The organism is Flavobacterium frigidum, assembly GCF_048286735.1.
Classification (GTDB): Bacteria; Bacteroidota; Bacteroidia; order Flavobacteriales; family Flavobacteriaceae; genus Flavobacterium.
The window spans coordinates 1-57,671 of record NZ_JBLVPU010000012.1; the positions used below are offsets into that span (position 1 = coordinate 1).

The window sequence follows — 57,671 nt, forward strand, 5'->3', positions numbered from 1 at the left end:
ACAATTTGTAATTTAAAAGACATTGAATAATCTTTTTGAGTCCGCTTCACATAGTGTGTTTCTTCATGTTTTTCCATTAGGATACTTATTGTGTATCGCTATTTCAGGACGGGACAATTTAAACAAAAAAAACGCCCCGAAATTCAGGGCGTTTGGTTGTATTATTTTAAGATGGTTTGTTTTCTGTCGGGACCAACTGAGACTATTTTGATTGGAATTTCAACTTCTCTTTCGATAAATTCAATATATTCTTTCAATTCAATTGGCAATTCATCATAACTTGTCATACCTGTTAAATCTTGTTTCCATCCTTTGAAGTCTTGGTAAACAGGAGTTACATTTTCTGGCTCTATGTTGTAAGGGAAATGAGCAATTTTTTCGCCTTTATAATTGTATTCCGTACACACTTTTAAGGTTTCAAATCCTGACAATACATCGCCTTTCATCATCATTAACTGAGTCACACCATTTACTTGTACCGCATATTTAAGCGCTACTAAGTCTAACCAACCACAACGTCTTTGTCTTCCTGTAACAGATCCAAATTCATTTCCTACACGTGCCATCGTAGCACCATCTTCGTCAAAAAGTTCTGTTGGAAACGGACCACTACCTACACGTGTTACGTAGGCTTTGAAAATTCCGTAGACTTCTTTGATTTTATTTGGAGCAATCCCTAAACCAGTACAAGCGCCAGCAGCTGTTGTGTTTGATGAAGTTACAAAAGGATACGTACCAAAATCGACATCTAATAAAGAACCTTGAGCACCTTCGCATAAAATGGCTTTTCCTGCTTTTTGCGCTTGGTGTAAATATTCTTCACTATCGATGAAATCTAATTTTTTTAGTTCTTCAATTGCTTCAAAGAATTCTTTTTCAAGTTCTTCAAGATTGTATTGGATGGCAACATCATAAAACTTGATCATGGCTTCATGCTTGTCAGCTAAAGCTCTGTAACGGTGTGCAAAATCTTCTAATTCAATATCTCCTACACGAAGACCATTTCTTCCAGTTTTGTCCATATAAGTTGGACCAATTCCTTTTAAGGTAGAACCAATTTTTGCTTTTCCTTTAGACGCTTCAGAGGCGGCATCTAGTAAGCGGTGCGTAGGCAAAATTAGATGTGCTTTTCTAGAAATGATTAATTTATTTTTGATGTCTAAATTAAATCGTTCCAGTCCTTCAATTTCTTTTTGAAATACAACAGGATCAATTACTACTCCGTTTCCAATAATGTTTACAGCAGTTTTGTGAAAAATACCGGATGGTATCGTTCTAAGAACATGTTTTATCCCGTCAAATTCTAAGGTGTGTCCTGCATTTGGTCCCCCTTGAAAACGGGCTATAATATCATATTTAGAAGTAAGAACATCAACAATTTTTCCTTTTCCCTCATCTCCCCATTGTAATCCTAGTAATAAATCTACCGTCATTCTGTATGTTATTTGTAGTTAGTTTTTATGTTTAAGGACGATCGTTTTCGTCGTAGCTTTTATTTTGTCTTTTAGTTCCGTAGAGATACAACGAGTGGTTGGTAATTTCTATATCAAAAATTTCTTCAATTGTTTTTTTGATAGTTTGAATTCTAGGATCGCAAAATTCAATTACTTCTCCAGTATCGGTCATAATAATATGATCGTGTTGTTTGTCAAAGTATGATTTTTCGTAATGTGCTTGATTTTGGCCAAATTGGTGTTTGCGTACTAAAGCACAGTCTAATAGCAACTCAATGGTGTTGTAAAGTGTTGCTCTGCTCACACGATAGTTTTTGTTTTTCATCTTGATATACAGATTCTCTACATCAAAATGTTCTTCGCTATCGTAAATTTCCTGAAGGATTGCATAACGTTCTGGAGTTTTGCGATGTCCTTTTTTTTCGAGATACATTGTAAAAACATTTTTTACAATCTCTTGGTTTTTGGTGTTATCTGTGGAAATGAGTGTCATATGCAGGCAAAGGTAATTTTTTTAGTTTAAAGTATAAAGATTCCAGTTTGTTTAGTTTTAAGTTTTTTAAGTTTCATATGCAGTACACTTTGATTTAAAACAAAAATCGAATTTATTACTACGTTTTATAAACACGTGTTACTTTATCTATACCGTCAATTTTTTTGATATTATTGATCATTTTTTTCAAAATGGTATTGTTTTGCACAATTACAGCCACTTGACCATGAAAAATTCCTGCATCAGTGCTCAAGGAAATACTTTGAATATTGACATGCATGTTATTTGAAATCACTTTTGTCAATTGGTTGGTAAGCCCTAAAACATCCATTCCCGTAACGTTAATAATGGCTTTGAATTCTTCTTGCGAGGAGTCAATCCATTTGGCTGTCATAATTCGGTACGCATAGTTGGACTGCATGCCCAGCGCGTTCGGACAATCTTTTTTGTGCACTTTTATTCCTTCGTTGATGGTTACAAATCCAAATACGTCATCTCCAGGTATGGGGTTGCAGCAAGGCGATAACTTATAATCCAATTTATCATGTTCTTTGCCAAAAACGAGCATGTCATAATTACTACTGATTGTTGGTTTATGAATGTCCTCATCGGCTGTGCTTGGTGAACGTTTCATTTTATTTTTGAAAAAATTAATGAAACTATTACTTTTTTGTGCTGCGTAATCCTTGAGTTGTTGATTTTCAATGGCACCAATTCCTACACGATAAAATAAATCTAAACTTGTTTTGAGTTTGAAAAAATTAACTAATTCATTAACCACTTGTTCGCTCATGGTTATTTTTAAATGTTTTAATTTTCGAGTCAGAAGTTCTTTTCCTTCTTCACCAATTTTCTTAGTGTTTTCGTTTAAAACATTTTTTATTTTCGTTTTTGCTCGCGAAGTAGTTACATAGTCCAACTAGTTGATGGTGGGTTTTTGATGTTGCGAAGTAATAATGTCAATTTGGTCGCCACTTTTTAATTCGAAATTCAAAGGAACCAATTTTCCATTAACGCGTGTTCCTCTAGTGCGAATCCCAATTTCAGAGTGAATACTAAAAGCAAAATCAAGTGATGTAGCGCCTTTGGGCAATGATTTTATTTCACCTTTTGGAGTAAATACAAAGATTTCTTTGGAATATAAATTCATTTTAAAATCTTCAACAAAATCTACAGCATTCGTTTCAGAATTTTCTAAAGCTTCTTTGAGTAAGTTTAACCAAACATCTAAACCGCTTTCTTCTGTAGCGCCGTTTTTATATTTATAGTGCGCAGCATACCCTTTTTCCGCAATTTCGTCCATACGCTCACTTCGAACTTGTACTTCTACCCAACGGCCTTTTGGTCCCATAACCGTAATGTGCAAGGCTTCATATCCAGTTGATTTTGGTGATGAAATCCAGTCTCGCAAACGACTAGGGCTTGGTCTGTAATGATCTGTAACTATTGAATATATTTTCCATGCTAGAAATTTTTCATCGTGAGTATTCGATTTGTAAACAATTCGCAATGCAAATTTATCATAGACTTCATCAAAGCTTACATTTTGCGCCAGCATTTTTCTGCGAATAGAATAAATAGATTTTGGACGGCCTTTGATTATATATTCTACACCTTCCAGGTCTAATGAAGTCTTCAGAACAGTAGAAATGGCTTCGATATAAGCGTCTTGTTCTTCTTTTGTTTCTTTTATTTTACTTACAATATCATTGTAAACAGCTTTTTCTGTGTATTTTAAACCTAAATCTTCTAGTTTAGTTTTTATGTTGTACAAACCCAATCGGTGTGCTAATGGAGCATAGATGTATAAGGTTTCTGAGGCAATTTTAGTTTGCTTGTCTTCCTGCATCGACTCCATGGTTTGCATATTATGCAAACGATCGGCAAGTTTAATCAGAATTACACGAACATCATCATTCAAAGTCAGAATCATTTTTCTGAAATTTTCGGCTTGTAATGAAGCGTTTAAATCCTTTTGAACCATCGATATTTTGGTTAATCCTTCAACGAGTTGGGCAACCTTTGGATTAAACAAACGTTCAATATCTTGAATAGTTGTTGGGGTATCTTCAACCACATCATGAAGTAATGCAGCTGCAATAGAGGTAGCGCCCAAACCAATTTCTGAAGCAACGATTTTTGCCACAGCAATGGGATGAAAGATATATGCTTCACCTGATTTTCTTCGTTGGTCTTTGTGTGCCTCTACAGATACATCAAATGCTTTCCGAATCAGTTTCTTGTCCTCAGTGGTCAAGGTTTGGTAACTAATACGTAGCAGTTCTTTGTATTCTTGTGCAATTGCTTTGTTTTCTTTTTCTAAATCTATTTCTGTCATAACGGCATGGTTCATTTCCTAAAAATAACAATAAGTAATCAAATAAACAAGAAGATTTTAGGATTCGAAAATAATACTGGTTCTACGCAGTTTCATTATTGTCTAGAATGCGAATTGGTTTTTTATTTTCATCCAATGCAACAAAAGTAAAGTTCCCAGATATGGCCTTTTCTCTATGATTGCTGTACATTTGCTCGATATAAATTTCTACTTTCACATCTAAACTAGTGTTTCCAATTTTAGATACTTTTCCTATTAGTTCTACAATTGTTCCAGCTGGAATTGGTTTTTTAAAATCAATTCTGTCAGACGAAACCGTTACACATCTTTTTCTAGTAAATCTTGTGGCTGCTATAAACGCTACTTCATCCATCATTAACATGGCTGTTCCTCCAAATAAAGTATCGTAGTGGTTTGTTGTGCTTGGAAAAACGGTTTTAAAAATTCTGGTTTCAGCCTGTAAAATTCTTTCTTCTAAATTCATTTGTGGGATATAAAGTAGTTTGTTTTTTTATTTTAGGTATTCTCTTTTTTACAATCTCCAATCGTTAATATGCTATCTAAAATCTAAAACCCTCTTTGTCTTTTAGCTTCAAAGATTAAGATGGCAGCTGCGACCGAAACATTCATCGAATCAATTTCGCCTTGCATCGGAATAATGATATTTTGGGTGGCTGCGTTACGCCATTCCTCTGTCAATCCAGTGGCTTCTGTTCCTACAACTAATGCCGTTGGAGTAGTGTAATCTTGCGTGTGGTACGAAGTAGAGTTCTGTAAAGTCGCACAATAAAAATTGATTTTTCTTTCTTTCAAAAAAGCAATGATTTCAGAGGTAGTTCCAGTTGCAATTTGGTTGGTAAACAAACATCCAACGCTGGATCTCACTATGTTTGGATTGTAAAGATCACTTTTTGGATTTGCTATAAGAACTGCATCCAGATTAGCAGCATCTGCGGTACGTAATAAAGCGCCGATATTCCCTGGTTTTTCGGGGGCTTCAGCAATAAGAATCAACGGATTTTTGGATAATTTCAAATCGGATAATTGCATCGATTTGGTTTTGGCCACAGCCAAAACACCTTCGGTAGTGTCCCTGTAAGCTAGTTTTTGATAGACTTCTTTATTAATTTCAATCAAATCAGCGTAGCTAGATAATTGTCGGGCTTCGGCTTCCGAGCAAATTTCCGGCAAAAACAAGAGCTTTTCCATTTCATAACCACCTTTAATAGCAATTGCAATTTCGCGCTTTCCTTCCATTAAAAAGGTTCCAGTTTGTTTGCGTACTTTTGCTTTTTCCTGCAATTGCACTAATGATTTGATGTAGGGATTTTGTATCGAAGTGATTTGTTTCAAGAGGTACAACTATTTAATTTTTAGAAAACAAAGATACATAGAGATATTTCAGTTTGTTCTATTTGAATTCGAATATTTACAAGGTGAATCGTAAGTTGATTAATTGTAGAAAATAGAAGCGTTTACACCAGTATTTTCTTTAATTTTGTTTTCTATAATAGTAGCAAACAACAGGCGTTTTATCCATTTTAATCCAAAATAAATGTTCCAATTTTTAGACATTATCGGCACGATGGCTTTTGCTATGTCTGGCGCTTTGACGGCAATGAATAAAAAAATGGATCCCTTTGGAGTGTTTATCATCGCTTTCGTAACAGCGGTAGGAGGCGGGACACTTCGCGATATTTTGATTGGCAGAACGCCAGTGGGATGGATGCTAGATTTAATTTACGTTTATGTAATCATCATCGGATTTGTATTGGCCATTATTTTTAGAAAAAAATTCGATACGTTGCGAACGTCCTTGTTTTTATTTGATACCATTGGGTTGGGTGTTTTTACTTTAATTGGACTCGAAAAAGGAATAAATATTGGTCTTCATCCAGTTATATGTGTGGCATTAGGAACCATGACAGCTTGTTTTGGTGGCGTTATTCGAGATATTTTATGTACAGAAATACCTGTTATTTTTAGGAGAGAAATTTATGCGACAATTTGTATTTTAGGTGGAATAGTTTTCTTTATTCTTCGTGAATTTAATTTAGAAAATGATGTTTTATACCTGACAACCTCGCTGGTTATTATTTCCTTTCGTCTGATGGCAGTAAAATTCAAATGGTATTTGCCTACATTAGAACATAAATAAAAAATGATTACTTTCACGAAGTCTAAAATTAAATAGTGAAAAACTACTCCGTAAAACAGTACCAAGAGAAGGATTATGCAAATTGGAACACCTTTATTGGTCAAGCCAAAAACGCTACCTTTTTGTTTCACCGCGATTTTATGGAATACCACAAAGATCGATTCGAAGATTTTTCTTTGATGATTTTTGAGGACGATAAACTAGTCGCTCTTTTGCCTGCAAACAGAGGTGGAAATGCCGTTTTTTCGCATCAAGGGCTTACTTATGGGGGACTAGTTTATGGAACTAAAATAAAAGGTGAAACAATAGAAACTATTTTGGATGTTGTGTTGTCTTTTTTTAAAGAAAATGAGATGCAAACCTTTTATTACAAGCCAATTCCTTCATTTTATGTGTCAAAAGGCAATGCCGAAATTGATTTTTTTCTAATAAAAAAAGGAGCGATTTTAGATCACAAAGAAATGAACTTGGCCATCAATTTAGCCATGCCATTAACCATTTCAAAAAGTAAATTAAAACATTTCAGGAGAATTGAGGAACTCGATCTCGAACTAGTCGAAGAACAGCAATTAGAGTTGTTTTGGAAAATGGTTTTAGAGCCAAGACTATTAGAAAAACACAATGCAAAGCCCGTACATACGTGGCAAGAAATTTCGGCGCTCAAAGAGAAGTTTCCGAATAATATTAGACAGTTTTCAGCTTATTATGACGGCGTAATCATTGCAGGCATTACGATTTTCGAGTCAGAAAAAGTGGTGAAATCGCAATATGGAGCCACCACAAAAAAAGGTGAGGAGATGCGCGCCTTGGATTTTCTATTCATCAATTTGATAAAAAAATACAAGAGTGAAGGCAAACTTTTTTTTGATATGGGAATTGTGAATGAGGATGATGAAAAAGGATACAATGCTGGACTTTTGAAACAAAAAGAAGAATTAGGCTGCTCTGTGTTTAGTCAAGATTTTTATAAAATGAATCTGATATGATACAATTTCTTGATTTAAAAAAAATAAACGAACCGTATGAAATTGCTTTTCAAGAAAAATTGAAAGGGGTTTTAGCTACTGGTTGGTATATTTTAGGCAATGAAGTAAAGGAATTCGAAACGAGTTTCGCTAAGTATTGCGGGACACAATATTGCATTGGTACAGGAAATGGTCTGGATGCTCTGGTTTTGATTTTTAAAGCATACATTCAGTTGGGGAAACTACAAAAAGGGGATGAAATTATTGTTCCTGCAAATACCTATATTGCTAGTATCCTCGCTATTTTAGAAGCAGATTTAATTCCTGTTTTGGTCGAGCCAAAATTAGAAACTTACAACATCAATCCCGATCTAATTACAGAAAAAATCAACTCAAAAACCAAAGCCGTTCTTGTGGTTCATCTCTACGGACAATTGGCAGAAATGGATGCGATACATGAAATTGCTCAGGTAAATAATTTGCTAGTCATTGAAGATGCTGCTCAGGCTCACGGCGCAATTTTAGAAATCGAAAGTCAAAAGTCTAAATTTGAAAGTTTAGACACGCAAAATATAATTTCAAAAACGCAAGCATATAGTTTTTATCCTGGGAAAAATCTTGGTGCTTTAGGAGATGCTGGCGCAGTTACCACAAATGATTCGGATTTAGCCAAAACCATTCGATCACTTCGGAATTACGGTTCCGAAACCAAATATTACAACGATCACATTGGGGTTAATTCACGATTAAATGAGCTTCAAGCGGCTTTTCTCAATGTGAAACTCCCTTTTTTAGATGCAGATAATGAACTCCGAAAAGCAATTGCCAAACGGTATTTGATTGAAATTAAAAATGAAAAAATCATCTTACCAACGGTATCAATTGGTGAAAAGAAACAATCCAATCACGTTTTTCACTTGTTTGTTATTCGAACTCAAAACAGAGTAGATTTACAAAATTATTTGCTTCAAAACGGCATACAGACGGTTATCCATTATCCAGTTCCGCCTCACAATCAAAAGGCTTTGTCATTTTTGAACCATTTGTCTTTTCCGATTACCCAAAAAATTCATGATGAAGTATTGAGTTTACCCATAAGTCCTGTATTGACGATGGATGAGGTGACTAAAATCATTGAAAAACTGAATGAATGGACATCCTAATCAAATCATTTAATAGGCCGTATTATTTGGATAGGTGTATTCAAAGTATTTATAGAAACTGTAGTGGTTTAGAGTTTAATATTAAGATTTTAGACGATGGAACACCACAAAAGTACTTGGATAAATTACAACGCAGTTTCCCTGAAACAATGATCTATAAATCGGGTTATTATGACGAAAAAGTGAAATGCACTTCAGTTGGTAAAACTCCTGAAATAACTGCAATTCCAATTGATTTATGGGTAGAAATTGCGCAAAAATCTTCGGATTATTTTATTTTGCTGGAAGATGATATGTGGTTTACTGAAAAAGTAGATTTGCAAGAATTATTATTTTCGACACAAAAAAATGGTATTCAGTTTGTAAAACTTTTTTGGCTAGGAAATCCAAAATTAATACAGAAAAAAACGATAAAAATTGCCAATAAGATTACTGTTTACAAACCAGATTTATTCATTAGAAACCCCTTTTTATACTACTGTATTTTTTATAAGTTAGATAGATTCGGTATTCGCAAAATGCTTAGGTTTTTCAAAATTAATACACTTGACAGGTTGCTAGCCTATTATTCCATATATGCAGTTGCAGGTATTCTATTTCATAAAAATTATTTTTTGCAATTGTGGTCCAATCATAATAATGATGTAAACGAAGGACTCCAGCTCTATAATGCGGTGAAGTTTTACAACAGAAATAAAGAAATGTTCTTTGCGCACACAAACAACGAAGTTATGAAAACTGGCTTTTCATCCTCGGCAACTTCACAAAATAAAAACGGAGTGTTGATCGATATGTTTGCTTTTAATTTGATGTTGAATGAGGCTTGGTTTACAAATAAGTTTGATGCCATTAATAATTACCCAAACGATTTTGATGAAACCGTGATTTACGCTATTATTGGTCATCAAAACAAATTAGTTTCGAACGAGAAATGGTCCATCTGGAAAAGAGAATTCAGAAATCAATACGAATCCTTTGGTTGTAAATTGGAATAAGATGGAGCGAAATAGTAATTCTAATTCATATCAATCAATTTTAGAAGCTACTGGTGTTTTTGGTGCGATGCAATTTATCAAAATGGCTGTGAGCGTCGTTAGCTATAAATTTATTGCTGTTTTTTTAGGCCCAATTGGTATAGGAATAGTTGGACTGGTGACAAATACAATTAATATTATTTCTGCAGTTACTAGTTTTGGCATTAGCACTACCAGTGTGAGAGAAATCGCAAATGCGTCGGGAAAGCCAGACAGCGCTCAAAAAACATCTGAAACTATTTATCTAGTGCAAAAAATGGCATTGGGGATTGGTATATTTGGTACAGTATTAACAATCATATTCAGTCCTCTTCTGAGCCAACTTACTTTTGGTTCTTCAAACAAATATTATTGGTTTGTTTTTTTGTCAATCAACTTTATTTTTACCAGTTATACCGCTAGCCGCGTTGCAATATTACAAGGAATGCGGATGCTAAAAACAATCGCTATTTCTAATATAGTTTCCTCAATTTTAGTTTCAATTTGTAGTGTTGCCCTATATTATTTTTTAAGATTCGATGGGATTATATATGTCATTTTGCTGGCCAGCGCAATCAATTTGATGGTCAATATCTATTACACCAGAAATGTGCAACAGCAAGTGAATAGACTTCCTATTTCTGAAATTTGGAATAAAGCAATACCGATTTTAAAACTTGGTTTTTTATTGTCAATAAATGTTATTTTTGGGTATGTATGTACGTTTCTTATCAAGCTCTATTTAAATAATAAAGGTGCAGCATTAGAGATTGTCGGGTTTTATGAAGTTAGTACAGTTATTTTGATTTCGTACGTAGGACTGATATTTAATGCCATGGCGATCGATTTTTATCCCAGATTGACTAGCATAAACGAAAATCATTCTGAGATGAAAAATCTAGTAAATCATCAAATTGAAATTGCTTTACTTTTGCTTACACCTGCCATATTGTTTCTTTATATTACAGCTCCTTACTGGATTGAATTGTTGTATTCAAAAGATTTTTTACCCGTTAATATGATTCTTAAAACGGGGCTTTTTGCAATGATTATAAAGGCGGTAATTTGGCCACTAGGGTTTGTAATTTTGGCCAAAGGCGATAAAAAACAGTATTTTATTCAAGAATTACTAGGTGATTTTTTAAATGTAAGCTTAACCATTTTATCGTATAATTATTTTGGACTTTTAGGTATAGGACTTGCCAGTATTCTGAATTTTAGCTTGTATGGTTTTTATGTCTATCGAGTTGTGAATAAAAAATATGGATTTAGTTTCAAAGTAGCGTGTGCTAAAATTATAGTGTTTTCACTATTTGTGGGAGCTGCAAGTTGTTTATGTCTATTTTATTTTTCAAACTTTACTGCGCAGATCATCATTTCTATATTGCTTGTTTTTTCGCTTGTGTATTCGTTTCGAGGAATTGATAAGCGGGTGGGCTTGAGAAATTACTATTTGAAAATTAAAAATAAATTTTGACCTCGAGTAGTAATTTAAAATCTTCACACAATTAACGATAGCTACCTGATTGAAGTTTTTTACATCTACAAAACTCAAAAAAAGTCTAAAATTGAAAGTATAATAATTGTATGCAAATCGAACTTTGCTCAGCAGTCCTATTTAATTGAATGAACGCGTTTTGATAGAATCAAAATACTAGGAAACAAAATCGGTTAAATCAGTATCTAAAAAAATTGTAATTATAGTCTTAGCTTTATCGCAAGTAAACTATATTTCAAGAGCAGCATGTAATCGGCTGTTTTACAGGCTAAAATCAGTTCAAAATGAATTCGTTTTAAAACAGCTTTATTCTCTTTTTTTGTTTTGTTAAGTGCAATTGCCTTTTTTAGAATTAAATAAGTAGAGTGGTTTATTTTTCGGCCTCGAGCATCATTTTTCTTAAAAAAATGGGTTCCTAATGAATTTTCAACCGTCCTTTTTTGAATTAAAATGGCATCAATAAAATCGAAATCATACATTCGAGATGTGCGAATCCAAAAATCTAAATCTTCATAAGCCAGCGACTCGTCATAACCATTTAAAGAATCAAACACTGATTTTTTTACCATCGATGAAACCGAGCACATACAATCACCACCACTAAGAATGGATTCGTAAATATCACCCGTGAGTCTGGAAGTTACTACTTTTTTAAGATGGTTTACAGGGAAATAATAAGAATCAAAAACTCCTTTTTCAGTGATTAATGCAGCATTGCCATAGACAACACCAAGGTTTTTATAAGCTGTATTTTTATAAGCATTTATTTGTGAGCTCACACAATGTGGCAATAAAACATCATCAGCCGCCAAGTCAATGATGAATTCACCTTGGGCTTTTTTCAAGGCTTTATTGAACGATTTCGTGCTTCCTAAATTAAAGTCGTTTGCAATAAATTGAATTTTCGGGAAATCAAGTCGCCATTTTTCGATTACTGCTCTCGAGTTATCTGTACTACAATCATCAACAATGATCAGTTCTATACAAGGATAATCTTGATTAATTACTGAAAACAAACTCTCCAAGATATAATCCTGCTGATTGTAACATAAGCAAATAATGGTGACCAATGGATTGACTTGCATATTTTTTTAAAAGAGTTATATTTGATACGAAAATAAGAAATCGATAATGATATTGCCCAACAAAAAAATTAAAATTGCTTTAATTGGTTATCGATTAAGTATTGGCGGAGCCGAAAAGGTGATGGCCACACTGTCTCATTTTTTTGAAAAACAAGGATTAGAGGTTCATAATATTATCGTTCTCGATTCCGTATCGTATGCCTATTCCGGGAAATTAGTTAATTTAGGTAAGCAGAAAAATGCATCCAACAACTTTTTTAATAAATGGAAACGGTTCACTTTTCTTAGAAAATGCCTAGTCGAAAACCAATTTGATTTCATTATCGATTTCCGATTTAGAGTAAAACCCATTCAAGAAGTGCTCATTGCAAAGTGGCTTTATAAAACGAAAACTATTTTTACTGTTCATAGTTTTCTAATAGATCATTACCTGCCAAATTGGACTTTTCTTAGCCGCTTTATGTACGGAGATTGTTATAAAATAGTCAGTATTTCGGATGAATCCAAAGCATTAATACAGAATAAACACCAGTTAAAAAATGTTATCCGAATTTATAATCCAATTGATATTGATGAAATTACCCTAAAAAGCAAAGAGAAAAGTGAGCTTGAATTTGATTGTATTATTAGCATGGGCCAAATGGAAACCAACATCAAACAATTTGATAAATTGATTGAAGCATATTCCAAATCTATTTTACCAAAAACCGGTATTCATTTGGTTTTGCTGGGCGATGGAGAACAAATGCAAATGCTCTTAAATGTGGCCAAAACAAGAAATGTAGTTGATAAAGTACATTTTTTGGGCTACCAGGACAATCCATTTAAATATTTAAAAAAGGCGCGATTTTTTGTTTTAAGTAGTTTGTATGAAGGTTTGCCCAATGTTATTCTAGAATCTTTGGCTTGCGAAACACCAGTCGTAGCTTTTGATTGTTCATCTGGACCACGCGAAATGATTCAGCATAAGGAAAATGGATTGTTGGTTGCAAACCAAGATGTTGAAAAACTTGCTGAAGCAATGAATTTATTGGTAGAAGATGAAAATTTATATCGATATTGCAAGCAAAATGCATTGCAAAGTGTGCAATCTTTTTCGGTTTCAAGTATCGGAAAACAATGGTTGGATCTTATGAAAATTAGCTTAAAATAGAACTATGACTACACTCAGAGACATACAGCTGTTGCAAATTCCTGTTGTAGAGGATAGGCGTGGGAATTTAGCATTTATTCAAGAGGATATTGTGCCATTTGAATTTAAGCGCGTGTACTACCTTTTTGATGTGCCTAGCAATTCGTTTAGAGGCGGTCATTCGCACATCAATCAATCCGCAGTATTAATCGCTTTGAGCGGCAGTTTTGAAGTAATTTTAAATGATGGAACAGAGAAAAAATCATTTCTACTGAACAAACCTAATATTGGGTTGTATATCCCAACGGGAATTTGGAGAGAATTAGATAATTTTTCTTCGGGAGCAGTGTGTTTGGTTTTGGCTTCTGATGTATATGACGAAGAAGATTATATTCGGGATTTTGATCAGTTTATGATTTCAAAAAAATGAAACTTTTATACGTTGTTCCCAACATAAATAACGAAGGAGGTGTAGCCAGAGTCCTTTCAGTAAAAGCGAATTATCTGGTTGAAAAATTGGGATATGAAGTTCATATTCTGACTCAAAACGAGGGTTTTTATCCGTTGTTCTATACTTTTAATTCCAATATTATTTTTCACGATATAGTTTTAAAAGGAAATTTATTTCAGTTTTTCAATTCATTCTCCAAAGGGTTAAAAACTAAAATTAATACCATTCAGCCCGATGTCATTGTCGTTTGTGATAATGGTTTGAAAGCATATTTGATTCCTTTTATTTTAAAAAATAAAATTCCTATTGTGTTAGAAATGCACAGTTCTAAGTTTATCGAGGAAAGAGAATCAAAGGATAATTTCCTGACGAAAGTCATATCTAATGGTATTAGCATTTTTAAAAAAACAGGAATACATAAATACGATCGATTTGTTGTTATAACTAGCGAAAACATTGCTGAATGGAATATTAAAAATACAATTGTTATACCGAATCCTTTATGGTTTACTCCCGCTAAAACAAGTACTTTAGAAAATAAAAAAGCTATTGCCATAGGAAGGCACTCGTATGAAAAAGGATTTGATAGATTGTTACAAATCTGGGAAAAAGTAGTTGTAAAATACCCCGATTGGATATTAGAAATTTACGGTAAAGCATCAGAAAGTGTCGATTTAAAATCATTGGCTGAAAATCTAAATATTTCAGATAATGTTGTTTTTCATAAACCAGTTCAAGATATTGAACATAAATATGTAGAAGCTTCATTTTATCTGATGACATCTCGATTTGAAGGTTTTGGAATGGTGTTAATCGAGGCCATGGCATCTGGATTGCCTTGTGTAGCTTATGATTGTCCGTGTGGGCCGAGAGGTGTTTTAACTCATGGCAAAGATGGATTTTTAATTGAAAACGGTAACGAGATGGATTATGTAAATGCAGTCGAGACTTTAATCGAGAATATAAAATTAAGAGAAGAAATGGGCGAAAAGGCAAAAATGTCCAGTGAAAAATACCAGGTCGATTCTATTATGGAAACTTGGGATCAGTTATTTATCGGACTCAAAAAGAATTAATTTTTTTGTTGTAATGAGCATAAATAGCCCACTCGAAACCAATTAAAAACAAATAAATTAGGATATTTCCCAGTCAGATTTTTAATAAAAAATGATTCGAAAACGGAATGTAATTTTGAAATAATATAAGTAAGTCTTGTTCTGTTTAAAAAATGATACAATTGAATCAGTCTCACAAATTCAATATCAATTTTTTCTTCTTCGTACAGTGAAATCAAATTCTCCAAAGACGCTTTGGTCTTATTCAAATAAACGAGATTAGTATCAATATCTCCATGTTCAACTGGGTTTTCTGTGTGATTTACTTTGCATTTTAGCAAGCTTATCTCGAACGCCAATTGCGTATCATCGTGACCGTATTTCTTGCTGTTCGTGTCAAATTTTATTTTGTTGAAAAGCACTTTTTTGATTACAGTATTGTTGAAAAGTAGCGATTGATACGTTTTTTTCTTCCGGTTTGGTGCAGATTTGTCCTCAATAAATTTTCCGTATTTCCAACGTAGTTTTTGATGGTTAGAAGGACATTTTTCAGGATGCAACCTTCCGCCATAAACAACATCAAAATCCTGAAGAGTTTCAACGTATTTTTTTATGAAATTGTCATGAATAATTATAGAGTCCCCATCGATAAAAAGCAAGTAATCAAATTTTGCTTGTGCGGCAAGGGAATTTCGGTTTGCGCGATGTGCTAGATTTTCTTTTAAAGAGACAAAACTACAATTAGACAGTTCGTTTACGTGTTCATTGAAAGCGTTTAAACTTGAATTAGAAGCGTCGTCTTGGCAAAGAATTTCAAAATCTATTCCGCAATCCGTACATTGTTTGTGCAACGCTACAACAAGAGGAAACACATTGTAATTGTATATTGGAACAAGAATAGAAAGCATTATGCCGTTCGTTGAACTACTTCAAAGATTTTAGCATCTTCACATTTTAATGTTTTTGAAGGGAATTTCATCAACAAAGCATAATCATGCGTCGCCATAATAATGGTTTTTCCGTTGGCATTGATTTTCTTTAAAACCTCCAACACTTCGGCACTGGTTTGTGGATCAAGGTTTCCAGTTGGTTCATCAGCAAGGATTAATTCGGGGTCATTTAACAAAGCACGTGCAATAGCCACCCTTTGTTGTTCTCCTCCAGAAAGTTGATGCGGCATTTTTTTGCCAAAATCTTTCATCCCCACTTTATTTAATACTTCTTCAATTTTATTTTGCATTTCTGTGATGTCTGTCCAGCCAGTTGCTTTCAATACAAAAAGCATATTAGCATCTACGGTGCGATCTGGAAGTAATTTGAAATCTTGAAAAACGATTCCAATTTTACGTCTTAAAAACGGAATGTCATCTTCTTTTAGCGTTGCTAAATCATAGTCTACAATGTTTCCTTCTCCTTCAGTCAAAGGTAAATCAGCATATAATGTTTTCATTAAACTACTTTTTCCAGAGCCTGTTTTTCCTATGATGTATAGAAATTCTCCGTGTTTAACCTCTAAATTTACTTCTGATAAAATAGATTTTCCTTCTTGATATATCGTTACATTTTTTAGAGACAGTACAGCTTGTGACATAATTTACATTTGTTTATTGGGTAAAAGTAATAAGATAACGGTTCTATTCAAAATAAATTCTGTTCTATGAGACACAATTTAGAAAATTACGGATAATATGCCAAAGCAGTTGCATTTACAGGGCGAAATCGCAGTGTGTGGAAAGTTAAATTCATCTGTGTTAAAAAAAATGTTTATAATAAAAACTAATAACGATTCGTTATAGACTGCAGAATATGATACATTTGAATTATTAAAATAAATTACAATGCGTAAAATTTCTTGGTTCCATTTTATATTGATTTTCATGGTCACTGTGGCTGTTTCGGCACAAAAATCTATGATATATACTCACGATTCTAAAGATTTTAACAAAGCAGTAGCGTTATTTAAGGATGATCAATATGCCTCTGCGCAAATCATTTTCAATAAAGTAAAGGAAACTGCGACTACCGAAGAGCTAAAATCGGATTGTGCATATTATGCCGCCAATTGTGCCATTCGAACCAATCAATCCAATGCAGATGAGTTGATGGAACAATTTGTTTCGGAATATCCTACAAGTGTTAAACAAAATCAGGCTTACATTGAGGTGGCTCATTTTCATTTTAGCCAGGGGAATTATCCGCAAGCACTACAATGGTTTGATAAAGTAGATGAAAGTAGTTTGAGCAGATCAGACCTAGACAAATTCAATTTCCAGAAAGGCTATAGTTTTTTTAATGCCAAAAAGAAAAAAGAAGCAATCGTTTATTTGAACAAAGTCGTAAACTCATCAGAATATGGTTCTCAGGCTAAGTATTACTTAGGGTTTATGGCTTATGAAGGCGATGATTACAAGCAAGCTACCAAGTATTTTGATGAAGTTTCAGGGGAAGAAAAATACAAAGAAAAGCTATCGTACTATCAAGCCGATATGAATTTTAAGTTGGGGAATTTTCAAAAAGCGATCGATTTAGGACAGAAAGCAATGGCCAAATCTACACCTTTAGAAAAATCTGAACTGAGTAAAATCATTGGTGAAAGCTATTTTAATTTAAAGCAATATGATACATCCATTCCATATTTAGTAGCTTACAAAGGAAAAAAAGGAAAGTGGAACAATACAGATTTTTACCAATTAGGCTATGCGCATTACAAACAAAAAGATTATGAAAGTGCCATCGCGCAATTCAATAAAATAATTGGTGGTAAAGATTTTGTAGCGCAGAATGCTTATTATCATTTGGGAGAAAGTTATCTCAATACCGATAAAAAACAACAAGCTTTGAATGCTTTTAAAAATGCTTCGGAAATGGAGTTTGATTTGGCCATTCAAGAAGATGCCAGTTTGAATTATGTTAAATTAAGTTATGAATTAGGAAATTCGTATCAAAGTGTACCAGCTGTTTTACAATCTTTTTTGAAAAAATATCCAGAAAATTCAAGCCGTGCTGAGGTTGAAAAGCTATTAATTGATTCCTATATTTCTTCTAAAAATTACAAAGAAGCATTAGTTTTATTAGAAAAAAATAAATCACCAGCAAATAAATTAGCGTATCAAAAAGTGCTTTTTTATCGTGGTTTAGAATTGTACACTGACGAAAATTATCAGGATGCCTTGAAAATGTTTTCGAAATCGATAGTCGAACAAAAAGATCCAATTTTCACTGCTCGTGCTACGTTCTGGAAAGGAGAAACAGAGTATGTTTTGAATGAATTCAAGGAAGCTTTGCTAAGTTTTAAGCAGTTTATTGGTGCAAGTCAAGCCAGCACCACGCCAGAATTTAAAAATAGTAATTACAATATTGCGTATACGTATTTCAAATTGAAAGAATATGAACAAGCGGGGAATTATTTCCAAAACCAAATAGAAAAAGCACCTTCGGATAAAGTACGTTTGAATGATTCGTATTTGCGTTTAGCAGATTGCCGTTTTGTGACTTCAAAATACGGTTCTGCAATGGATGCGTATACTAAAGTGATTGAGTCTAAAAGTGTAGATGCGGATTATGCGTATTTCCAAAAAGCAATTTCCTACGGTTTTATGTCTAAAAATGACAAGAAAATTGACGAGATAAATGCTTTTTTGCAATTGTATCCAAAATCAGAATACAGAGACGATGCACTTTTTGAATTGGCCAATACCTACGTTGCCGAAAATCAAAATGACCTTGCGGTAAAAACGTATGACAGATTAAATACGGAATTCAAAAAAGGTTCTTTCACTTCCAGAGCTATTTTGCGTCAAGGGTTAGTGTATTACAACACCGACAAAGATGATCAAGCATTAGCCAAATTTAAAAAAGTGGCAGCTGATTTTCCGCGAACTCCAGAAGCGCTTGAAGCAGTAGCAACTGCGCGATTGATTTATGTAGACAATGGCAGAGTAGATGAATATGCGACTTGGGTTCGAACCTTAGATTTTGTAGCTGTAACCGATGCTGAATTAGATAATGATACCTATCAAGGCGCCGAAAAACAATTTCAACAAAACAACACCAAGCAAGCCATAGCGGGATTTAACGGGTATATAAATCAGTTTCCTCGTGGAATTCATGCTTTGCAGGCGAATTATTATTTAGCACAACTGCATTATGCTGAAGGTGCTGAGAGTAAATCAATTCCTAATTATGAATATGTGATTGCGCAATCCAGAAGTGAATTTACAGAACAATCGTTGTTGCGATTGGCTCAAATTTCCCTCAAAAATAAGGAATATGAAAAAGCAATTCCGGTTTTAATTCGATTGGAAAACGAGGCAGAACTTGCTCAAAATAAAACATTCGCACAATCAAATTTGATGAAATCCTATTATGATAAAAAAGATTATGCTAATTCTGGTATTTATGCAGAAAAGGTTTTAATAAATCCAAAAACAGATAGCAATGTAAAAAGTGATGCTCAAATTATCATCGCGCGTGCCGCAATTGAGACGGGTGATGAAGATAAAGCGAAAGTAGCTTACGCCAAATTAATGACGATTGCCAAAGGAGAATTAGCTGCTGAAGCCTTGTATTATGATGCTTATTTCAAAAATAAAGACGAGAAATTTGAAGCTTCGAACATAGCAGTTCAAAAGTTAGCAAAGAGTTATTCTAGCTATAAATATTTTGGAGCCAAAGGATTAGTCCTAATGGCTAAGAATTTTTACGGATTGAAAGACAGTTATCAAGCAACTTACATTCTAGAAAATGTCATTCAAAATTTCACTGATTTTTCAAACGTGGTTGCCGATGCTCAAAAAGAACTAGACCGAATCAAAACGGAAGAATCCAAAACGAATTCATCCATTACTAAGTAGAGAGTTTCTTGCCTAAACTAAACAAATAAAGTCATCAAGATGAAAATAAGATTTCTAATTCCAATTTTGTTATTAACATTTTTAATATCCTCGGCACAAGCTACTTATTATAAAATGCCTAATGGAAAAATATTAAACCAATTATCGTATGATAATGTTAAAGATAATCTTTCAAAAAACGGAAAAATTGAAGAGTTTTTTTTACATTCTGAAATAAGAAATGATTCTACAATAAATACGGTAAAATTAACGGTACTGCAGATAAAAGACGAAAACGGGAATTATTTTGATCCGTATTCAAAGCAAAAAGAAAATATTGGAAAATATTTTTCTATTGAAAAATTCAAAAAAGGGAATGGTGAAAAATATACTAAAGGTAGTTTGTTAGATAGGCCGACTCTTATTAATTTTTGGTTTACAAGTTGTGTTCCTTGTATTAAAGAAGTGCCAGTTTTAAATAAATTAAAAGAAAGATTTGACAAATCTATAAATTTTATTGCAATTACATTCGATAATGATCAGAGGGTACAGGCCTTTTTAAAAAACAAAAAATTTAATTTTGAACATATAGTTGACTCAAAACAACAAATTATGGACTTGGGTGTAGAGGCATATCCAATGACTATATTATTAGATAAAGAAGGAATAATACTGAATGTTTATGGAGAACTTACTGAAGGAGAACTAGACGAGCAATTGAAAGTATTGATATATTCTTTAAAATAACTGTAATTGATGTTTTTCACTATCAGAAAATGAAAATATGATTTATTTCAATATTTTGTATTGCTACCTCCGATAAGATTAATGTTAATAAAGAAAAATGAAAGTGCAAACAAAAAATACTGGTATTAAATACTAGATTAATTTAAAAATACAATGAATCTACCTTTTTACATCGTTGATGTTTTTACAGAAAAAAAATACGCAGGCAATCAACTGGCTGTTTTCTTAGATTCACATTCTTTAAGTACTGAACAGATGCAGCTAATTGCGCGCGAAATCAACTTTGCAGAAAGCACTTTTATTACAAAATTTGATGGTCAAAAGTACTCAGCTACGATTCGCATATTCACGCCAGAACATGAAATGCAATTTGCGGGACATCCTATCATAGGAACTTCATGGGTTTTGATGAATAAAACATTCGAAAATAAACCAGATAAAATTGCAATTTCAGTTCCCGTAGGTGAAATTCCAGTACGTCAAGTGGGAGATTTGGTATGGTTACAAGCTGCTCAACCTCAGTTTTTGGATACTTTTTCAAAAGAAGATTTCACTACTTTCAGCAATTTAGGTAGTACTGATTTTGAGGATGCATTTCCTATTCAGGAAGTGACTACTGGAAGTGCTTTTGTAATTGTTCCTCTCAAAAATATCAAGGTATTAGAGCGTTTAATTATCGATAAGGATAAAATGAACGATTGGTTGCAGGCAAATTGTAAAACTAGTCACAGAGCCTTGTATTTTTATTGTTTAGAAGATGCAAAACTCAGTAGTAGGATGCTTTGTGTCGAGAACAATCAACTGATAGAAGATGCAGCTACTGGTAGTGCCAGTGCGTGTTTGCAGGCTTTTCTTTTAAAATATCATGCGCCAGACATTCAAATTATCAATCACCAGGGGGAATACATCAACAGACCGTCACAAATTTATTTTGATGGAAAATTGACTAATAATGATTTTGATATCAATATTGGCGGTAAGTCGCAATTCATTGCAAAAGGCGAATGGAAAGTTTAAAAAATAAGATTAGAAGCATTAGAAATAAGAAGTAAAAAAATAAAACATGACAGTTAAACAATTAAACATAAAATCATTAACAAATACAGCAGTAACGTTTACGGCTCCTTTCCCTCCGGGAAGTGTGGGATTGGGGATTTTATTTCTTTTATTTTTCCAGTTTTCATTTGCACAAAAGAAAGAGCAAATAGGAACCGAAACTGTAAATGTAGTTAAACCGTACACGCCAAAAATTTCGGATGCTTTTAAACCAAAAGAAATTCCGGAACTCGATGAAGAGGAAACGGCCCAAAAAGAAAAGATTAAGTATACCATTTTCTCTTTTCCTGTAGCATCTACTTTTACACCTTCAAAAGGAAAAGCAGAAGGAGTAGAAAAAGAAAAACAAGCACTTTTATATAAAAATTATGCCACATTTGGGGTGGGGAATTATGGAACTTTCATTGGGGAGTTATTTGTAAATCATGATATCAGTAACACAGATTATGTAGGAGGCATGTTTCGCCATCATTCTTCCGAAGGCGGCATACAAAATGTGGCACTTGACAATCGCTTTTATGATACTTCACTAGACTTGATGTATGGTTCCAATCAAAGAGATGTATCCTGGAATTTAGACTTAGGGTATCAAAATCAAATATACAATTGGTACGGATTGCCAACCTATTTTGGGAGTAGTTTAACGCCACAAGATAAAGCGACTTTGATTAATAGTATCAGTCCGCAGCAAACGTATGGAACGTTATCATTAGGCGGTAATATTGGTTTTAACGAAAGTATTTTAAACAAAGCAAGCTTTCAGTATCATCACTTTTCGGATGCTTCGGGATCTTCTGAAAACCGATTTTATGCAAAGCCAACGGTAACATTTGATGTTATGGAAAGTGCCGTAAAAACAAATATTATTGTTGATTATGTGGGCGGAAGTTTCAAGAATAATTATTCTAAAACAAATACGGAGCGTGTAAAATATGGTTTTACCAATTTTGGAATTGTTCCGAGTTTTGTGATCAAAGAGGACGATTGGACGCTGAATATTGGAGCTGGTTTGTTTTACAGTATGGATAATGTGAACAGCAATAATAAATTTTTAGTGTATCCGCAATTCAATGCGTCGTATAAAGTGGTTGGTGATTTGATGATTTTTTATGCTGGTGCCGAAGGAAATTTAGAACAGAACTCCTATATGGACTTTGTAAATGAAAATCCATTTGTATCGCCAACATTAACAGTCGCACCTACAGACAAGCAATATGATATTTTTGCGGGATTAAAAGGTAAATTGACTAATACAGTAAGTTATAATGTCAAAGCGTCCTATGTAAACGAAAGAAATAAAGCCTTGTTTCGAAGCAATGATTATGCAGCAAATGCCGATTATGCTTACGGGAATTCCTTTCAAGTAGTGTACGATGACATGTTAACGTTACGTTTTTATGGGGAGCTAAAAGCTGATTTTTCTGAAAATGTATCTTTTGGGATCAACGGAACTTTTAGTAGTTATACGAATGATGTACAACAAGAAGATTGGAATTTGCCTACGATTCAGGTGGGCTCTAATTTGGATGTATCCATAACTAAAAAATGGTTTGCAGGTGCCAATCTTTTTTATGTTGGCGAGCGAAAAGATTTTACAGTATTGGCATTTGAACCGGCGTATATAGAGGGAACTGCGACTTTAAAATCGTATTTTGATGTCAATGCAAATGTTGGATTTAAATACAGTGATCGATTGACTGCTTTTGCCAGAGCAAATAATATCACTAATAATGCCTACCAAAAATGGCAAAATTATCCAGTGCAAGGATTTCAAGTGATTCTGGGAGTGAACTATAAATTTGATTTTTAAATCCCCACCCCAGCCCTCCCCAAAGGGTAGGGAGCCAAAATGTAAAACAATCTTCGCTTTTTTTATTAAAAAATTTTGAAAGCCTGACAGGGTTTTGAATCCTGTCAGGCTTGTAATTCTACTTATGACTTTCAAACAAAAAATACATACCCATTATTTGCAATTAGTTCAGGATCGAATCGATGTTTTCAAAGATATGATTGTGGCCCTAACCGAAGATTCTAAGAACGATGCCAAAGGTTCTGCCGGAGACAAACACGAAACCGCTTTGTCAATGATGCATATTGAGCAGGAAAAACTCAATCGTAAATTGAGAGAAGTATTGGATCAAAAAACAGTTTTAGACAAAATTGATGCTACTTCAAATGCTGAGATTATTATTGTGGGGAGTTTGGTTAAAGCAAACGGAATTTATTTATACTTAAGTGTCGCACTTCCAAAAATTGCTGTTGATGGTATCAATGTTATCGCATTATCACCTCAATCTCCCTTAGGAAATAAACTGATGGGCAATCAAGAAGGTTTTACTTTTGAAATTAATGATACAAAGTATTTAGTGGAGGAAATTAAATAAGAACTAAACACTTCATTATCGACTAGATTCGGATATCATTTTTAATATCTGCAACTTCATGTTGCTCCTTGTTCATTTTAAATTACATTTTAGATACAAATACTATTTTTTGATTATCATTTATAACCAAAAATAGTATTTATGTTTTTCAATTAGAACTATAACGCCACCTTTGCTTTATCAAAATAAATAAATTTTTTTAAAAAATATAGCGTTATGTGTGGAATAGTATGTGCCTTTGACCTCAAACAAAAAGCGGAAGTTTTGAGACCGCAAGTATTAGAAATGTCTAAAATTATTCGTCATCGTGGACCAGATTGGAGTGGAATTTTTAGCAATGAAAAAGCGATTTTATCTCACGAGCGTTTGGCTATTGTAGATCCAGCTTCGGGAAAACAACCTTTACTCAGTGAAGATAAACAATTGGTTTTAGCAGCAAACGGTGAAATTTATAACCACAGAGAATTACGTAAACAATTTGAAGGCAAGTACAAATTCCAAACCGAAAGTGATTGCGAAGTAATTTTAGCTTTGTACAAAGAAAAAGGACCTCATTTTATAGATGAAATGAATGGGATTTTTGGATTTGCTATTTATGATGTAGAAAAAGATGAGTATTTTGTTGCTCGGGATCACATGGGAATTATTCCATTATACATTGGTTGGGATGAACACGGAACTTTTTATGTGGCTTCTGAGTTGAAAGCGCTAGAAGGATATTGTACAAAGATCCAATTGTTTCCTCCAGGACATTATATGACAAGCAAAGACGGGGAATTTGTACAATGGTATAAAAGAGAATGGATTGATTACGATGCCGTAAAGGATAATGAAACAAACATTCAAGATATAAAAGTAGCTCTAGAAGCTGCGGTTCACAGACAATTGATGAGTGATGTGCCTTACGGCGTTTTACTTTCTGGAGGATTAGATTCTTCTATTACTTCGGCTGTAGCCAAAAAATATGCGCAAAAACGTATCGAATCTGGGGATGTTGCTGATGCTTGGTATCCGCAATTGCACTCTTTCTCTGTTGGTTTAGAAGGTTCACCAGATTTGGCTGCTGCACAAATCGTGGCGGATCATATAGGAACGATTCACCACGAAATTAAATTCACTATACAAGAAGGCTTAGATGCGGTTAAAGATGTGATTTACAATTTAGAAACTTATGATGTGACTACCATTAGAGCCTCGACACCCATGTGGTTAATGGCGAGAGTGATCAAATCAATGGGGATCAAAATGGTATTGTCGGGTGAAGGAGCAGATGAACTTTTTGGAGGATATTTGTATTTCCACAAAGCGCCAAACGCAAGGGAATTTCATGAAGAAAACGTACGCAAATTAGGGAAATTGCACATGTATGACTGTTTGCGTGCGAATAAAAGTTTAGCAGCATGGGGAATTGAAGGGCGAGTTCCGTTTTTAGATAAAGAATTCATGGATGTGGCGATGCGCATCAATCCACAAGATAAAATGATTAATGCAGAGCATCCAATGGAAAAATGGGTCCTTCGTAAAGCTTTTGAAGAGATGTTGCCACCAAGTGTAGCTTGGAGACAAAAAGAACAATTTAGTGATGGCGTTGGATACGGATGGATCGATACCTTGAAAGCTACAGTTGCTATTGAAATTTCAGATGAACAATTAGCCAATGCAAAATATAAATTTCCTTTACAAACGCCTACATCAAAAGAGGAATATTACTACCGTTCTATTTTTCATGAACATTTTCCGAGTGATGCCGCAGCTTTGTGCGTACCACAAGAAGCAAGTGTAGCATGCAGTACAAAAATTGCTTTAGAATGGGATGAAGCCTTCAAAAACATGAACGATCCTTCCGGAAGAGCAGTCGCGAGTGTGCATGATGATGCGTATGTGAAAGCATAAACAGATAATAAACAGGATTTTATAAATAGACGAACGCTCTCTTATTTGAGGGCGTTTTTTTATTGTAGTAATCATAATGGTCAAGTTACAAATTCAAAAATTTCTTTTAATTCCGTTTGTTTTAAATAATTCGGTTCAGTTTTTTTATATTAGCCTAACTAAATTTTTTATTATGAAATCTATTTCACTCTACCTAGCTTTAATTTTGATGATCTCCTGTGATCAAAAAAATAAAATTTCTGTCGATACTATAATTACTGATGCAACAATTTACTCAGTAAACAACTCTTTTCAGGAGTTTTCTGCAATGGCTATTGATAAAGGAAAAATTGTAGCTATTGGTTCAAATAGTGACATATCAAAACAATACGAATCTAAAAATACAATCGATGGGGATGGCAAGTTTATTTATCCAGGATTAATTGATGCGCATTGCCATTTTTACAGCTATGGATTAAGCTTGCAAGAAGCTGATTTGCGCGGTACTAAAAGTATGGCTGAAATCGTTAGCCGTTTGCAAGCATTTCAAAAGGATAAAAAACCAACTTTTATTGTGGGTAACGGCTGGGATCAAAACGATTGGCAAGTAAAAAAGTATCCTACAAAAGCCGATTTAGATGCGGCATTTCCTGATATTCCAGTTGTTTTAAATAGGGTAGATGGTCACGCTATTATTGTAAACAGTAAAGCCTTGCAGATGGCGGGTATTACAAAAAACACGAATGCTGATGGTGGTCAAATAGAAATTGCAAATGGAGAGCCAACAGGAATTTTAGTGGATAATCCGATGGAATTGGTTTTTAAAATAATTCCAAAACCAACACGAAAAATACAAATAGCAGCTTTATTAGATGCTGAAAAAGTAATGTTCGATTATGGATTAACTACTGTAAACGATGCTGGTTTAGATCCAGATATCATCAACCTAATGGATAGTTTGCAAAAAGCAAAATTAATGAAGTTGAACGTATATGCTATGATCACAGCCAACCAAAAGAATATTGATTTGTACCTTAAAAAAGGAATTTACAAAACAGATAATTTGAATGTGCGTTCATTCAAGATGTACGGCGACGGTGCACTGGGTTCGCGTGGCGCTTGTATGCACAAACCATATTCGGATAAACCAGATCAATACGGTGCTTTATTGGCGCCAATTTCAGGATTAAAAGATGTTGCCATGCAAATTGCAGCTTCAAAATTTCAATTGAATACGCACGCTATTGGAGATTCAGCTAACACAGTGATTTTGAAGATTTACAGCAAAGCTTTGGCTGGAACCAAAGACCGAAGATGGAAAATTGAACATGCCCAAGTGTTGCGAGAAGTAGATTTTGATTATTTCAAATTCGGAATTATTCCCTCGGTACAGCCTACTCATGCTACATCAGATATGTATTGGGCTGAAGACAGATTGGGAAAAAAAAGGTTAAAAAATGCCTATGCGTATAAAAAAATGCTACAAAAAGCGGGGACTATTGCATTGGGAACTGATTTCCCGGTTGAGGAAGTGAACCCGATGCTTACTTTTCATGCAGCAGTAGCTAGAAAAGATACAAAAGAATATCCAAAAGGTGGTTTTCAAATGGAAAATGCGCTTTCAAGAGCAGAGACTTTGAGAGGAATGACACTGTGGGCGGCGTATTCTAATTTTGAAGAAAAAGAAAAAGGAAGTCTGGAAGTAGGTAAATGGGCTGATTTTGTGATGTATGACCAAGATTTGATGAAAGTAGAAGAGAATAAATTAGTAAAAATGAAACCTACAGCAACCTATTTAAAAGGTCAGAAAGTGAAATAAGGTGGTAAGAAAGATTTTATCTTCTTATTCATGATCAAAGATAGATTTTGAGTTACATTTTAAATCTAAAAGTTAAGTTTTAGTAACAAATAGTAATTAATAGTTGAAATCATATTTCGTATCGGTAGTAGTTGGCGCATATTTGTCAACTTGCAATTAAAAGAATTAAAATAGGGAACTATGTGCGGAATATTAGCGATCATTGGTAAAGGAAAAGAGGAGCAGCTAGTAAGGGATCTCTCTAAAAGATTGGCTCATAGAGGTCCAGATGAAAACGGTTTGTTTATTACTGAAAAAGGATATTTTTTAAGTCATGAACGGCTTTCTATTGTAGATTTAAGTACTGGAAAGCAACCCATTCAAGGGACTACCACTGCTTATATGGTTCATAATGGAGAAATTTACAACCACAAAGAACTTCGTTCTAGTATTTTGAAAGGACATACTTTTAGAACGCAATCAGACTCAGAAGTAATCGTGCATTTGTACGAAGAATTTGGCTTTGATTTTTGTGATAAACTGGACGGCGATTTTGCTTTTGTCATAGTTGATGGAGATAATTATATGGCCGCTCGCGATCCATTAGGCGTGAAACCCTTATATTATGGTTTAGACGAACGAGGAAGAATTTATTTTGCCTCCGAAATGAAAGCTATTGTTGATCAATGTAAAACGTGTTCTACGTTTCCTCCCGGGCATTATTACACGGCCAATACGGGTTTTGTAAAATATTTTAGACCTGAATTTGAAAATTTTGAGAAAGCAAATCAAGAAACAGATTTTGCACTAATTAGAAATACACTGATAAAAGCTACCCAAAAAAGACTAATAGCAGATGTTCCTATTGGTGTCTTACTGTCAGGAGGTTTAGACTCTTCTTTGATAACGGCTATAGCAGCGAGATTACAAGCAGAAAGCGGAAAAAAATTACAGTCTTTCGCAATTGGTTTAGATGCTAATGCGCCTGACGTTGTAGCAGCTCGTAAAGTAGCGGCTTTTTTGAAAACAGAGCACAACGAAATTTACTTTACTGTCCAAGACGGAATTGAAATTATTCAGGAAGTGATACGGCAAATAGAAACCTATGACGTCATTACCTTACGAGCAAGTGTTCCTATGTATTTTGTTGCAAAAGCTATAAAAAAATCAGGGATTAAAGTGGTTTTGTCTGGTGAAGGTGCGGATGAAATTTTTGGAGGATATTTGTATTTTGCAAATGCCCCTTCGGTTGAAGATTTTCAGAAGGAAACCATCGAAAGAGTCCAAAAATTATTCACAGCTGATTTATTACGAGCAGATAAAGCAATGATGGCTCATGGTGTAGAGACTAGAGTTCCGTTTTTAGATAAAGAATTTTTAGATATTGCCATACGAATTAAAGCAGAAGAAAAAATGCCTAAGACGTATCATGGTAAAGAAAAATACATTTTGCGAAAAGCTTTTGATTTTCAGGACGATTCCTATCTTCCAGACGAAGTTTTATGGAGGCAAAAAGAACAATTTTCGGATGGTGTTGGGTATAATTGGATTGATGAATTGATTGATTATTGTGCAACACAAGTTACAGATGAGCAATTAGCTGGAGCTGCAATAGAGTTTCCGTATAATTCTCCTACAACTAAAGAAGCCTATTTTTACAGGTCTATTTTTAATAAGTACTATCCACAGATAATTGCTGCACAGACTGTTAGGAAATGGATTCCAAAATGGCAAGAAAATTTGGATCCAAGTGGAAGAGCAAATTCGGCACACATGCAAGCAGATACTGAAATTGCAAAAACAAGAGGTACTTTTTAACCCATTATTTTTGTTTTGCTTTAGATATAAAAATGCGCTCTAGTTGAAGCGCATTTTTTTCGTCTTATATGAACAAATGTTAATAACTTAAGTACTTAAAAAGGTATTTTAACGGTTATATAATTTGTGATTTTATATATTTGCCTGTTAGACAAAAATTACGTTTTTAGAATAAAATATATGAGCGAAGAAATCAAGAAGGACAATTATTCAGCGGATAGTATTCAGGCGTTAGAAGGAATGGAGCATGTAAGAATGCGACCATCGATGTATATTGGAGATGTAGGTGTTCGAGGACTACACCATTTAGTTTATGAGGTTGTAGATAACTCTATTGATGAGGCAATGGGTGGCCATTGTGATACCATCAGAGTCGATATTAATGAAGATGGATCTATTTCTGTTGAAGATAATGGACGTGGTATTCCGGTTGGTATTCATAAAAAAGAAGGTGTCTCAGCATTGGAAGTCGTAATGACTAAAATTGGTGCTGGAGGTAAGTTTGATAAAGATTCCTATAAGGTTTCTGGAGGACTTCACGGTGTTGGAGTTTCTGTAGTGAATGCTTTGTCCAATCATTTGAGAGCTACCGTTCACAGTAGTGATGGAAAAGTATACGAGCAAGAATATGAAAAAGGAAAAGCGTTGTATCCTGTTAAACAAATTGGAGAAACAACCAAAAGAGGAACAATCGTTACTTTTTATCCGGATCCAAGTATTTTTACGCAAACAATAGAGTATTCTTATGATACTTTATCCGCTCGTATGCGTGAATTATCTTATTTGAATAAAGGAATCACAATTACTTTTACTGATAAAAGAGAATTAGATAAAGATGGGAATTTTGTTTCTGAAATTTTTCATTCTGATGAAGGTCTAAAAGAATACATCCGTTATTTAGACGGGAACCGTGAGCCAATTATTGCGCACGTGATTTCTATGGACCATGAAAAAGGTGAAATTCCGGTTGAGGTTGCATTAATTTACAATACAAGTTATACAGAGAATATTTTCTCTTACGTAAATAATATCAACACACACGAAGGAGGAACGCACTTGCAAGGTTTCAGGACCGGTCTTACGAGATCGTTAAAGAAATATGCAGATGCATCTGGAATGTTAGATAAACTGAAATTTGATATTTCTGGTGATGACTTCCGTGAAGGTTTAACAGCTATTATTTCTGTAAAAGTTGCTGAACCACAATTTGAAGGACAAACCAAAACGAAATTAGGAAACAGAGAAGTTGTTTCTCCGGTTTCTCAAGCGGTGAGTGAAATGATTGAAAATTATTTGGAAGAAAATCCAAATGATGCACGTATCATTGTTCAAAAAGTAATTCTTGCAGCACAAGCGCGTCACGCAGCTAAAAAGGCACGTGAAATGGTACAACGCAAAACCGTAATGGGTGGCGGTGGATTGCCAGGGAAATTATCAGATTGTTCAGAGCAAGATCCTGCAAAATGCGAAGTATATCTTGTCGAGGGAGATTCGGCAGGAGGAACTGCAAAACAAGGTCGTGATCGTGCGTTTCAAGCTATTTTGCCATTACGTGGTAAGATTTTGAACGTAGAAAAAGCGATGCACCACAAGGTTTTTGAAAACGAAGAGATTCGAAATATATTTACTGCTCTTGGAGTTACAATAGGAACTGCCGAAGATAGTAAAGCCTTAAATATTGAAAAATTACGCTATCATAAAGTAATTATTATGTGTGATGCCGATGTCGATGGTAGTCACATTTCTACTTTAATCTTAACGTTCTTCTTCCGTTTTATGAAAGAATTAATAGAAGAAGGTCACGTATATATTGCCGCACCACCTTTATATTTAGTCAAAAAAGGAAACAAGAAAGAATACGCTTGGAATGACGTACAACGCGATCAGGCGAATGAACGAATGGGCGGAAGCGCAGGAATTCAACGGTATAAAGGTCTTGGAGAGATGAACGCGGAGCAATTATGGGAAACTACAATGGATCCAAGTTTCAGAACCTTGCGTCAGGTAACAATTGACAGTTTGGCGGAAGCCGATAGAGTTTTCTCTATGTTAATGGGAGACGAAGTACCACCAAGAAGAGAGTTTATTGAGAAAAATGCAGTCTATGCAAATATTGATGCGTAATAAATAAACTATTAACCACAGAAATTAACTAATAACCGAATAAACTTTAAAATATGAAAGTTACCATTGTAGGAGCAGGGAATGTAGGTGCAACCTGTGCAGACGTGATTTCTTATAGAGGAATTGCTAGCGAGGTAGTGTTGCTTGATATCAAAGAAGGTTTTGCTGAGGGTAAAGCGCTAGATATTATGCAATGTGCTACCAATACGGGTTTTAATACCAAAGTATCAGGCGTTACTAATGACTATTCTAAAACAGCAGGAAGTGATGTGGTAGTGATTACATCAGGAATTCCAAGAAAACCAGGAATGACTCGTGAAGAATTGATAGGAATCAATGCAGGAATTGTGAAAACAGTTGTTGAAAACGTACTGAAGTTTTCTCCGGATACAATAATAGTTGTGGTTTCTAATCCTATGGATACCATGACTTATTTAGCATTGAAAGCTACTGGATTGCCAAAAAATAGAATTATTGGTATGGGAGGAGCACTAGATAGTTCACGTTTTAGAACGTATTTATCTTTAGCTTTAGACAAACCGGCTAATGATATTTCAGCGATGGTTATCGGCGGGCATGGTGATACTACTATGATTCCCTTGACAAGATTGGCGTCTTATAATGGAATTCCAGTTTCACAATTTCTATCTGAAGAAGAATTGAAAAAAGTAGCTGCAGATACTATGGTTGGTGGAGCAACACTTACAGGTCTTCTTGGGACATCAGCTTGGTATGCTCCTGGAGCTTCAGTGGCTTTCTTGGTAGACAGCATTTTGAATGACCAAAAGAAAATGATCGCTTGTTCTGTTTTTGTTGAAGGAGAATACGGTCAAAATGATATTTGTATCGGTGTTCCTTGTATTATCGGTAAAAATGGTATCGAAGAAATTCTTGATATAGCCCTTAATGATGAAGAAAAAGCCTTGTTTGCAAAAAGTGCAGACGCGGTTAGGCAAATGAATGATGCCTTAAAATCGATTTTAGCGTAAAAAAATATACATATAACGAGGAAGACTGCTACTATGCAGTCTTTTTCTTGAGATTAATTAATAAATAAATTGGTTAATCTTAACGTTAATTATATATTTGCTCGGTTTAAAAAAATAATGTAGAACTGGATTTATCTTTATTTTGGTAAAAAAATGGATGCCAAGTCACATTTTATAAGGTTTAAAGCAAAAATAAATAAATAAAAATAATTAATTTTTAGTAATAATGCAGAATAAAGGACTTATTAAATTTTTCGCAATTCTATTTGCATTGGTAAGTATTTACCAACTTTCGTTCACTTTTGTAGCCAGTAAAGTAAAAAGCGATGCAAAATCTTTTGCAAATGGAAATGCTGACAAAGAAGTAAAATATTTAGATTCTATTGGTAAGGAAAAAGTATTCAATATTGGTTTTACTGATTTTACTTTTAATGAGGTAAGTGACAAACAAATCAATAAAGGTCTTGACTTAGAAGGAGGTATTAATGTGATACTTCAAATATCAGTTAAAGATATTTTAAAAGGATTATCCAATAATTCTAAAAATCCAATTTTCAATAAATCTTTGGCTGACGCAACTGCGGACATGCAAGGTAATAAATCATACCTGGATAAGTTTTTTGATGCTTTTGAAGCAAATTCAAAAGGAACGGTAAAATTAGCTTCTCCAGATATTTTTGCAAATAGAAGTTTGCAAGGTGAAGGTGGTGTTGATTTTCAAATGACAGATTCTGAAGTTCAAAAAGTAATCAAAAGAAAAGTTGAAGAATCTGTTGAGAGTGCTTTTGGTGTATTAAGAAAACGTATCGATCAATTTGGTGTAACACAACCTAATATTCAAAAATTAGGTAACTCAGGTCAGATTCTTGTAGAACTTCCGGGTGCTAAAGATGTAGATCGTGCAAAAAAATTATTATCAAGTACGGCTCAATTACAATTTTGGGAAACGTATAAAATTGAGGAAATTGGTAATTTCTTAATGGCTGCTAATGAGTCATTGAAAAAAACAGAAGTAATAACTACTGAAGTTAAACCGGTAGTAAAAGATTCATTAAGTGCTTTGCTTGCAGATACTAAAGATTCTACGGTAGCAAAAAAAGGTCAAAATCCTATATTTGATAAAATTGTTGGTCAAGGTGGAGGTCCAGTTTTGGGACTTTTCTCTCCAAAAGATACGGCAACAATTAACGGATATTTGAAAAGAGCAGATATCAGAATTTTATTAGCAGGTGATCAGCGTTACGCTAAATTTGTTTGGGGTATTCCAACAACAATAAAAGATGCTAAGGCAAAAGATATTGAAGTTTTAGAATTATATGCTTTAAAAGGAAACAGAGATAATGTTCCTGCTATGGCTGGTGGTGTTATTACTGATGCAAAAGATACTTTTGATCAATTGGGTAAACCAGCAGTTTCTATGCAAATGAATGGTCAAGGCGCAAAAGCTTGGGAAGAATTAACTGGTAGAGCATATACTCAAAAAAGTAATATTGCGATCGTTCTGGATGATGTGGTTTATTCTGCTCCTGGTGTTTCTACAGGTCCTATTTCAGGTGGTAGATCCGAGATTTCTGGTGCTTTTGATGTAACTCAAACTAAAGATTTAGCAAATGTTTTAAGGGCAGGTAAATTACCGGCTACTGCTGATATTGTGCAGTCAGAAGTTGTTGGGCCATCCTTAGGGCAAGAAGCTATTGATAATGGAACAAATTCAGCAATTATAGGTTTACTATTAGTATCGTTGTGGATGATGATTTATTATGGTAAAGCAGGTTGGTATGCTAATATTGCATTGGCGATTAACTTACTTTTCTTGTTCGGAATTTTAGCTAGTTTAGGTGCGGTACTTACTTTGCCTGGTATTGCCGGTATCGTTTTAACAATGGGAACAGCTGTTGATGCGAATATCATTATATATGAAAGAGCAAAAGAAGAATTAAGAGCGGGTAAAACTCTGGAGGAAGCAGTTAAAACTTCGTATAGCTGGAGAGGTGCAATGTCATCAATTACAGATGCGAATGTTACGCACATTTTAACAGGTGCAGTATTATTTATTTTTGGTTCAGGACCAATTAAGGGTTTTGCAACTACATTATTAATAGGTATTATTACTTCATTATTTACTTCTATTTTTATTGCAAGAATTTTTATTGATTGGAATATAAGCAAAAAGAACAACTTGACTTTTGTTACTAATTTCTCTAAGAACATGTTCAACAACTTTCATTTTGATTTCTTAGGAGTTAAAAAATGGACGTATTTGTTTTCAAGTATTGTAGTTGTAATCAGTGTAATCTCGTTAGCAACGAATGGTTTAGATGAAGGAGTTGATTTTGTGGGAGGAAGAACGTTTCAAGTGCGTTTTGAAAAACCAATTGAAACTGAAACAGTAAAAGTTGAATTAGCTAAAGTTTTAGATGGTAGTGCTGAAGTTAAAATTTTTGGTAATAGCAACCAATTAAAAATAACAACGAAGTATAAAGTTGAAGAGCCAGGAATTAAAGCTGATGAAGAAGTGAACAAATTGTTGTTTGGGACTTTAAAAAAGCATTATTCAGCAGATATGACTTATGAAAAATTTGTAAATGCTTACGAAGGTAAAACATTAGGTATTGTACAAGCATCAAAAGTAGGACCAACAGTTGCTGAGGACATTAAGACAAACGCTTACTGGGCAGTTCTAGGAGCAATGGCAATTGTGTTTTTATACTTAATGATTAGTTATAGAAAATGGCAATATAGTTTAGGTGCAATTGCTGCTGTAGCGCACGATGTTATTTTTGTATTAGGTATTTATTCTTTATGTTACAAATTTATGCCTTTCGGAATGGAGATTGATCAGCACTTTATTGCTGCGATTCTTACTGTAATTGGATATTCAATGAATGATACTGTAATCGTATTTGATAGAGTTCGTGAATTTTTAGCTGGAAAGACTAAAGGTACTTTCTCTGATATTGTAAATCAGTCTATCAATACAACTATGTCAAGAACTATTAATACGTCCTTAACGATGATTGTGGTTTTATTAATCATGTTTATTTTTGGTGGAGAATCTATTAGAGGATTTATCTTCGCGATGTTAGTAGGTATCATTGTAGGAACATACTCTTCATTGTTTATTGCTACGCCAGTTTTGGTTGATACCATCTCTAAAGAAGATAAAAATAAAGTTGAAAAAGCACATCAAGAAGTTTAACATAGTTTTTATACAAGGTTAAAAAAAGAGATTCAACGAAAGTTGAATCTCTTTTTTTTGATTAAGAGTAGCCTATAGATTAGTGGTTTTTGTGGTGCTACTACTTAACGAAAGCCTTTAAATTGTGTTCACCAGTCTACAATATTGTGGTTTTTATAATGTAATTAGCAAGCGAATAATATTGTTATTAATGTCCAATTAGATGATTTTAGAATTAATGTGCAATGCACTTTGATTCTTTTGAAACTTTAGCAATACGATCCTAAAATATGTACGGTTTTCTCGTACATTAAAATTGTTACATATCAAGTTTAATTGCTAAGTTGCTGTAGCATTTTGACTCGCTTTTAGCATATAAACAGTACTAAATATATTATTTCATTTGACTTCTCTGTGTTACTGCAAAAAGTAGTATCAAAATAAAAGCGTTATCTACTCAGTTGCAGATAACGCTTTGTTATTTTATAATAATATAGTTTTTATAGACTACTCAGTTCTTTTTTTGCAGTAAATACAAAATAAAGTCCAATGAGTATAAAAGGAATACTCAACCACTGACCTGTAGAAAGTAATCCTAAGGCACTTTCGAATCCTCCTTGACTTTCCTTAACAGATTCTACTACAATACGTACAGAGAATAATAGTACCAGAAACATACCAAAAATATAGCCAGTATAGTTTCTTTTTTCAGTTTTCCAATACAAGAAAAATAAGATGGCAAAAACAAAAATGTAGCAAAACGCTTCATATAACTGGGTGGGATGTTTAGCTGGAACTTGCTCCAATAATGATGCAAATTTTGGATCAGTCGCTATTGCAGTGTATGCGTCTTTCGGATTCGCTATTTGTGTGGCATTAACTGCATCCTTTGCACTAAAGTAATCTTTGATGAATTTTATTCCAAAAGTAGATTGTGTTTCATATCCAATAATTTCTGAATTGAAAAAATTTCCCAATCGTACAAAAATGGCTCCACTGGCTACCGGAATTACTACTCGATCTAAAATCCATAACTGAGGTCGTCTAATAACGTTTTTGCTGTAAAAATACATGGCAACAATAATAGAAATAGCAGCACCATGGCTTGCCAATCCTTGATAGCCAGTGAATTCAAAACTGGGTGAGAAACGAAACGGTAAAATTATTTCAGATAAATGATTGCGATAATATTCCCAATCATAAAAGAAAACGTGACCTAATCGTGCTCCAATTAAAGTGGCAAGAACAGTCCAAATAAACAAAGAATCAAGTTTTTCTAAAGATTCTCCTTCACGTTCAAAAATGTGTTTCATGATGTACCAGCCTAATCCAAAAGCAATTACAAACATTAAGCTATAATATCGAATAATAAAAAAGCCTAAATCGATTCCTTCTGATGGATTCCAAACAATGTTTAAAGCGTGTGTCATTTAGTGTTAAATTTGTTTATTGATCGTAAAAATAGAGATTTAAAGTTCAATTTCTAAATTATAAAAAGTTAATGTTTGTGATTGTAACCTTTTTTAGGAACGGGATCGTAGCCTGTTTTTCCCCAAGGATGACAACTCAAGATGCGCTTTATTCCAAGAAAACCTCCATAAAATAGACCATGAATTTGTAACGCTTCGATCATATAAGAAGAGCAAGTTGGTTGAAATCTACAGGCTGATGGAGTAAAAGGGGAAATAGCAACTTGATAAAACCGAACCAATAGCAAAAATGGGTAAACAATTATTTTTGATAACATATTTTGAATTGTTATGTAAAACGTCACTTTTATTTTTCACAATTGGTTCGTTTAGCAATTGGAACTTAAATACTAAAAGTAGTTCCTTCTTTACCGTCTTTGAGCTGAATTCCTAATGCTATTAGTTGATCACGAATTTGATCTGATAATGCGAAATTCTTATCGTCTCGAGCTTGTTTACGCATATCTATGAGCATATTAACTACACCTTCTAACTTATCTGTATTACCATTGGTTTTTTCTTCTTGTAATCCCAAAACATCATAAACAAAATCGTTCATTCCTTTTTCAAAAGATCGCAAGTCCTCGTTGTTTATTATTTCTTTGCCATCTTTCAATACATTTATAAAACGAACGCCTTCAAATAACTGCGCAATTAAAATCGGAGTATTAAAATCGTCATTCATTGCATCATAACACTGTTGTTTCCATGCAGGAATATCAATAGTGCTTTTTGCGTCTGCAACGATATCCTTGATTGAATCCATTGCTTCCATTAATCTTTTATATCCTTTTTCTGCAGCAACAATAGCATCATCAGAAAAATCAAGAATACTTCTGTAGTGTGCTTGTAGCATAAAGAATCGAGCTACCGATGCAGAGAAAGCTTTACTTAAGACAGTATTTTCACCAGTTAATATTTCTCTTGGCAAAATATTATTACCGGTAGATTTAGCCATCTTTTTTCCGTTCAAAGTCAGCATATTGGCATGCATCCAGTAATTAACAGGAGTCTGACCGGTACAGGCTTCATTTTGAGCAATTTCACATTCATGATGTGGGAATTTTAAATCCATTCCACCTCCGTGAATATCAAAATGATTGCCTAAATATTTTGTACTCATAGCAGTACACTCCAGATGCCAACCAGGAAATCCATCGCTCCATGGTGAAGGCCAACGCATAATATGTTGCGGTTCAGCTTTTTTCCAAAGTGCAAAATCTTGTGAATTTCTCTTATCACTTTGTCCGTCTAGATCACGAGTGTTAGCCAGCATGTCTTCAATATTCCGACCGCTTAATCTTCCGTAATGATTAGTTTCATTGAACTTTACTACATCAAAATAAACAGATCCATTGGCTTCATACCCAATTCCTTTATCGATTATAGTTTTAATAATTTCAATTTGTTCGATAATATGACCCGTAGCTGTTGGTTCAATGCTTGGTGGTAAAAAATTAAACTCGTTCAAGATATCATGAAAATCTACCGTATAGCGTTGTACAACTTCCATAGGTTCCAGCTGCTCTAAACGTGCTTTTTTTGCAATTTTATCTTCGCCTTCATCAACATCATCTACTATATGGCCAACATCAGTAATGTTTCGAACATAACGAACTTTGTAATCCAAATGCAAAAAATACCTAAAAATTATGTCAAATGACATGAATGTTCGCACATTCCCAAGATGCACATTACTATAAACCGTAGGCCCACAAACGTACATTCCTACATTTCCTTCGTGAATGGGTACAAATGTTTCTTTTTCTCCCGAAAGAGAATTGTATATTTTTAGAGTTTGGCTACTATATAATGGCATAAGAGGTTAATCGTTTAATCGGTTATTTGTTTTTTTGGCGAACTGTTTATTGGTTGAACAGTTATCCGATTCAATCATTAGATAAATAATATTTTTTTAAGCTATTAATTTGATTGCAAATTTTTTCTAACTTTTCCCTGGTCAATAAATATTCTTCATTTGAAATGAAATTCAAATCATAAGATATCATTAAATGACTCAATGTTTCCATTGCAGATGAATAAGAGATTGTTAAAAAATGAGCTTTGTCTTTATTGGTGTTTCTGGAAGTTCCTTCAGCGATGTTGGTCGCTATAGAGGAAGCACTTCTCTTTAATTGAGATGTTATTCCGTATATTTCGTTCGTAGGATATTTATTTGTTAATTTATAAATATCCAAAATGAAAAGCCTCGAATTTTGCCAAACTTCCAGTTTCTCAAATGAAAAAATATACATAGTAAATAAGTTTATTTAATAATTTATTGTTGTTTGAATGGTTTACATACTTACGAATCAAATATTTATCGAATAAACGATTAACCAAATCAACAAATTAACGATTTACCAAATTTAGAATTTTGTTTCTAATTTGATGTAATCCAAAAATTCTCTGCGAGTAACATTATCTTTAAATTTTCCACCAAATTCGGATGTCACCGTACTACTTTCAATATCGCTAATTCCTCTCGAATTTACACATAAGTGTTTGGCGTCAATAACGCAAGCTACATCCTCAGTTCCTAGTGCTTGCTGTAATTCCTGGACAATTTGCATTGTCAATCGCTCTTGTACCTGAGGTCTTTTAGCGTAATATTCAACGATACGGTTCATTTTAGATAGACCTATTACCCTACCATTTGAAATATAAGCAACATGCGCTCTTCCAATAATAGGTAATAAATGATGCTCGCAAGTAGAATAAACAATTATGTTTTTTTCTACTAACATTTCGCCGTATTTGTAATTATTATCAAAAGTAGATGCTTTTGGTTTTTTTGAAGGATTTAAACCTCCAAAAATTTCTTTTACAAACATTTTTGCTACACGATTGGGCGTACCTTTTAAACTATCATCTGTCAAGTCCATTCCAAGGGTACTTAAAATACTCTCAACGTCTATTTTTATTTTTTCAATTTTTTCATCATCAGAAAGGTCAAATGCATCATCTCTTACCGGATTTTTTGCGGACAAACTAACATGATTATCTCCTATTTCGTCTTGAAATTCTTCGTTTTTTATCATTAAAAGCAACTATTATAGTGGGTATATTTATTTGAACGGTAAAGATAAATAATAAAAAGTAAAGTATTTCTATAGCCTAAGTATTTAAGAGTACTTTATTGTTTAAGGTTGTTATTCTATTTTTTTTTAAAATAAAAGAAAGGCAACAACGTATTCGCTATTGCCTTTCTTTTAAAATTCAAGATGCTAAGTTTTGAAACTAATCTTTAGCCCTTTTACTAACAAGGTTATCTTGCGTTGTAGATTGGTATCGCAGTTTTTATAATTTGTACAGCACGAATTAAATCTTCTTTCTTTAGCACGTAAGCAATTCGAACTTGATTCAAACCCATTCCAGGAGTAGAGTAAAAGCCTGCTGCTGGAGCTACCATTACGGTTTCTCCGTTTAAATCATAGGTTTCCAATAGCCACTGTGCAAAATCATCAGCATTTTCAATTGGAAGTTGTGCAATACAATAAAATGCACCTTTAGGTTTGGATACTACAACACCTTCAATTTTATTCAACTCAGTTACTAAAGTATCTCTTCGTTCTCTATATTCTGAAATCACTTCGTCAAAATAACTCTGCGGAGTGTCTAATGCCGCTTCACTTGCAATTTGTTCAATGGTGGGTGGGCTAAGTCTTGCTTGCGCAAATTTCATTGCTGCTCCCATTACTGCTTTATTTTTGGAGACAATACATCCAATTCTTGCACCGCACATGCTGTATCTTTTTGAAACCGAATCAATCATAATAGCGTGCTCTTCCAGTCCAGGAACATTCATAACTGAATAATGAATGTCGCCATCATAGGTGAATTCACGATATACTTCATCAGAAATTAAGAACAAATCATGTTTTTTAACTAAAGCGGCCAATTGCATAATTTCCTCTTTTGAATATAAATACCCAGTTGGATTTCCTGGATTACAAATCAAGATTGCCTTTGTTTTTGGAGTAATTAGTTTTTCAAAATCAGCTACTGCTGGCAAAGCAAATCCAGTTTCAATCGTTGAGATTACAGGAACTACAATAACTCCTGAGGCAGTTGAAAATCCATTGTAATTTGCATAAAAAGGTTCCGGTATGATGATTTCATCGCCTTGATCCATAGTGCTTCCCATCGCAAACATTAACGCTTCAGATCCACCTGTAGTGATGATTATATCTTCCTTGTTTACCGAAACACCTTGCTTAATGTAGGAAGCCGATAATTTTGTTCTATAGCTTTCGTTTCCAGCTGAGTGGCTGTATTCTAAAATAGTTAAATCAATATTTTTAACAGCTTTCATTGCAACCTCGGGTGTTTTGATGTCCGGTTGGCCAATGTTCAAATGATATACTTTATTTCCTTTTTTCTTTGCGATTTCTGAGTAAGGAACCAATTTGCGGATTGGTGATTCTGGCATTTGTTTGCCTTTGATAGATATTTTTGGCATAGTACTATAATTATTGAATTGCAAATTTGCGATTTTTTTTCCGAATGTATTACAATCAAAACGAGTATATATTGTTAAAACTGCAGTTTTGATATAATTTTTTTTAGTATTTTTATGTCAAAGATTAACAATGAAAAAAACATTAGTAACAATTCTCATCTGCCTACTTTTCTACTCTGTTTCTGCCCAAGAAGGATTTCAGTTTGAAAATGGCGTAAATAAAATCAGCATTCCATTTAAATTGATCAATAATTTAGTTTTTTTACCTATTAAAGTAAATGGAGTTGAGCTTAATTTTCTTTTGGATACAGGTGTTGACGAAACCATATTATTTAGTTTGGAAGACAAAAAAGAAGTTCGTTTTTTTAATACAGAAAGAATTTTATTGAAAGGATTGGGTAGTCAAGAAGCCGTCGAGGGTTTAAAATCTACCAATAACATTCTAGAATTTGATGCCATGAAATTTCGGAATCATATGCTTTATATTATTTTAGATCCCGAATTTAATTTATCATCTCATGTAGGAATTCCAGTTAACGGTATTATTGGCTATCAGTTTTTCCGAAATTATTTAGTCGAAGTCAATTATAGCAAAAAGAAAGTTGTAGTGTACAGAGAAACTGAAAAAAATCGAGTAAAAATTGAAAAAAGCTATAAAAAAATACCTATTTCTATTGAAAAGTCGAAACCATATATACAAAGTACCATCGTTCAAGACAATAAGGAAATACCAGTAAAATTATTGATAGACATAGGAAATAGTGATGCTTTATGGCTATTTCAAAATCGATCCGAATTGATTAAAGTACCTACTAAGAATTTTGAAGATTTTCTGGGAAGGGGATTTAGCGGTGATGTGAAAGGGAAAAGAGCCTTGATAAATAAATTTAAAATCACAGATTTTAAATTTAATAATCCTGTAGTAGCTTTTCCGGATTCAGTTTCTATAAAAAATGTAAATATGGTTGAAGATCGCAAAGGCTCTGTGGGAGGAGAAGTTATGAAGCGATTTACTGTGGTTTTTGATTATAAAAACAATCAAATGTATTTAAAAAAGAACGGGAATTATAGTGCGCCTTTTAGTTACAATAAAAGTGGGGTTGAGATCCAGCAAAGCGGATTGCAATGGATACAGGAAACATTACGTATGGAAACCGTGACACTATCTTCTAGTTATAATGACGCGGGAGGTGTTAAAGTTAGTACCAATGATTTTAAATATAAGTTCCTATTAAAGCCTATTTATGAAATTGCTTACGTTCGCCCAAATTCTCCAGCGGCAATTGCAGGATTACAAAAAGGAGATGGAATCATAACGATTAACAATAATCCAACTTACAAGCGGACTTTGCAAGAAATCAACACTCTTTTTAAAACCGAAGAGGAAAAAAGTATCACTTTAGAAGTTGTACGTAAAAGTAAAATTTTGAAATTTAATTTTCAGTTGTACAATATTTTATAAAAAAAATGCTTTTGGTAAAATTGTCCAAAAGCATTTTTTATTCATATTTAAAAATTAATTTAATCCGAGATAACTTCACCCTTTATTTTAAGAGCAACTCTGCCGTCTTCATAATTTACTGCATTTGACTCTACTGTTAGGGTTTTTCTGATTGGTCCAAGTGCCATATTATATTTTACCGTTATTTTGCCTTTTTTTCCGGGTAGAATTGGTTCATCCGGTTTGGTAGGAACTGTGCAGCCACAAGTAGAAAGCACATTAGTTATTATCAATGGTGCATTACCGGTATTTGTGAAGATAAAATCACGAGAGCCGTTCCCATTTTTGTTAATTTTTCCATAATCGATTGTGTTGTCTTTGGCTTCAAATTCAATTTTTGGACCATTTTGCGCAAAACCAATAGTACTGATTAATGCGAATGCGACTAAAGCTATTGTTTTTTTCATTTCCTAAATATTTAAATTCATTAAGTAAATTTACATCCTTTTAATTTACGTACAAATAATTTTTTCGCTTTTTATAGTGTACTTTATTATTTACTTTTGTTCTCAACTTGAATTACAAATATCAGACCAAAGTTTAATTTTGGTTTTAACTGTTGCTTTTATGACTATTCCCGCACAATTTGACGCTAAAACCATTGAAAATAAGTGGTATGACTACTGGATGAAGAATAATTATTTTCACTCTGAGCCCGACCATAGAACACCCTACACTATTGTTATTCCTCCTCCTAATGTTACTGGGGTTTTGCACATGGGACACATGTTAAACAATACGATTCAAGATGTATTAATTCGAAGAGCCCGACTTAAAGGTTTTAATGCGTGTTGGGTTCCTGGCACTGATCATGCTTCTATAGCCACTGAAGCGAAGGTAGTTGCTAAATTAAAAGCTGAAGGAATCAATAAAAATGATTTAACACGCGAAGAATTTTTATCTCATGCCTGGGAATGGACAGATAAGTACGGTGGTGTAATTCTAGATCAGCTAAAAAAACTAGGTGCTTCATGTGACTGGGAACGAACTAAATTTACAATGGATCCTGACATGTCGGCATCTGTAATTCGTTCTTTTGTCGATCTATATAATAAAGGTTTGATTTACAGAGGATACCGAATGGTAAACTGGGATCCCGAGGCAAAAACTACTTTGTCTGATGAAGAAGTAATTTATGAAGAACAACAAGGAAAACTGTATTTTCTGAAATATATAATCGTAGGAAGTGAAGATTTTCTTACTATTGCAACAACGCGTCCGGAAACTATTTTTGGAGATACTGCGATTTGTATTAATCCTAATGACGAGCGTTTTACTCATTTAAAAGGTAAAAAGGCGATTGTTCCTATTTGTGGAAGAGTTATTCCAATTATTGAAGATGTATATGTAGATATAGAATTTGGTACTGGTTGTTTAAAAGTAACTCCGGCACACGATATGAATGACAAAATATTGGGAGAAAAGCATCATCTTGAAATAATTGATATTTTTAACGAAGATGCAACTTTAAATAGTTTTGGATTACACTATCAAGGTCAAGATCGTTTTGTGGTTCGTGAAGCAATTGCCAAAGAATTAGAAACAATTGGTGCTTTGGCAAAAACAGAAATACACTTAAATAAAGTAGGAACCTCAGAAAGAACGAAGGCCGTTATCGAACCTCGTTTGTCTGATCAGTGGTTCTTGAAGATGGAAGATTTGGTAAAACCTGCCATTCAATCGGTTTTGGTAGATGGCGATATCAAATTACATCCAGCACGATTTAATAATACCTATGCACATTGGCTAAACAACATTCGTGATTGGAATATCTCCCGTCAGTTGTGGTGGGGACAACAAATTCCGGCCTATTTCTATGGTGACGGAAAAGAAGATTTTGTGGTTGCTGAAACTATTGAAGATGCTTTAAAGTTAGCGAGAGAGAAAACTTTAAACCTTAAACTTGAAACAAAAGATTTAAAGCAAGATGTAGATGCTTTAGATACTTGGTTTTCTTCTTGGTTGTGGCCAATGTCCGTTTTTGGTGGAATTATGGACCCAGAAAGTGACGATTTTAAATACTATTACCCAACCAACGATTTGGTTACGGGTCCAGATATTTTATTTTTCTGGGTGGCTAGAATGATTATTGCAGGTTATGAATACACAGATAAAAAGCCATTCACAAATGTATATTTAACTGGTTTAGTTCGGGACAAACAAAGACGCAAAATGTCTAAATCATTAGGAAATTCGCCTGATCCTTTAGACTTGATTGAGAAATTTGGTGCCGATGGTGTTCGTGTAGGCTTGCTTTTGAGTGCTTCTGCAGGAAACGATATCATGTTTGATGAAGAATTATGTAACCAGGGAAAAGCATTTACCAATAAAATTTGGAATGCGTTTAAACTAATCAAAGGCTGGGAAGTATCTGATGCTATCCCTCAGCCAGAATCGTCTAAAGTTGCCATTGAATGGTATGAGGCTAAATTGCAACAAACACTTCTTGAAATTGAAGATAACTTTGAAAAGTATAGAATTTCAGATGCGTTAATGGCAATTTATAAATTAGTTTGGGACGATTTTTGTTCTTGGTTCTTAGAAATGATCAAACCGGCGTACCAACAGCCAATAGACAGCGAAACTTTGGCGAAAGCCATTGAAATGCTCGAAAACAACATAAAATTATTGCATCCTTTTATGCCGTTTTTGACCGAGGAAATTTGGCAAATTCTTGCAAAAAGAACTACAGCAGAAGCATTGATTGTTTCGACTTGGCCAGAAATGAAACCTTTTAATGCCAGTTTAATTGCTGATTTTGAAAATACTATTGAAGTAATTTCCGGAATTAGAACGATTCGAAAAGACAAAAATATTCCGTTCAAGGATGTGATAGCGTTGAAAATTGTTAATAATGATAAAGCGTCTACTTATTTTGATTCGGTTGTAACTAAATTAGGGAATATCACTTCATTAGAATATGTATCTGATAAAGTTGACGGTGCATTATCTTTCCGTGTAAAATCGAATGAATATTTTATCCCGATAACAGGAAACATAAACGTTGAAGAGGAAATTGCAAAACTAACCGCAGAGTTGGTGTATACGCAAGGTTTCTTGAAATCGGTTCAAAACAAACTATCCAATGAGAAATTTGTTGCTGGCGCACCAGAGAAAGTGTTAGCAAACGAAAGACAAAAAGAAGCGGATGCTTTAGCAAAAATTGAAACTATCGAAAACAGTTTGGCTGGACTAAAATAATAACAAAATTAATATTTTATTTAAAATCTCATTTGCAACCGTTGCGAATGGGATTTTTTTTTAAATGAATCACATTTTAAGTTATAATTAAAATTTTAAACAGAGATTGAAACGATTAAATCTGTTTAAATCAGTTTAAACAGGGTCTGATTTTATTAGTATTACAACTCAGCTTTGAATACCTTCATTCCTTGAATTAAATTCAGGTACTTCCAATCCTTAGTGGTTTAGTTTGAAAGTCTTTTATCGACCAACGTCAAAAGCTCTGTGTTTTAAAGAGTATTTTGTCCTTTAAACGATTTTAAATTGCTTCCTGAAATATTGTCAATATTTTTACGATATAATTTCCCAATACCACAAATAATACAAGATGAAAAAAGCATTTAGTCCAGCTTATAGACAACATTATTTTGAAGGCTATTCTATTGGTTTAAATCCATATTTACAATTTAATAGTGCAATGAAAAACGATGCATTTATAATTGGGTTTAATGCTGGGCGTTCAGAATATGAACGAATGAATGGCTTAATTTGTAATGGAATCCCGCAGCGAATCGTTACAGATATGATTTTAGAGGATTTTCTTATTGCAGGTCTACTTGGATTACCTATTGATGATGAAGGATATACAGCACATCAAGTAGCGATGATTGAGGAATGGTATCAAAGTGGAATCGAGAAATATGAACCCAATCATAGCAATGCTCTTTTTGAACTACTGGAAGAAAGCGGTATTCAAATTTGTTAAGAATCATTGCGATTCCCTTATAATTCAAATAAATAGATTGTTTTTTATACATAATGCCCCCAAAGAATGTTTATTTTTTGGGGGTAATTTATTTTGAAACGAAGCTTTTATTATTTGTATTTTAAAATAAAAATAAGAACAATAATGGAAATAGAACTCCAGCAACTGCCAGTTTCCAACCTCTATTCTTCCAACTGAATTTTCCAGCTTTGATCATCAAAGTTCCAGTCAAAGCAATAACGATTAAACTTATTGCAAAAATGTCAGAATAGTAAATCCAGAAATTCGAAGTGTTTTTGTGTAATTTCATCGCTTGACTGATGATTGGCGTTTTTACAAATGATACAATTTCTCCTTTTCCTGTTTTCATATCAATTTCGACATCGTGGTTTTCAAAGGAAATTTTAAATACTTCTTTTTTAATATTGTGACGCCTCATTTTATCATCGATCCCCAATTTTTTCCCTAAATATTCGGCAAATTTTTCATCAATTTTACTTTCTTCAGGCAATTTTACTTCAATCGCTTTTGTTTCGGTGGTGTATTTTTCAGGATGCCACATATCTCTGTGATTCATTAATAGTCCAGAGAATGCAAACGATACAATGAGTCCGATGTAAAAATATCCTAAATCACGGTGTAAGTTTCTTGCTTTAATTTTTTTCATGGTTTAAAAATTTATAAAATGAATTAGGAGTCAGACTATTTGTTTGGTAAAAGGTTTAATTAAAATTTATATCGTAAACTGGTTAGTACTTGTCTAGGTGCAATTGGGTTTACGCTATAGTTTTCGTGTACAGTGTAGTTCAACTCATTTGTAACATTAGAAAGCTTGCACAAGATCGATATTTTTTTCCATTCATAACCAACGGATATGTCTATTGTGGTATAGCCTTCTAAAGGAATTTCTCTGTCAAATATACCATTAGGCAAGGAAGCATCTACTTGATTGTTCCAACCACCAACTCTTTTCCCGATATAATTTCCTAAAGCTCCTAGCGAAACTCCTTTAAGTGCACCAGATTGTAACGTATAGAAAAAGCTTAAATTTGCTGTATTTGCTGGAGTTCTAGCTAATCGATCTCCTTCAATAAAGCTCCCTTTTAAACCAGAAGTTTTGGTAAAACGCATATCATTGTAACTGTATCCAGCGATAATGTTTAATCCCTCAATTGGTTTTGCAACAATATCAAGTTCTATTCCTTTACTATTGGTTTCTCCACTTAACACTTTTATTGAACTATCTGTATTAGAAGAACCATCCGCTTTAAATTCAGCAGTTTGTGCTAAATTACTATTTGTAATTTGGTACACAGTAACATTTGTGCTTAATGCTCCCCTCCAAAAATCTTTCTTCACACCAACTTCATATTGGTCAATTATGGAAGGTTCAATTGCTTTTAAGTCTACTGTTGTTCCCGTATTTGGAGTAAAAGAGTTTGCGTAACTGGCAAATACAGACAAATCCTTTGTAGGTTGATAAACCAACCCAAGTTTTGGAGTGAAGGCTAGGTCTTTTCGTTTTTTGTCTTCAGTAATTATTTTTTTAACCAAGTCTGTGGTTTCTACTTGTGCCTCTTGCCAAGACCAACGAATTCCTGCTAGAACTTTGAATTTTTCAGTAAGTGAAATTAAATCTTGCGCATAGATGCCAAAACGGTTCGTATTTGTTTTTACAATTCGGGTATTTGTTCCATTTGGGATTGCTCCACCTTGATTAAAATTTTCAAAATCATATAGGTTACCACTACCGTACGTATTAGGTGTAAACACAAATGTATATGCTTGTAAAAAGGAATTTTCCATATCTACACCTGTAAATAATTGATGTTTGATTTGTCCTGTTTTAAAATTTCCTTGCACGCTCAATTGTTCGCCTATAATTTGTTCTAAGTTTTTATTTTGTCCCAGAGGTCTTTTCCAATCACCATTTGCAGTTGGTTGCACTCGTTCGGTACCTTTAGAAGTTCTTTTGTAGTTTTGAAAAGAAGTATTAAAGTTTAACTTCCAATCTTTATTAAAATTATGTGTAACCAAACCAGAAACAGTAGCTTGATTGGTTTCGCCATTAGACCAAGTTGCGCCTAAATAAAGGTTTCTAGGAAGGTCTAATATTTTTTTTCCGATGATTCCCGTTCCAAAATCAGGAGTCCAATAGTCTTTTAAATAATCTCCTTGTAAAGTTATTTCAGTTTTATCACTTACTTTAAACAAAAAAGAAGGATTAATGTAATAGCGCTCTTTGGTTACATTATCTCTAAAACTTGCAGAGTTTTCATAAGAACCAGTAAAGCGGTAGGCAATAATGTCATTCATTGGGCCATATACATCAATGGATGGTTTATAAAAAGAATAACTGCCCATTTGCATTGAAATTTCGCCTCCTTTCTTGAAAGACGGAGTTTTAGTAACCATGTTTAAAATTCCCCCTGGCGCCACATTTCCGTAAAGCAAAGCAGCACTTCCTTTTAGGACTTCAACTTTTTCTAAGGACGAAACTTCAGGAATAGATCCGCTATTAAAACGGAAACCATTTTTAAACATATTATTAGCAGACATGTCATATCCTCTCGAAAAAAATGATTCTTGCGCGCCACCTCTAGCCGAACCTACATACACACCATTGATGTTTTTGATGACTTCACTTAAACGAATGGCTTGTTGTTGTGTTATTATTTCAGCACCAATAACTTGAACGCTTTGTGGTGTATCCATTGGTTTTAAACCAGATCGCAGTGCCGACACAGGTTTTTTCTCTTTATTGGCGGTAATAATAACTTCTCTTAGCACACCACCTTTTTTGTTTTTGATTGTATCAAATTCTGATGAAATTTCGGCATCAAAATTTTTGTCGTCAGTTGCAGAAGCTGATTCTTGTGCGAAAGAAGACAAGCTGAATAATAGGCTTACTGTTGGGAGCAAAATATACTTCATGATTGTTTATTTGGAATAATTAAAAATAACGGTGCAAATATATAAAGCACTTTTGATTTAACAAAACTTATTTAGACTAAATATGAATAGTGAAGTAAAGATAGTTCTCTCGCTATTGAAATTCAGTATTTTAAAAGCATAAAAAAACCTTACTTTTAATGAGTAAGGTTTTGATTGGTAGCCGATATGTTAAAATTTTATTTGATTTTCTTCATTATAAATTCTTCTGAAGTAGGTTTTCCTTGCTGTATTCCAGAAATTTTAATCGCTAAATCAGCCGTGGTTTTGTGAGAATATGAGATTTTTTGGGGATAATCGTGTTTAAGATTTTCAAATGTTAGTTGTTCTGGAGTTTCATTCGTTTGTTTGAAAGCAACTGCTTTGTCATTATTTTGTCCTATTACAGTTGCATAATAGGTGAGAACGTCACCTTTTTGTTGCAAAGTGATGGTTTCAAAATGGATCGTATCCTTTTCTTTAGTAAAATAGGAAGTTGCTTGAAAAGTACTGTCATTTACTTTTGACCAAGACTCTGTCAGCGTACCTTCATCGGACTTGCTTTCCCAATTACCTAAAATCCAATTGGCTACATTTATTTTGTTAACTTTCTCAGATTTTTGGCAAGAAGCAACCATCAGGGTTACAACGATAAAAAGAATTGTATTTTTCATGAGTACAGAATTTATTCGTGATTACAGCTTATCAAAATTAACAAAAAGATTGCAATTAGTGCGATATCATAGTTCAAATTATTGCGGTTGACCGCTTATTGTTCTTGATATTTGTCCCGCTAGAAGTCTCTCGATACTGTTGTTCTTCTACCTGGAGAAGCTTCTAGCATGACAATTAGATTGGAATAGTGTAAAGGTAAAAAGGATTGCAAGGATATAATTTCTTTATCTCTTTATTATTCGTAAAGAATGTAAATTTATAGTGAGCATCCTTTCAAAATGGTATAAACCAATTCCTTTGTAGGTTTTTGATCTTTTAATTTATCCCGAACTAGATCAAATGGTACTTTAAAATCGCAGCCTGATTTATACTGACTGCAACCATAAGCTGTTTTTCCTTTTAGAACGGTTCCTTTCTGGCATTTCGGACAGATTAATTCGTCAGGTATGGCTTTCGCCAAAGTTTTCTTAGGTTCTAAAATGAGTTTGAAATTGTCATCAAAACGCAACAAGCCATCTACAGTACCTGAATTGGTTTTAAAATCTTTCAAGTTTACCGTTGATCCTTTTTGAAGCAATCGCAAGTATTGGTTTTCGGATATTTTTTTATCTGCAAAAGTATAGGGCAATAAAAAAGTGCATCCCGCTTTGTAATCGCTACAGCCATAAGCTGATTTTCCTTTGATAAGTATTCCTTTTTTACATTTCGGGCAGGCTTCCGCCAAAATTCCGATTACTTTCTTTTTCTCTACTTTAGCTACTTCTTTTGGAGCACTTCCTGCATGCGAAATATTAGCTTGCCTGCTTTCACTGCGAACTTCATCGACCAAAGTGGCTACCATTCGCTTCATATTATTTATAAAGGAACCAGCACTGCAGGATCCCTTTTCAATATCTTTTAACTGTTTTTCCCAAGATCCCGTCAATTCCGCTGATTTTACTAAATCATTTTGAATCGTATCAATAAGCTGAATACCCGTTGGTGTGGGCAAAACTTGTTTTTTGTTTCTTACAATATATTGGCGTCTAAAAAGAGTTTCAATAATATTGGCTCGTGTTGAAGGTCTTCCAATACCGTTTTCTTTCATCAATTCGCGTAAATCTTCATCATCCACTTGTTTGCCTGCGGTTTCCATGGCGCGCAATAAAGTGGCTTCGGTAAATTGATTCGGTGGTTTGGTTTCCTTTTCTAAAAATGAAGGTTGGTGAGGCCCTTTTTCACCTATAACAAAGCTCGGCAAGATGTCCGCTTCTTTTTCTTTTGCGTTTGGGTCTTCAAACACTACACGAAATCCTTTTTTCAAGATTTCTTTTCCAGTGGTTTTGAATAAAATATCGGCAGCTTTCCCGACTACCGTAGTATTGGCAACCAAACAATCGTCATAAAACACGGCAATAAATCGCTTTGTAATACTATCATACACTTGCTGCTGATTGTATTGCAATTTACTTTGAATCCCCGTTGGAATAATCGCATGGTGATCCGTAACTTTTTTATCGTTGAAAACCTTGGGCGATTTTTTTATCTTTTTTTCCAAAAGCGGTTGCGTTAACGCGGCATAATTCGTCAAGTTTTTCAGAATCCCAGGTACTTTTGGATAAATATCATTAGGTAAAAATGTGGTATCGACTCTCGGGTAGGTGACCACTTTTTGTTCGTACAAAGTCTGTACAATTTTAAGCGTTTCATCGGCCGTAAAACCAAATTTTGTATTGCAATAGACCTGAAGACCTGTTAAATCGAATAGTTTTGGTGCAAACTCATTGCCGTTCTTTTTTTCGACAGAAACTATTTCGAACTCACTTTCTTTGACTTTATTGGCGAGAATTTCGCCATCTTCCTTTTTCAAAAAACGCCCTTCCTCATAACTGAAAAGCGTATCTCGATACACCGTTTGTAATTCCCAATACGGCTGTGGTTTAAAATTCTTGATCTCTTTAAATCGGTCCACGACCATTGCCAATGTTGGGGTTTGCACCCTTCCAATAGATAAAACTTGTTTGTATCCGCCATGTTTTACGGTGTACAATCGCGTGGCATTCATACCGAGTAACCAGTCGCCAATAGCTCTGGAAAATCCGGCGTAGTACAAATTATCGTAGTTTGCGGATGGTTTCAGATTTTGAAAACCCTCTTTGATAGCTTCGGTGGTTAGGGATGAAATCCACAGGCGTTGTACTTCCCCTTTATACTGGGCTTCGTTCATGACCCAGCGCTGAATGAGTTCTCCTTCTTGTCCTGCATCCCCACAATTGATGACCAATTCGGCTTTGTCGAATAATTTTTTTATGATTTTAAACTGCTTTTGGATCCCTGAATTCTCCACCACTTTGGTCTCAAATTTCTCGGGAAGCATGGGCAGGTTGTTCAAATCCCAACTTTTCCAATGCGGTTTGTAATCGTTCGGTTCTTTCAAGGTACATAAATGCCCAAAAGTGTAGGTTACCTGATACCCATTGCCTTCAAAATACCCATCGTGCTTGATATTGGCACCCAAAACGGATGCGATTTCTCGTGCTACACTTGGTTTTTCGGCAATACAGACCTTCATTCTTTGCGATTGATTTTGAAGTCGCAAATTAGGAATTTAGAAATTAGTATGGAAAGGAAATCTAAGGGAGTTATGATTAGGAGGTGCGTCCTGTTTTTTTAGAAGTAATAAAATGTACGGGTTTCCAGTACTTGGCACTTTAGTTTGGAGTATTAGATATTTGGATATTTTATTTAAGATTTTACATTTTTTTACGAGCTACACTTATAAAAACAAACAAGAAAAATAAAAAGAACATCCAGTCATTGATGCCATAAATCACATAAAATATTCCGGCCATTTTATCTTTTTCTATCACATCTGTAATTTTGTTATCGAGTATCCATTTTGTCCAGTGCGTTGCGTAAATCAATTTTTCAATCATAAATACGGCAATTAACCATTTTACTTGATTAAAATTTTGGGATACAGCTATATAAGCAAACCCCCAAACTACAATCATGATCAATCCAAAATTGGACATGGCTTGAGGATCAAATTCTGGAATAACCGTATTACTAAAAAATCTGGAGAATAATAATACCCCGATTATATTCATCAATCCAGCAAGAATAAATCCTTTGGTTAGGTGTTCTTTTTTAATGTTCATTTTGTGTCGAATTAGATGTGATTTTGTAAAATTTTGATCTTTTGCTCTTTAATTTTAAAGTATTAAAAATAAGCAATCTATTTTGTACATGTACTTGATTTGCTGTTAAGTAAAAAGGTTTTTAAAATGCTCGGCCCGAGCGATAGCATATAGGCGAAGCAAATCACTCTTAATACAAAACCAACTTCAAATTAAGCCTAAACTTGCCATATTGCCAAACGGCTGTTCTTTTTATTCTCTATTAAATATACAATTTTCTAATTCTTTAAAGACTTTCATATCTTGGGTAATATATTCAGATAATGTCAGTTTGAAACTTTCTGCATTAATACTAGCACTAATTCCACAAAAATTTCTAATTCGATTTACTTCATCTTTAATGTTGTTGTCATTAATGTTAGTGACAAACTTATCATATTCAATTTCATTAAAAGTTAAGTTGTTTGCACTGCAAAATGCAATTAGTACTTCTTTGTCAAATAAATAATTTTCAATTTCCCAACGCTTCATAATTCTGAAATGCTTGGGATTAGTTTTGAGATACACTTGTCTTTCGTTTTCGTCATTTTGCCTGCCTGAAGAAACGTCTCTATCTTTAAATACGAAAATTTCAATATCTGAAAAGACCTTCGTTAAAATAGCAAGAGCTATTTCACTTCTTTGGTCAAGTTCTGTATTCCCACCACTTGAAATAAATAACGTATCGTGATACTTTTCACCGTAAATATTATTAAAAACTTTAGCGTCGAATCCTTTTTCAAGTCCATTTATCCCAGGACGGTCTTTACCCTCGCAATAAACGATACGTTTTGGACTAACCAATCCCGTTAAATCGTCTAGTGCGGTTTCAAATATTTCTTTCCATTTTGCTAAAGATTTTTTTATTGGAATAAGTGTTTGTTGAGTTGATGCCCAACTAATTCCTTTTTGAAATTGAATTATTTGGCATTCATCTTTTAAGTCTTCTTGTAATGCTCTTAAAAAGCCAATACTATGAGTTGCAATCCAAATTTGACAATTTTGGCCAACTAGTTTATTTATTTCTAGTAGTAGTTTTTTTTGAATAGATGTGTTTATATGAAGTTCTGGCTCATCAATTAAAAATATCGTTTCATTATATTCTTCTTGTCTTAAATACAAATCAAGTAAAATATCTACAACTTCTTTTTCACCAGAAGAAAGAACATTAAATTCAAACTCTTTTGGATGGTCACTTTTCTTAAAAAACATTGTTCCCTGATTTGCTTCAATGTTTCCAATGCCCATTATTTCTAAATCAAGACAGTTTTTGAGAGAAGAGTTTAGATCTCCAATGATTTTTACTTTTGCTTGACTTGGTGTACAGTCTTGTTCGTGAAGATATTTGTTAAATTTAATATATAGTCTTCTGTAATTTTCTTCCATTTTATCATCCAAATCGGAAGATGCTGTAGCTCCATAATTATTTAACCTTATTTCTGTAGTAGCTTTAGATTGGGTAACTTTTAAATTACTGTTATACCTATATGGACTTCTAAATGAAAATATGGTATTTTCTTTACCAGTTTTTGTTCTATCGCTTTTAAGTTGTTGAAAATTACTTATATCTAATTCAATCACAATATTTTGATAATCAAAATTAGGCATTTGAGTCATTGAATGATAGTTGTGGTCTTTACTGCCTTTATCACCAATTGCACCGTAGGCATTATTATGAAATAACATTCCATCAAGTACGCTACTTTTTCCGCAACCATTTGGTCCAACCAAAGCAATAATTCTTTTAGGTTCATCCCCCAAGTCAATTGTCAACTCGTGAAATCTTTTATACCCGTTTTTTAATTGTATTTTTTTTATTCTCATTTTTAATTTGGTACTTGTATGCTTTATCTGAGTTAGAGTTGCCGATACCTTATCTATACGTCTGATAAAATCAGACCTATCTCCTAAATTTAAAGAGATAGTTCTCACTGCTGTCATTTTTAATTTGTTTCAAATATAATTCAAATTCTGCATTGCATTTAATTTTTGAAGTATTTTATTTACAGTATAGCATAAAAAAAGTGGAGACCTAATAGTTCCACTTTTATAGCAAGCATTACAAAATTCACTTCTTCTTCAGTTCCTTTTTAAAAAAATCTATTGTTCTTGTCCAAGATAAAGTAGCTGCTTTTTCATCGTAGCGCGGTGTAGTATTGTTGTGAAAACCATGGTTCACTCCTTCATAAAAATAAGCGACATGCGCTACTTTGTTCTTCTTGAGTATGGTTTCATAAGCGGGCCAGCCATCATTGACGCGGGTGTCTAAGCTGGCATATTGCGCTAGGATAGGAGTTTTTATGAGTTCGGCTTCAGCTGCTGTGGGTTGGCCACCATAATATGGTACTGCAGCGCCTAAGGTTGGGATTTTTACCGCCATCATGTTGGCAATCCATCCGCCAAAACAAAAACCAACTACACCAATATGTCCGTTGCAATCTTTGTGTGCTTTTAGGTAATTGTAGGCTGCGATGAAGTCTTCGAGCATTTCCTCCCGAGTTCGTTTTTTTTGTAATTCTCGACCCGCATCATCATTTCCAGGATAACCGCCTAGTGGTGACAAAGCATCAGGTGCCAAGGTGATAAAACCATCTACGGCTGCTCGGCGTCCTACATCTTCAATATACGGATTCAATCCGCGATTTTCATGCACCACAATAATTCCGGGTACTTTCTTTTTTGTTGCTGTGGGTTGAGATAAAAGTCCTTTAATCGTACCGCCACCTTTGGGAGAATCATAAGTTATAAATCCTGATTTTATTCTGGGATCTTCGGGTTTTATTAAAATAGCATCCGCATAATTGGGCGTCATAAAACTCAGTAGAGAAGGCAGTGTAAGCGTTCCCACAGCAAATAATGATAATTTTTCTACAAAACTTCGACGGTCAATTTTGTTGTGTGCGTAGTCATCGTACAAGTCAAATACTTCTTGGCTGATGTCTTCTTTAGTTATTTGTTTCATCGCTTTTTTTTAGTTGGTATTAATATAATAAAAAGTTTTGAGAGCATTTTATAGTCGAAATTATAAAATACTTTATTTAGTAGGCTCTAACTTTTTCATTTTGAGGAACGAAGAAGTCCCGTGTCTTGACCAATTTCTGAGGATTTCTCCTTCGATTAAAAGAATAATAAGGGTTCTAAGTAGCAAGAAAGATAAATTGTAGCAAGTATTAAAAATTGTTTTTGCTACAGATTTGAGGGTTAAAAATATTTTTAAAATTACACAACAAATTAATCTGTGCTAATCTGTGAAATCTGTGGCAGAGAAATTTAGTGCTTTATTAGAATACGACATTACATTTTAGCCATTACTTAGTTTTGAATTTGATATAAAAATAACCGTCAATAATAAAATATATATGATGTTTTGCATTTTAGTTCTATTTTTGAATTTCCAATCGCAATGGCAACCAAGCGTGAGAGGTTAAATCAGCGCTATTTTAGGTCAAACACAATGAAAGCAACAAGAGCATCACAGCAAAATACTGGTTTTGGAACCAATGCCAATAATTATGGTGGGCGTTTTATCAATAAGGATGGAACCGCTAATGTAGAAAAGCGCGGATTGTTTTTATTAAACCGCATCAGTTGGTACCACACTATGATCGATATGCCACGATGGCGTTTCATGTCTATCCTGTTGTTGTTTTACGTTGGAATGAATTTCATTTTTGCACTATTGTATTATGCAATAGGTATTGAACATTTAAACGGGATCGATGCTACTGGCTCTGATTTAGGTAAATTTGGTCAAGCCTACTTTTTTAGTGCGCAAACCTTTACTACTGTTGGCTATGGTCACATTAGTCCAGTAGGTTTCTTAACAAGTTTGCTTTCTGCTGCCGAGGCATTAATAGGATTATTGAGTTTTGCAATCGCCACAGGTTTGTTTTTTGGTCGCTTTAGCAAACCAACCGCTTTTT

The 57,671-nt window shown here is 33.9% G+C and carries 44 protein-coding genes and 1 pseudogene (1 of these 45 running past the window's edge); 23 read left to right on the top strand and 22 right to left on the bottom strand.

The genetic code is table 11. The annotated features are described in order from the left end of the window. Positions 1-161: 161 nt before the first annotated feature. The 5 genes and pseudogenes from ACNQGO_RS08580 to ACNQGO_RS08600 all read right to left on the bottom strand — a co-directional run bounded on the left by ACNQGO_RS08580 (position 162) and on the right by ACNQGO_RS08600 (position 5,638). Positions 162-1,433: an adenylosuccinate synthase gene (locus tag ACNQGO_RS08580; protein ID WP_417969293.1), complete on the bottom strand. Its 1,272-nt coding sequence runs from the start codon at positions 1,431-1,433 to the stop codon at positions 162-164. Between the two features lie 31 nt (positions 1,434-1,464). Continuing rightward, positions 1,465-1,947 (bottom strand): Fur family transcriptional regulator, encoded by a 483-nt coding sequence (locus ACNQGO_RS08585; RefSeq protein ID WP_417985007.1) that lies wholly within the window; start codon positions 1,945-1,947, stop codon positions 1,465-1,467. A 118-nt stretch (positions 1,948-2,065) separates the two neighbouring features. Continuing rightward, positions 2,066-4,285, bottom strand: a pseudogene (locus tag ACNQGO_RS08590) (RelA/SpoT family protein). Between the two features lie 82 nt (positions 4,286-4,367). After that, positions 4,368-4,769: an acyl-CoA thioesterase gene (locus tag ACNQGO_RS08595; RefSeq protein WP_309758003.1), complete on the bottom strand. Its 402-nt coding sequence runs from the start codon at positions 4,767-4,769 to the stop codon at positions 4,368-4,370. An 83-nt stretch (positions 4,770-4,852) separates the two neighbouring features. Further along, the gene (locus ACNQGO_RS08600; protein ID WP_417985008.1) at positions 4,853-5,638 is read right to left on the bottom strand and encodes a TrmH family RNA methyltransferase; all 786 of its coding nucleotides are present in this window, start codon (positions 5,636-5,638) and stop codon (positions 4,853-4,855) included. A gap of 202 nt (positions 5,639-5,840) precedes the next feature. Between ACNQGO_RS08600 and ACNQGO_RS08605 the strand changes: the two genes are divergently transcribed. Genes ACNQGO_RS08605 through ACNQGO_RS08625 form a run of 5 tightly spaced genes read left to right on the top strand, consistent with a single transcriptional unit; the run spans position 5,841 to position 11,061 of the window. After that, a complete protein-coding gene (locus ACNQGO_RS08605; RefSeq protein ID WP_417946170.1) occupies positions 5,841-6,443 on the top strand; it encodes a trimeric intracellular cation channel family protein in 603 nt (200 codons plus the stop codon). 35 nt (positions 6,444-6,478) lie between these two features. After that, entirely contained in the window at positions 6,479-7,429 is a 951-nt protein-coding gene (locus tag ACNQGO_RS08610) for a GNAT family N-acetyltransferase (RefSeq protein ID WP_417969290.1), read from the top strand. Continuing rightward, complete coding sequence (locus tag ACNQGO_RS08615) at positions 7,426-8,571, top strand: DegT/DnrJ/EryC1/StrS family aminotransferase (RefSeq protein WP_417969289.1); 1,146 nt, start codon at positions 7,426-7,428, stop codon at positions 8,569-8,571. The genes ACNQGO_RS08610 and ACNQGO_RS08615 overlap by 4 nt, the downstream gene beginning before the upstream one ends. Beyond that, the gene (locus ACNQGO_RS08620; RefSeq protein WP_417985009.1) at positions 8,559-9,566 is read left to right on the top strand and encodes a hypothetical protein; all 1,008 of its coding nucleotides are present in this window, start codon (positions 8,559-8,561) and stop codon (positions 9,564-9,566) included. Before ACNQGO_RS08615 ends, ACNQGO_RS08620 begins: the two co-directional genes overlap by 13 nt. Before the next feature lies 1 nt (position 9,567). Beyond that, entirely contained in the window at positions 9,568-11,061 is a 1,494-nt protein-coding gene (locus ACNQGO_RS08625; RefSeq protein WP_417969287.1) for an oligosaccharide flippase family protein, read from the top strand. Positions 11,062-11,282: 221 nt separating this feature from the next. Here ACNQGO_RS08625 and ACNQGO_RS08630 read toward each other — a convergent pair whose 3' ends face one another. Continuing rightward, positions 11,283-12,167 carry a glycosyltransferase family 2 protein gene (locus tag ACNQGO_RS08630; protein ID WP_417969286.1) on the bottom strand — a complete coding sequence of 295 codons (885 nt, stop codon included), beginning with the start codon at positions 12,165-12,167 and terminating at the stop codon, positions 11,283-11,285. A gap of 46 nt (positions 12,168-12,213) precedes the next feature. Between ACNQGO_RS08630 and ACNQGO_RS08635 the strand changes: the two genes are divergently transcribed. Genes ACNQGO_RS08635 through ACNQGO_RS08645 form a run of 3 tightly spaced genes read left to right on the top strand, consistent with a single transcriptional unit; the run spans position 12,214 to position 14,826 of the window. Beyond that, complete coding sequence (locus tag ACNQGO_RS08635; protein ID WP_417946159.1) at positions 12,214-13,320, top strand: glycosyltransferase; 1,107 nt, start codon at positions 12,214-12,216, stop codon at positions 13,318-13,320. Positions 13,321-13,324: 4 nt separating this feature from the next. Next, positions 13,325-13,729, top strand: a complete 405-nt coding sequence (locus tag ACNQGO_RS08640; protein WP_417946158.1) for a sugar 3,4-ketoisomerase — start codon at positions 13,325-13,327, stop codon at positions 13,727-13,729. Beyond that, positions 13,726-14,826: a glycosyltransferase family 4 protein gene (locus ACNQGO_RS08645; protein ID WP_417985010.1), complete on the top strand. Its 1,101-nt coding sequence runs from the start codon at positions 13,726-13,728 to the stop codon at positions 14,824-14,826. The genes ACNQGO_RS08640 and ACNQGO_RS08645 overlap by 4 nt, the downstream gene beginning before the upstream one ends. On the opposite strand, the gene ACNQGO_RS08650 is transcribed toward ACNQGO_RS08645, so the two are convergent. Beyond that, positions 14,823-15,713 (bottom strand): glycosyltransferase family 2 protein, encoded by an 891-nt coding sequence (locus tag ACNQGO_RS08650; protein WP_417946155.1) that lies wholly within the window; start codon positions 15,711-15,713, stop codon positions 14,823-14,825. The two genes, ACNQGO_RS08645 and ACNQGO_RS08650, sit on opposite strands and share 4 nt — an antisense overlap. Beyond that, positions 15,713-16,396 (bottom strand): cell division ATP-binding protein FtsE, encoded by a 684-nt coding sequence (locus ACNQGO_RS08655; RefSeq protein ID WP_417976649.1) that lies wholly within the window; start codon positions 16,394-16,396, stop codon positions 15,713-15,715. The genes ACNQGO_RS08650 and ACNQGO_RS08655 overlap by 1 nt, the downstream gene beginning before the upstream one ends. A gap of 247 nt (positions 16,397-16,643) precedes the next feature. Between ACNQGO_RS08655 and ACNQGO_RS08660 the strand changes: the two genes are divergently transcribed. From ACNQGO_RS08660 to secDF, 11 genes are all read left to right on the top strand, one after another. Further along, positions 16,644-19,658, top strand: coding sequence for a tetratricopeptide repeat protein (locus ACNQGO_RS08660; protein WP_417985011.1), 3,015 nt, complete (start codon positions 16,644-16,646; stop codon positions 19,656-19,658). Positions 19,659-19,772: 114 nt separating this feature from the next. Further along, complete coding sequence (locus ACNQGO_RS08665) at positions 19,773-20,384, top strand: TlpA family protein disulfide reductase (RefSeq protein ID WP_417985012.1); 612 nt, start codon at positions 19,773-19,775, stop codon at positions 20,382-20,384. A 153-nt stretch (positions 20,385-20,537) separates the two neighbouring features. Next, positions 20,538-21,401: a PhzF family phenazine biosynthesis protein gene (locus tag ACNQGO_RS08670; protein ID WP_417985013.1), complete on the top strand. Its 864-nt coding sequence runs from the start codon at positions 20,538-20,540 to the stop codon at positions 21,399-21,401. Positions 21,402-21,447: 46 nt separating this feature from the next. Then, positions 21,448-23,250, top strand: a complete 1,803-nt coding sequence (locus tag ACNQGO_RS08675) for a TonB-dependent receptor (protein ID WP_417985014.1) — start codon at positions 21,448-21,450, stop codon at positions 23,248-23,250. 124 nt (positions 23,251-23,374) lie between these two features. Beyond that, positions 23,375-23,824: a hypothetical protein gene (locus ACNQGO_RS08680; RefSeq protein WP_417985015.1), complete on the top strand. Its 450-nt coding sequence runs from the start codon at positions 23,375-23,377 to the stop codon at positions 23,822-23,824. A gap of 216 nt (positions 23,825-24,040) precedes the next feature. Next, complete coding sequence (gene asnB, locus ACNQGO_RS08685; RefSeq protein WP_417969278.1) at positions 24,041-25,717, top strand: asparagine synthase B; 1,677 nt, start codon at positions 24,041-24,043, stop codon at positions 25,715-25,717. A 172-nt stretch (positions 25,718-25,889) separates the two neighbouring features. Next, entirely contained in the window at positions 25,890-27,515 is a 1,626-nt protein-coding gene (locus ACNQGO_RS08690) for an amidohydrolase (RefSeq protein WP_417985016.1), read from the top strand. A 180-nt stretch (positions 27,516-27,695) separates the two neighbouring features. After that, the gene (asnB, locus tag ACNQGO_RS08695; protein WP_417985017.1) at positions 27,696-29,312 is read left to right on the top strand and encodes an asparagine synthase B; all 1,617 of its coding nucleotides are present in this window, start codon (positions 27,696-27,698) and stop codon (positions 29,310-29,312) included. Positions 29,313-29,492: 180 nt separating this feature from the next. Continuing rightward, a complete protein-coding gene (gene gyrB / locus ACNQGO_RS08700) occupies positions 29,493-31,436 on the top strand; it encodes a DNA topoisomerase (ATP-hydrolyzing) subunit B (RefSeq protein WP_282743231.1) in 1,944 nt (647 codons plus the stop codon). Positions 31,437-31,489: 53 nt separating this feature from the next. Beyond that, positions 31,490-32,425, top strand: a complete 936-nt coding sequence (mdh, locus tag ACNQGO_RS08705) for a malate dehydrogenase (protein WP_417969275.1) — start codon at positions 31,490-31,492, stop codon at positions 32,423-32,425. Positions 32,426-32,651: 226 nt separating this feature from the next. Then, positions 32,652-35,624, top strand: a complete 2,973-nt coding sequence (secDF, locus tag ACNQGO_RS08710; protein ID WP_417985018.1) for a protein translocase subunit SecDF — start codon at positions 32,652-32,654, stop codon at positions 35,622-35,624. Positions 35,625-36,103: 479 nt separating this feature from the next. Here secDF and lgt read toward each other — a convergent pair whose 3' ends face one another. The 6 genes from lgt to ACNQGO_RS08740 form a co-directional block, all read right to left on the bottom strand. Then, complete coding sequence (lgt, locus tag ACNQGO_RS08715) at positions 36,104-37,033, bottom strand: prolipoprotein diacylglyceryl transferase (RefSeq protein ID WP_417985019.1); 930 nt, start codon at positions 37,031-37,033, stop codon at positions 36,104-36,106. Positions 37,034-37,101: 68 nt separating this feature from the next. Further along, positions 37,102-37,350, bottom strand: coding sequence for a membrane protein insertion efficiency factor YidD (yidD, locus tag ACNQGO_RS08720; protein WP_417948073.1), 249 nt, complete (start codon positions 37,348-37,350; stop codon positions 37,102-37,104). Between the two features lie 65 nt (positions 37,351-37,415). After that, the gene (gene cysS, locus ACNQGO_RS08725) at positions 37,416-38,891 is read right to left on the bottom strand and encodes a cysteine--tRNA ligase (RefSeq protein ID WP_417985020.1); all 1,476 of its coding nucleotides are present in this window, start codon (positions 38,889-38,891) and stop codon (positions 37,416-37,418) included. A 70-nt stretch (positions 38,892-38,961) separates the two neighbouring features. Beyond that, entirely contained in the window at positions 38,962-39,327 is a 366-nt protein-coding gene (locus tag ACNQGO_RS08730) for a four helix bundle protein (RefSeq protein WP_417947992.1), read from the bottom strand. A 114-nt stretch (positions 39,328-39,441) separates the two neighbouring features. Beyond that, the gene (folE, locus tag ACNQGO_RS08735; protein WP_417985021.1) at positions 39,442-40,113 is read right to left on the bottom strand and encodes a GTP cyclohydrolase I FolE; all 672 of its coding nucleotides are present in this window, start codon (positions 40,111-40,113) and stop codon (positions 39,442-39,444) included. Positions 40,114-40,340: 227 nt separating this feature from the next. Beyond that, positions 40,341-41,534 carry a pyridoxal phosphate-dependent aminotransferase gene (locus ACNQGO_RS08740; RefSeq protein WP_417985022.1) on the bottom strand — a complete coding sequence of 398 codons (1,194 nt, stop codon included), beginning with the start codon at positions 41,532-41,534 and terminating at the stop codon, positions 40,341-40,343. Between the two features lie 130 nt (positions 41,535-41,664). Here ACNQGO_RS08740 and ACNQGO_RS08745 point away from each other — a divergent pair, with 130 nt between their 5' ends. Beyond that, the gene (locus tag ACNQGO_RS08745; protein ID WP_417985023.1) at positions 41,665-42,996 is read left to right on the top strand and encodes a PDZ domain-containing protein; all 1,332 of its coding nucleotides are present in this window, start codon (positions 41,665-41,667) and stop codon (positions 42,994-42,996) included. Between the two features lie 59 nt (positions 42,997-43,055). On the opposite strand, the gene ACNQGO_RS08750 is transcribed toward ACNQGO_RS08745, so the two are convergent. Beyond that, on the bottom strand, positions 43,056-43,442 hold the full coding sequence (locus ACNQGO_RS08750; RefSeq protein WP_417947906.1) for a DUF1573 domain-containing protein: 387 nt from the start codon (positions 43,440-43,442) through the stop codon (positions 43,056-43,058). A gap of 160 nt (positions 43,443-43,602) precedes the next feature. On the opposite strand from ACNQGO_RS08750, the gene ACNQGO_RS08755 reads away from it, so the two are divergent. Next, positions 43,603-46,236, top strand: coding sequence for a valine--tRNA ligase (locus ACNQGO_RS08755; protein WP_417985024.1), 2,634 nt, complete (start codon positions 43,603-43,605; stop codon positions 46,234-46,236). Between the two features lie 370 nt (positions 46,237-46,606). Beyond that, a complete protein-coding gene (locus ACNQGO_RS08760; protein WP_417947614.1) occupies positions 46,607-46,984 on the top strand; it encodes a hypothetical protein in 378 nt (125 codons plus the stop codon). A gap of 121 nt (positions 46,985-47,105) precedes the next feature. Here ACNQGO_RS08760 and ACNQGO_RS08765 read toward each other — a convergent pair whose 3' ends face one another. The 7 genes from ACNQGO_RS08765 to ACNQGO_RS08795 all read right to left on the bottom strand — a co-directional run bounded on the left by ACNQGO_RS08765 (position 47,106) and on the right by ACNQGO_RS08795 (position 56,710). Further along, positions 47,106-47,651, bottom strand: coding sequence for a PepSY-associated TM helix domain-containing protein (locus ACNQGO_RS08765; RefSeq protein WP_417947616.1), 546 nt, complete (start codon positions 47,649-47,651; stop codon positions 47,106-47,108). Positions 47,652-47,710: 59 nt separating this feature from the next. Further along, complete coding sequence (locus tag ACNQGO_RS08770; protein ID WP_417985025.1) at positions 47,711-49,918, bottom strand: TonB-dependent siderophore receptor; 2,208 nt, start codon at positions 49,916-49,918, stop codon at positions 47,711-47,713. 197 nt (positions 49,919-50,115) lie between these two features. Continuing rightward, on the bottom strand, positions 50,116-50,589 hold the full coding sequence (locus tag ACNQGO_RS08775; protein WP_417947288.1) for a DUF6265 family protein: 474 nt from the start codon (positions 50,587-50,589) through the stop codon (positions 50,116-50,118). Between the two features lie 257 nt (positions 50,590-50,846). Continuing rightward, positions 50,847-53,141, bottom strand: a complete 2,295-nt coding sequence (locus ACNQGO_RS08780) for a type IA DNA topoisomerase (protein ID WP_417947286.1) — start codon at positions 53,139-53,141, stop codon at positions 50,847-50,849. Between the two features lie 181 nt (positions 53,142-53,322). After that, positions 53,323-53,730 (bottom strand): hypothetical protein, encoded by a 408-nt coding sequence (locus ACNQGO_RS08785; protein WP_417947284.1) that lies wholly within the window; start codon positions 53,728-53,730, stop codon positions 53,323-53,325. 231 nt (positions 53,731-53,961) lie between these two features. Next, a complete protein-coding gene (locus ACNQGO_RS08790) occupies positions 53,962-55,689 on the bottom strand; it encodes an AAA family ATPase (RefSeq protein WP_417985026.1) in 1,728 nt (575 codons plus the stop codon). 127 nt (positions 55,690-55,816) lie between these two features. Beyond that, positions 55,817-56,710, bottom strand: a complete 894-nt coding sequence (locus ACNQGO_RS08795) for a dienelactone hydrolase family protein (protein ID WP_417985027.1) — start codon at positions 56,708-56,710, stop codon at positions 55,817-55,819. A 492-nt stretch (positions 56,711-57,202) separates the two neighbouring features. Here ACNQGO_RS08795 and ACNQGO_RS08800 point away from each other — a divergent pair, with 492 nt between their 5' ends. After that, positions 57,203-57,671, top strand: partial view of an ion channel gene (locus tag ACNQGO_RS08800; RefSeq protein WP_417985028.1) — the beginning only. 476 nt of this gene lie beyond the right edge of the window; the window shows 469 of its 945 coding nt (coding positions 1-469); it begins with the start codon at positions 57,203-57,205; its stop codon lies off the right edge, out of view.

What these genes read in the sequence shown, in the direction of transcription:
- ACNQGO_RS08580 (WP_417969293.1), bottom strand. Translation starts at nt 1,433, where the DNA reads ATGACGGTAGATTTATTACTAGGATTACAATGGGGAGATGAGGGAAAA.
- ACNQGO_RS08585 (WP_417985007.1), bottom strand. Translation starts at nt 1,947, where the DNA reads ATGACACTCATTTCCACAGATAACACCAAAAACCAAGAGATTGTAAAA.
- ACNQGO_RS08595 (WP_309758003.1), bottom strand. Translation starts at nt 4,769, where the DNA reads ATGAATTTAGAAGAAAGAATTTTACAGGCTGAAACCAGAATTTTTAAA.
- ACNQGO_RS08605 (WP_417946170.1), top strand. Translation starts at nt 5,841, where the DNA reads ATGTTCCAATTTTTAGACATTATCGGCACGATGGCTTTTGCTATGTCT.
- ACNQGO_RS08615 (WP_417969289.1), top strand. Translation starts at nt 7,426, where the DNA reads ATGATACAATTTCTTGATTTAAAAAAAATAAACGAACCGTATGAAATT.
- ACNQGO_RS08620 (WP_417985009.1), top strand. Translation starts at nt 8,559, where the DNA reads ATGGACATCCTAATCAAATCATTTAATAGGCCGTATTATTTGGATAGG.
- ACNQGO_RS08625 (WP_417969287.1), top strand. Translation starts at nt 9,568, where the DNA reads ATGGAGCGAAATAGTAATTCTAATTCATATCAATCAATTTTAGAAGCT.
- ACNQGO_RS08630 (WP_417969286.1), bottom strand. Translation starts at nt 12,167, where the DNA reads ATGCAAGTCAATCCATTGGTCACCATTATTTGCTTATGTTACAATCAG.
- ACNQGO_RS08635 (WP_417946159.1), top strand. Translation starts at nt 12,214, where the DNA reads ATGATATTGCCCAACAAAAAAATTAAAATTGCTTTAATTGGTTATCGA.
- ACNQGO_RS08640 (WP_417946158.1), top strand. Translation starts at nt 13,325, where the DNA reads ATGACTACACTCAGAGACATACAGCTGTTGCAAATTCCTGTTGTAGAG.
- ACNQGO_RS08645 (WP_417985010.1), top strand. Translation starts at nt 13,726, where the DNA reads ATGAAACTTTTATACGTTGTTCCCAACATAAATAACGAAGGAGGTGTA.
- ACNQGO_RS08650 (WP_417946155.1), bottom strand. Translation starts at nt 15,713, where the DNA reads ATGCTTTCTATTCTTGTTCCAATATACAATTACAATGTGTTTCCTCTT.
- ACNQGO_RS08655 (WP_417976649.1), bottom strand. Translation starts at nt 16,396, where the DNA reads ATGTCACAAGCTGTACTGTCTCTAAAAAATGTAACGATATATCAAGAA.
- ACNQGO_RS08660 (WP_417985011.1), top strand. Translation starts at nt 16,644, where the DNA reads ATGCGTAAAATTTCTTGGTTCCATTTTATATTGATTTTCATGGTCACT.
- ACNQGO_RS08665 (WP_417985012.1), top strand. Translation starts at nt 19,773, where the DNA reads ATGCCTAATGGAAAAATATTAAACCAATTATCGTATGATAATGTTAAA.
- ACNQGO_RS08670 (WP_417985013.1), top strand. Translation starts at nt 20,538, where the DNA reads ATGAATCTACCTTTTTACATCGTTGATGTTTTTACAGAAAAAAAATAC.
- ACNQGO_RS08675 (WP_417985014.1), top strand. Translation starts at nt 21,448, where the DNA reads ATGACAGTTAAACAATTAAACATAAAATCATTAACAAATACAGCAGTA.
- ACNQGO_RS08680 (WP_417985015.1), top strand. Translation starts at nt 23,375, where the DNA reads ATGACTTTCAAACAAAAAATACATACCCATTATTTGCAATTAGTTCAG.
- asnB (WP_417969278.1), top strand. Translation starts at nt 24,041, where the DNA reads ATGTGTGGAATAGTATGTGCCTTTGACCTCAAACAAAAAGCGGAAGTT.
- ACNQGO_RS08690 (WP_417985016.1), top strand. Translation starts at nt 25,890, where the DNA reads ATGAAATCTATTTCACTCTACCTAGCTTTAATTTTGATGATCTCCTGT.
- asnB (WP_417985017.1), top strand. Translation starts at nt 27,696, where the DNA reads ATGTGCGGAATATTAGCGATCATTGGTAAAGGAAAAGAGGAGCAGCTA.
- gyrB (WP_282743231.1), top strand. Translation starts at nt 29,493, where the DNA reads ATGAGCGAAGAAATCAAGAAGGACAATTATTCAGCGGATAGTATTCAG.
- mdh (WP_417969275.1), top strand. Translation starts at nt 31,490, where the DNA reads ATGAAAGTTACCATTGTAGGAGCAGGGAATGTAGGTGCAACCTGTGCA.
- secDF (WP_417985018.1), top strand. Translation starts at nt 32,652, where the DNA reads ATGCAGAATAAAGGACTTATTAAATTTTTCGCAATTCTATTTGCATTG.
- lgt (WP_417985019.1), bottom strand. Translation starts at nt 37,033, where the DNA reads ATGACACACGCTTTAAACATTGTTTGGAATCCATCAGAAGGAATCGAT.
- yidD (WP_417948073.1), bottom strand. Translation starts at nt 37,350, where the DNA reads ATGTTATCAAAAATAATTGTTTACCCATTTTTGCTATTGGTTCGGTTT.
- cysS (WP_417985020.1), bottom strand. Translation starts at nt 38,891, where the DNA reads ATGCCATTATATAGTAGCCAAACTCTAAAAATATACAATTCTCTTTCG.
- ACNQGO_RS08730 (WP_417947992.1), bottom strand. Translation starts at nt 39,327, where the DNA reads ATGTATATTTTTTCATTTGAGAAACTGGAAGTTTGGCAAAATTCGAGG.
- folE (WP_417985021.1), bottom strand. Translation starts at nt 40,113, where the DNA reads ATGATAAAAAACGAAGAATTTCAAGACGAAATAGGAGATAATCATGTT.
- ACNQGO_RS08740 (WP_417985022.1), bottom strand. Translation starts at nt 41,534, where the DNA reads ATGCCAAAAATATCTATCAAAGGCAAACAAATGCCAGAATCACCAATC.
- ACNQGO_RS08745 (WP_417985023.1), top strand. Translation starts at nt 41,665, where the DNA reads ATGAAAAAAACATTAGTAACAATTCTCATCTGCCTACTTTTCTACTCT.
- ACNQGO_RS08750 (WP_417947906.1), bottom strand. Translation starts at nt 43,442, where the DNA reads ATGAAAAAAACAATAGCTTTAGTCGCATTCGCATTAATCAGTACTATT.
- ACNQGO_RS08755 (WP_417985024.1), top strand. Translation starts at nt 43,603, where the DNA reads ATGACTATTCCCGCACAATTTGACGCTAAAACCATTGAAAATAAGTGG.
- ACNQGO_RS08760 (WP_417947614.1), top strand. Translation starts at nt 46,607, where the DNA reads ATGAAAAAAGCATTTAGTCCAGCTTATAGACAACATTATTTTGAAGGC.
- ACNQGO_RS08765 (WP_417947616.1), bottom strand. Translation starts at nt 47,651, where the DNA reads ATGAAAAAAATTAAAGCAAGAAACTTACACCGTGATTTAGGATATTTT.
- ACNQGO_RS08770 (WP_417985025.1), bottom strand. Translation starts at nt 49,918, where the DNA reads ATGAAGTATATTTTGCTCCCAACAGTAAGCCTATTATTCAGCTTGTCT.
- ACNQGO_RS08775 (WP_417947288.1), bottom strand. Translation starts at nt 50,589, where the DNA reads ATGAAAAATACAATTCTTTTTATCGTTGTAACCCTGATGGTTGCTTCT.
- ACNQGO_RS08780 (WP_417947286.1), bottom strand. Translation starts at nt 53,141, where the DNA reads ATGAAGGTCTGTATTGCCGAAAAACCAAGTGTAGCACGAGAAATCGCA.
- ACNQGO_RS08785 (WP_417947284.1), bottom strand. Translation starts at nt 53,730, where the DNA reads ATGAACATTAAAAAAGAACACCTAACCAAAGGATTTATTCTTGCTGGA.
- ACNQGO_RS08790 (WP_417985026.1), bottom strand. Translation starts at nt 55,689, where the DNA reads ATGACAGCAGTGAGAACTATCTCTTTAAATTTAGGAGATAGGTCTGAT.
- ACNQGO_RS08795 (WP_417985027.1), bottom strand. Translation starts at nt 56,710, where the DNA reads ATGAAACAAATAACTAAAGAAGACATCAGCCAAGAAGTATTTGACTTG.